The sequence below is a fragment of the Exiguobacterium sp. LL15 genome (genome assembly GCF_024436095.1).
GTDB classification, from domain to species: domain Bacteria; phylum Bacillota; class Bacilli; order Exiguobacteriales; family Exiguobacteriaceae; genus Exiguobacterium_A; species Exiguobacterium_A indicum.
Map to the genome: position 1 here is coordinate 1 of NZ_JANFNX010000003.1, position 56,438 is coordinate 56,438.

Here is a 56,438-nt window from a genome sequence, read left to right on the forward strand (position 1 = left end):
CGAAGCTTGCGCTTCATTCGTTTTTGTATTCCGTAGAATACGATTTTTGCCTCATCGTTCAGTTTTCAAAGTTCGTCATTGTTTGTTTTGAAAATGGTGGGCCTAAGTGGACTCGAACCACCGACCTCACGCTTATCAGGCGTGCGCTCTAACCAGCTGAGCTATAGGCCCGTCAAAGCAAACAAAATATGGTGCACCCTGAGAGATTCGAACTCCCGACCCCTTGATTCGTAGTCAAGTACTCTATCCAGCTGAGCTAAGGGTGCGATATGGTGCGGTCGAGAGGACTTGAACCTCCACGATGTTGCCACCACTAGGCCCTCAACCTAGCGCGTCTACCGATTCCGCCACGACCGCAAATATGAAATTAAAAATGGTGTGTCATGCAGGATTCGAACCTGCGACCCTCTGATTAAAAGTCAGATGCTCTACCAACTGAGCTAATGACACATAAAAACTGGGCTGGAAGGGATCGAACCTTCGCGTGCTGGAATCAAAATCCAGTGCCTTACCACTTGGCTACAGCCCAAAAATGGCGGTCCTGACGGGATTCGAACCCGCGATCTCCTGCGTGACAGGCAGGCATGTTAACCGCTACACCACAGGACCGCAATTTGAAGTTGTAAACAACTCTTTAAAAAGAAATGGTGGAGGATGACGGGATCGAACCGCCGACCCCCTGCTTGTAAGGCAGGTGCTCTCCCAGCTGAGCTAATCCTCCATATGGTGACCCGTACGGGATTCGAACCCGTGTTACCGCCGTGAAAGGGCGGTGTCTTAACCGCTTGACCAACGGGCCATATCGTAATTAATAATTATTCTCAAGAAACATTTTCACATAAGAGGTCTGGCGGAGATGGAGGGATTCGAACCCTCGCACCAGTTTCCCGGCCTACACCCTTAGCAGGGGCGCCCCTTATAGCCACTTGGGTACATCTCCAAAAGAATGGCTCCGCAAGTAGGATTTGAACCTACGACCTACCGGTTAACAGCCGGTTGCTCTACCGCTGAGCTATTGCGGAACGTTACGTTCTGTTCGGAACACTTTTATATAGTAGCAACTTTTTTTCTTTCCGTCAATGCTTTTTTAAAAAAGTTTTTAGCGACGATAAGTTGTTTAGTTGCTGTCGTTTTGACGACTTCTATAATTTATCATGCTCCGAAATGAACGTCAACTACTTTTGTAAAAAATCTTTCCACGACATCGACCACATCGATATCTCTCCGTATTCATGCGTCTTTTCCTTCTATATAATGTGCTGCATTTCTCACATTCATAAAGATAGGATTTTTTTTCGTCTTCTTGTCTTCTCGGACTGTATCGAAGCCCATCGTAGCGCTCTAACCATTCCTTGAAGTCTTGATCTTGATGACGGTGTCCCATTCCTGCTAGATGTAAATGGTAGTGACACAGTTCATGAATCACGATTCCGCGGAAGACTTTCATGTCATCGATATATCGTTTATTGAAGTCTAAATGATGATCGCCTAAGAAATAGCGACCACCTGTCGTCTTCAGCCGTGGATTAAAATAAGCTTTATGTCGAAACGGTAAGGAAAATACGTCGAGCGACAGTTGCTCGACGTATCGTTGTAATTGTTCATTCGTCATTTCGGCGGAACCAGTGTCAAACCAATCCGTCCCCGCTCTGGTTCAACATTCGTCACCCATACTGTCACGATATCCCCGACAGCGACGACATCAAGTGGATGCTTGACACGTTTACGACTGAGCTTCGAGATATGAATCAATCCATTCTCTTTCACTCCGATATCAACGAACGCACCAAAATCAAGAACATTCCGGACTGTCCCTTGGAACTCCATCCCGACTTGGATCATATCCATCGATAGAACATCTTGGCGGAGCAACGGTTTATCGAGCGCTTCCCGAGGGTCACGACCCGGACGTTGTAACGCTTCGATGATGTCACGTAATGTCGGCTCTCCGATCTCGAGCGTCTGTGCCATCTCCGGTAATGACAATGTAGACAATTGTTCCCGCACCGCATCCGTTCCAACTTGATCTAGCGTTAAGCCTAGTGTCTTAAATAACTTCTCGACTGTTTTGTACTGTTCCGGATGAATCGGCGTCCGGTCGAGCGGATGCGTACCTTCTAGAATTCGCAGGAATCCTGCTGCCTGTTCGTAGGCTTTTGCACCAAGACGAGGAACTTTCAATAATTCCTGGCGTGTCTTAAACGTCCCAAGTTCCGAGCGGCGTTCAACGATTTTTTTCGCTGTCGCCTTCGTGATCCCTGCGACGTAACTCAAAAGCGGTTCTGACGCTGTATTAACATCAACTCCGACTTGGTTGACGACCGTCTCGACGACAAAATCAAGCGTCTCCTTCAGTTTCGTTTGCGAGACATCATGTTGATATTGACCAACTCCAACAGACTGCGGGTCGACTTTGACAAGTTCAGCGAGTGGATCCTGCAAACGACGCGCAATCGAAATCGCGGATCGTTGTTCGACCTGAAGCTCTGGAAACTCCGTCCGGGCAATCTCTGAAGCGGAATAAATACTCGCCCCTGCCTCGTCGACGATTGTAAAGGCGATATCTGTTTGCCCCTTCATCCAGTCCGCAACAAATGCTTCTGTTTCCCGTGAAGCAGTTCCGTTCCCGATCGCAATCAACTCGATTCCATATGTATCAACGAGCTGCGAAAGGGTTTGACGTGCTTCTTTTGCTTTTTGCTCTGACATCGTCACGTAAATGACGCCGACTTCCTTCATTTCACCTGTCGGATCGATGACTGCCCACTTACATCCTGTCCGGTAGGCCGGATCCAGTCCCAACATGACTTTCCCTTTCATCGGTGGTTGCATGTAGAGTTGACGGAGATTCTTACCAAAGACGTCAATCGCTTGGAACTCTGCCTTTTCCGTCAGTTCATTTCGAATTTCTCGTTCGACGGCAGGAAAGACCGATTTTTTATAGCCCGTCGTGATCGCCGCTTCGACGATATCACGTTTCTTTGGCGCCAGTTGTGCGTAGGAACGAAGCAATGTCGGTAAAACCTGTTGTTCCTCTAACACGACTTTCACAGAGACGATTTTCAATGCTTCCGCACGGTTAATCGCAAGAATCCGGTGCGGAACGATCTGTTGAATCCGTTCACTGTAGGCATAATACTGTGCAAAGACACCTTTTTCATCGACTGCATCCTTTTTCTGTTTCGTGACGATTTCTGCTGAACGGCGCATTTGCTTACGAATGAACTCACGCACCGTCGCTTGTTCGCCCCACTCCTCGGAAATGATCGATTGTGCCCCAGTAAGCGCTTCTTCCGGATCCAGCCCATTGCTCAAGCGATGGAATGTCGCTTCATCATAAGCAGACTTGTCGCGGAACCAGTCGGCAAGTGGTGCAAGCCCTGCTTCCCGTGCAATTTCCGCCTTTGTCCGACGTTTTGGTCGAAACGGTAAATAGATATCTTCGACTTGTTGTAACGTCGTCGCTTCCTCGAGCGTTCGACGGAGTTCCGGCGTCAATGCACCTTGCTCCTCGATTTTTTCAAGGACGTCACTCCGTCTACTTTCAAGTTGCGTTAATTGTTTATGTCGATCGAGAATCGCTTTGATCGCGACCTCATCGAGTTCACCTGTCTGTTCTTTCCGGTAGCGGGCGATGAACGGAATCGTACCGCCTTCTTCCGTCAATTGTAAGACTGCCTTCACTTGCGCAGGACGTACATTCAATTCACTTGCGATTCTCTTTTCCATCTGCTTCACCTCTCATTCATTATACCGAAGAACGCATGGAAAAGAAAAAAGACTGACACGAGGTCAGTCTTTTGAGAATACTTCATTTGGTTCGACTTTGATCGCTTCACGTAACTTCTGCAAAGCACGTCGTTGGAGACGGGAAACATGCATTTGTGAAATGCCGAGTAGTTCGCCCGTTTCTTTTTGACTCATATTGCGGTAGTAGGCACATTCGAGAATCGAACGTTCGCGGTCCGTTAAGACAGCAAATGCCTTTTCAAGAATCAGACGCTGATCGACGGAGTCGTAGCCGTTTTCTTGATTCCCGACGAGGTCGAGTAACGTAACAGTACTACCTTCCTGATCTGCCTCAATCGAACTATCGACGGATAATGCTTGATAGCTTTTACCCATCTCAAGTGTTTCGAGGACCTCCTCTTCCGATACTTCAAGACGCGCAGCAATCTCATCGATGCGCGGAGAGCGTTGCAACTCCGTCGTCAACTCCTCGACTGCCTTCTTGATTTTCGGTCCGAGTTCCTTGATGCGACGTGGAACGTGAACGCTCCATGTCTTATCGCGGATGAAACGTTTGATTTCACCGATGATCGTCGGAACAGCAAACGACTCAAAACTGCGACCGAATTCCTTATCGAAGCGACGAAGCGCTGCAAGCAACCCAATCATGCCGACCTGAACAAGATCGTCATGAATCGGTCGACCACGCGAGAACTTTCGGGCCAAAGCTTCTACCAAGTCTGAATAACGCTCGAGTAATGCCGCATGCACTTCCTCATCTTGGTCGTCCTGCTGATACAAATCAATCAGTCGAAGTACTTCATCATCACTGTGATGGCGTTGTTGAGACTTTGCTGGCACTTTGACCCACCTCATCTCTATTCATATATTTTGTCATATGGACAGTGACGCCGTTCGCTTTCTCGATCGTTACTTGATCCATCAATGCTTCGATCATCAAGATACCGAGTCCTCCTTCATGCAAGGAATCGAGATCGTGTGCATCCGTAATCGGTTCACTTTGGCGTTTGACCTCATCTTTATCGAACGTAATGCCGTTATCCTTGACGACAATCTCGAGACGATCATCCGGATAGACGTTACATGTCAAGGCGATGCTACCATCTTCTTTTCCTTCGTACGCATGTTGAACAGCGTTCGCACATGCTTCTGAGACAGCGATCTTGATATCTTCGATGTCATCATACGTGTATCCCATCCGGTTGGCGACACCTGAAACCGTCAGACGGGCAATGGCTACATATTCCGGTTTTGCCGGTAATGTCATGTTTAGTTGTTCGTTCTTCATTGCGTTCCACCTCTTACACCACTATCAATTGTAATGATGCTTGAAAGACCTGTAATTTCGAATAGACGACGGATGCGTTCAGAAACGCCGACGAGCGTGAACGATGTACCGTTCTTTTTCGCTGCTTTGAGTGCTCCGACGAACACGCCGAGACCTGTCGAATCCATGTAGTGTACTTCATCCAAATGGACGACGACATCGTTTGTTTCAACTGCCGGGACTAGTTCTTGGCGAAGCTTTGGTGCTGTATACGTATCAATCTCACCTGCGATATAAAGATGCGTCTGACCGTCAAGCTGCTCTGTTTTAATTGTTAAATCCATCTTCAAGTTCCTCCTCAAGGAAAATCTGTCTATGTGGTCTTGCTATTCATCCTACCTCATCCCTTTATAAAAAGGTCACTTGGGTATGTTTCCCCGTAAAGAAAACTTTAAAACCCATTTCATAAAAAAAGAGGTCAAAAAAAGTCGCATACGCTAGTATCGACTCTTCTTGTGTTGCGCTTCTATGTAAGTGCCTAAAAATCAACCAAGCCTAAGCTGATTGCGACGGCACTATTTACTTTCATCATCGTGTCTGGATCTAGATGTGTGACTTTATCCGTTAGACGGCGTTTATCAATTGTACGGATTTGCTCAAGTAAGATGACCGAATCACGTTCTAATCCGTGTCGCTCTCGATATACTTCCACATGGGTCGGTAGTTTGGCTTTGTCGATCTGTGCCGTGATCGCAGCCACGATGACTGTCGGGCTGAATCGGTTACCAATATCATTTTGTAGAACAAGCACGGGACGAACTCCCCCTTGTTCCGATCCGACCACAGGTGACAAATTTGCATAAAACACGTCGCCACGTTTGACTATCAAAGCTTACACCCCGCTTACTTGACGTAGGAGTGAGAACTCCGCCTCCGTTTCAATCTGGAACATTTCGCCAACGATCGATAAATTGATTGCTGCCATTTCTTCGTAACCACGTTTCAATTCCTCACGTAGCTGACGCTTGCGTTCTTCGGTCGTATGGTTCGACTTCATCCCAATCGTCTCCTTCGCTACATTTCGCTCAACAAACTGCATTTCCCGTTGTTGGACCAAGATAATGGCACCTCCAGATTCACTGAAACCTTAACGAACGACTCACTTTCTACTTCAATATATCAGTCGAATTCAGAAAATACAATCAAAATTCAAACAAATAACATATTTTTGCCATCTTATTGATGTCTTGTACGAATCATTGACGCGGCACGCGCTTCGAGAATTGGCAGAGAACTTCATAGTTGATTGTCCCAAGCCAATGGGCTGCTTCCTCGATCGGTGCCCCTTCTCCAATCAGAATGACTTCCGTTCCGATTGGATATTCCCTTGGTAATCGAATCATGAGCCGGTCCATGCAGACTCGACCAACGATTTCACACGGTAGACCGTCCACAATCAATGAGTAGCCTTGGAACTTGCGTGACCAGCCATCCGCGTAACCGATCGGAACAGTACCGATCCATTCATCCGTCGGTGCCGTATAGGTCGCCCCGTAACTGATCGTTTGACCGGGCTCGACTTGTTTGACCTGCATCAGACGACTTTTCAGTGAAAACGCCGGTTTTAAGAACTCGTAATGTCCTGCCATCTCATCCGACGGCATCGCCCCATATAGAGCGATACCGACTCGAACGACGTTAAACGGCGCTTGACCTGCTAGACGAATCGCTGCCGCCGAATTGGCACAGTGGATGTAACGGATATCCGGTACTAGTGCGACATACGATAAAAACGTTTCAAGTTGGCGTTCGAACAATCGGCTGTTCAACTCGTCAGCAGTCGCGAAATGCGTATAGATGCCTTCGAGTTCGACGAGATCATCATCACATTCAGCAAGAATTCGCTTCAACTCATCGACATGTTGCAGTCCGAGTCGTCCCATTCCGGTATCGACCTTGATATGCAGACGAAGATGATCGATTTCTGTCAAATGACGTTTCGCTTCCTGAAGCCAATCGGCTGAAAAGACAGGAACGGCGACATCATAATTCGAAGCGACCGTCGCATGTTCCGGTAGTAAAGCCTCAAGCATCAAGATCGGTGCTTGGATACCCGCTTCTCGCAACTCGATCGCTTCTTCGAGGAGCGCGACGGCGAGTAAGTCGGCTCCGTTCTCAAGAGCGATCTCAGCGACCGTCACTGCCCCGTGACCATAGCCGTCCGCCTTGACGACCGCCATCACCTGTTGTTCGCCCATCCGTGTTTTGATTTCGCGTATATTATGTGCGATCGCTTCCCGATCGATTTCAATCCAAGTTGGTCGGTACATCCCATTCCCTCTTCTCTAATAAGACTTGCGCAGATGCATAATGCTCTGAATGTGTGATCGAGACGTGGATGACGCCATCGAATGGTCCACTCATGATCGGTCGCCCTGTCTCATCGTTTAAAATTTCAACATCTTGCCAGGAAACTTCTTTTCCGACGCCGGTTCCGAATGCTTTGACGAACGCTTCCTTTGCAGCGAAACGTCCAGCGAGGTACTCGATGCGACGGTGTCCTGAGAGCGATTGATAGCGTTCCTGCTCTATCTGCGTTAAGATTCTTCCGGCAAAACGTGGCTGCCGCTCAAGCGTTTGCTCGATTCGATCCAGTTCCACCAAATCGATGCCAATTCCATAAATCATCCGAGACGCCTCCACAGTTCTATTCTTCGCCATCTTCATATAGAATGAAGATGAAGCGAGGTGTTGTCATGTTTAGTCGAACGGAAAACCTACAAACGTTCACACGTTCTTATCCGGTCGTTTCGTTGTTCATTTTAATCCAAGTCGCCCTGTTTGTCATTGAACAGTTAGGTGCACTCCTCAATCTGACGTTCTCTCCTTTAAGTGCAGGCGCAGCAATCAATCTCTTAATCGGACAAGGTGAATGGTGGCGTGTCGTCACGGCCACGTTCTTGCATTATGATTTTTGGCACATTGCGTTCAATACGTTTGCTCTCGTCATCTTCGCTCCACCGCTCGAGCGGATGATCGGACATGCTCGATTTGCCGCTTTTTACTTGCTCGTTGGTACGCTCGCAAACATCTTGACGTACTTCACGAAAATCAACGAACCGTTTTACGGTCAAGCTGGAGCATCGGGTGCCATTCTTGGTCTGCTTGGGTTTTATGTCTACTTGAGCCGATTCAAGCGGACAGTCATCCTAGCAGACGATACACGTCTTGTGTATATCTTTACTGCGGTCACGGCAGTCTTTACGTTACTTGGCTCAAATGTCGCTGTATTCGGTCACTTGTACGGTTTCGTCCTCGGATTCCTCTTCGGATTCGTCTTTGGTAATCGTGCCGTTCCATTCACACGTCCGTTCCAAACCGGTCGTCGATCGAGCGGTGGACCTGTCTTCGTAAGCGGTTCTGGTCAACTCGGTCGGATCTTCTTCTATATCATCATCGCGTTTGCCGTACTCGGATTATTCTTCCGCTACTTGTAAAATGGCATAAAAAAAGGACTCCGCTACACGCGCGAGTCCTTTTTTTGCTTATTTGCGAAGTACTTCTGCTAAGTCCTTCACGTCGTCAATCAGATTATGGATCGTCTCCTGATTGTCCGTATAGAGTGCTTTTAGTTCTTCAAAGCGCCCTTTTGGATCTTGTTTGACAGCAGACAATTGTGTTCCTGCGCCGCTGAATGTCCGTTTCACTGCTGCAAACTGCGCTTGGCGCGTATCTTTATGCAGTAGTGATAAAGTAGCGCCGACGAGTGCGCCACCGAGTGTTGCTACGACAAAATAGTTCTTTTTCATCTGTTAGTCCCCCTGCATCTCACTCATTTGTTGGTGGTACGATTTGATACCGTTTCATGACGGGAGAAGGCGCGAACGACTTCCCTGCCTCTTCAGCATACTGGTCTACCGTAAGACGTTCAACTGATTTTGCATAACGAGCTCCGTCCCCTGTCTCTTGGAACTGAATCAATAAGGCAAGATCCGTTCCCTTCTCGACACGTCCAATCCGAAATGCCTGGAAGCCACCGTATTCTGCTCCGATGACTTTCGGATTCGACATCACTTGATGTACGAATAGATCTCCGCTATTTTGATCTGCCGGAATCGACCAGTAGAAGAGACTGCCTTCATCCGAAAAATTGCCACGTGATTCGAGCAACGTGTAGGTATTGCCACTTTGAAAAGGTGATTTCGAGTCCGTCTCCATCCAGAGGATGGCATCGCCGCTTCCGCTAGCGACACGAATATGAGCATCACGGGAACGAATTTGTTCAACGAACGAACCGCTACCGAATGTAATCGAAAGTTTAGATGGCATCACAGGCCTCCGCAAGTTGAAAGTCTTTTTCCGTCAATCCGTTTTCATCATGAGTCGTCGCTGCAAGTGTGACGTTTTTATAGTCGATCATGATTCGTGGATGATGATTCAAGTTTTCAGCGATACTTCCGACTTCCTGTACGAAATCCAGTGCCGCAGGAAACGATGCAAGTGTATAGGTCCGGACGATTTCATCATCCACGACACTCCAATCTTGCAACCGCTCAAGACGCTCTTCCACTTCATACTCATTCAACCTAGCCATCCCTTTCTCCTCCTCTACTATCATTTTCGTCCTATACCTTATACCCCATTCTTTTACTTCTCTATACCTGTTTGTATCCGATTTCTTCCTTTTGCCTTCTGTGTGAGATAGAGTACAATGTGAAAGAGAACACTAATTCAAAATCGGAAAGGGGCTTACGCATATGCGCGCTCTGATTGTCATTGATTACACGATCGATTTCGTTGCTGACGAAGGAAAGCTGACTTGTGGAAAACCAGGACAAGCGATTGAAGATCGAATTGCTACGTTGATGGAGGAGTTTTCAACGGAAGACTACGTCGTCATCGCTAACGATATTCACGAAGAAGGCGATACATTCCACCCGGAAACCGTCCTCTTCCCGCCACATAATATCCGCGGAACACATGGACGTGATCTGTTCGGGAAAGTCGCAGCCATGGCACGGGTCGCTGATCACGTCATCGACAAGACGCGTTATAGTGCGTTCGCCGGGACGGACCTCGATTTACGCTTGCGTGAACGCGGTATCCACGAAGTCCACCTCGTCGGTGTCTGTACGGACATTTGTGTCCTTCATACAGCTGTCGATGCCTACAATCTCGGATATCGTATCGTCGTTCATGCCGATGCGGTCGCAAGCTTTAACGCGACTGGTCACGAGTGGGCGCTTACACACTTTAAACAATCGATCGGCGCAGAAGTCGTCGGCGAATAAGAAGGGATCTGTCCGTCATGTTACAACGTAATCTTGCACTCCATACCGATCTGTACTTACCACGGTGGATGTACATCTATTGGAAAGAAGGACGTCATAATGAACGTGCCGTCTTTGATGTTTACTACCGTTCGAATCCGTTCGCAGGAGGCTATGTCGTCTTTGCGGGTCTCGAAAATATCATCGAGTATATTCAAACACTCCGTTTCACGGAAGAAGATATCACGTACTTGCAAGAGATGATTGGCTTCCCGGATGAGTTCAAGGATGAACTGCGTCAGTTCAAGTTCAATGGCTCGATTTCAAGTGTCAAAGAAGGCGAGATCGTCTTCCCGAACGAACCACTGATTCGGATCGAGGCACGCATCTTTGAAGCAAAACTCTTACAGACCGCGATTCTGAACATCGCGAACCACGAATCGCTCATCGCGACGAAATACGCACGTATTCGTCAATCGGCTCCCCGTGCGAAGTTCCTCGAAGCTGGTGCCCGTCGCGCGCAAGGCATCGATGCCGCTTACTTCGGTACGCGTGCTTCATACCTGGCTGGTTTTGACGTCACAAGTCTTGCTTCAGCAGGACGCGACTTCGGCATTCCGTGTGGTGGAACGATGGAACATGCCGACATTCAATTCCACGATGACGAATTGACGGCATTCCGGACATTCGCTTCTCATTATCCGGATCAGGCGACATTACTCGTCGATACGTACGATACGCTCAAGAGTGGTCTTCCGAATGCGATCACGGTTGCGAAGGAACTCCAAGCCAAAGGGCATAAACTGCGCGGCATCCGGATCGATTCTGGCGACTTATCCTACCTGTCAAAACGTGCCCGTAACATGCTTGACGAAGCTGGCTTCCCGGAAGTCGACATCGTCTTATCAGGGGACCTCGACGAATACGTCATCCAGGACTTGCGCATCCAAGGTGCCCAAGCCAATACGTTCCTCGTCGGAACACGCGGCATCACGGCTTACGAGCAACCGGCTCTTGGGATGGTCTACAAATTGGTCGCACGTGAAGTAGATGGCGAGCTCGTACCCGTCATTAAAGTATCCTCGTCAAAAGCCAAGACGACGACGCCCCATATCAAGGAAGTCTATCGCATCATCGATCCGGTGACGGATAAGTTCAAAGGCGATTACGTGACGTTGATGGACGAAGATCCGTCAACACTTGAAGCTGTCGATCTCATCGACGTCCGGGACCCATCGTTCCGGAACCGCATCGAACAGTTCAAGGTCGAGCGCTTACTTGAACCGATCTTCAAGGATGGAGAGTTGATCTATACAGTGCCGACGATCGAAGAGAGTCGCCACTTCCACGAAACACAGATTGGTCGTCTGTGGGAAGAGTACAAACGACTGCGCTTGCCAGAGATCTATGCTGTCACATTCAGCGATCGTCTCTGGAAGCTCAAACTCGACATGATTCGGGATACCCGACTGGCAAGTGGGTTAAAATAAGACGCCAAAAAGCGCCGTTCTTCCTCCCTCAGGATGAACGGCGCTTTTTCTCATGTTAATCCTGCTTCGTTTCCGACAGGTGTCATTTCTGTTGGCGCTTGTTCCATCTTCTTACGAAAGTACCATGCGAAGCCAAGTGCACCTCCGATGAAGACGATATACGTGATGCGTTGACCGAATTCAGCTAAGGAATCCGCGTAGAAAATACTGATTAAATGATCACTTCCACTAATGAGTAGCAAACAGGCAATCAGGAGCGCAATGCGATATGCAAGCGTCGGGCGGTCTGTCGGTTCAGCATGCCAATACATGATGATATGGTGGGCAAGTAGAATGATACCCAGGATTCCTAATATTCCAATGAGTACTTGCGGCATAATGAACGATCCTCCTGTTTAGTAGTATCTAGTCTTATTTAAACATAGTTCATACGAATTTCGTCAGGAAAAGTTTCCCGTCTTACATTCCTCACGGTATACTGTAGGAAAATCGTAAGCGATCAAGGGAGGGCATTTTTTCATGAAAACCTTTAAGTTATGCACATTACGCATTTTAATGGATGAGTCAGGACGTGATACGACGATTCCCGTCGCCATTCAGGACGGATTGACGGTCAGTACCGAACAGACGGCACAGTGGGTTGCAGAAATCGTCGTTCCTCCAACGGATCAGCCGATCGTCGATGAATTGTTCACAAAACATTTACGTGCTTTGATTGAAATCACGATCTCACGACCTGATAATGACCCTGCCGCGATGATCGTCACGCCTCTTGAACGGACTGTCTTAAGCGAAAACGTCTCATATGTCTTCACGGGTAAGATGGTCATGATGAAAAATGATTTATCTGAATCGATCTTACGCGAAGTCGTCGAAGATGGATTCGCTGGCGAAGAACTCGTTCAAGAGTATAAGGATCGTCGTTCAAAACGTGGTGCCCATATCACAAGTATCGCTAAAGAAACGTTCAAACAATATTTGACAGAGCATCCGAACACACCCGTCTCTTAAGGTTTTTCGACCTCGTCCGTGATGTGGTCTGCTACGTTGATGCGATCAATCGTATAGTGATCTGTATGATGGATATAATTCGCACACGCGTTTTTCAAAGGTGTCCGGTAACTGAATGTCGCATCAATCGACGATAATGCTGCCTTGATCGTATGCGAGTGACAAACGATTAGAATTCGTTTCCCTTCATACATGCGTGTCGCTTCCTGTAGCGCATCGAACACGCGATCCTGGATGGCTTGTTCCGTTTCGAGACCCGGCACAAGCGTCGTATCGTTCGCTTGAACAGCTTCGTAAATCGCTGCGACCGGTTCACCGGAAGCGGCTCCAAATTCGCGTTCGACAAGTCGCTCATCTGTCGCTGTGATCGTTAAACCAACAGCACGACCGATGATTTCCGCTGTCTCAACGGCACGCGACAAGGGACTTGCTAACAAGACATCCCACTTTTCATTCGATAGATAAGCGGCGCTGAGTTCCGCTTGTCTTCTTCCTGTTGCATTCAACGGGATATCTTCTCTTCCTTGGATCCGTTCGTTTAAGTTCCAATCCGTCTGACCATGCCGCACTAAACAAATTTCAGTCATGTCTCTGTCTCCCTCATTTAAGAAATATGACTGATTGTATCATGTTTTCCATTCGGAAGTTGTCGCGGTGGCAACAGTAGTACCTGACAGGTGAAATGTTCAATTCGTTCAAGTAATCGCTCGATCTTTAACGGATTTTCTGTCTGAGCGAAACTAGCTAGTGAGTGCGTACCATTCGGAAAGGAAAATAACCGAACATCCGCTCCGACATCTGCTCCTTTCTCAACGAAATGCAAGGCTTGAGAAAACGGAACAATCGGATCTTTTTTACCGTGCAAAAGCATGATTGGTGGGGCATCTGACGATAAATGTGTGACGGGTGAGACGTGCGTCATCAGCTTGCGCCATTCTTCTCGCCCCCCCTTGTAGAACTTAATGTGGGCAATCCAAGTTTGAATGAAATTAAACAACAAAAAGTTCGTCGGTGGATATAAAGCGATCACACCACTGATCAATGGCATGTGCCGCTCATCACGCTCACCGACGAAAGCAGATGGGGCAAGTGCCGTCGTCAGCATGAGTGCAGCTCCGGCTGAGTCTCCCCATACCATCATCCGTCCTCTTAGAATGCGAAGGTCCTCTGCTTCCTTGTTCAAAAAACATAACGCATCCCGTACATCCTCGAGGTTATCCGGAAAATAACTGCCCTCTTCGAACAAACGATACTCAATACTACAGACGGCAACTCCGAGTTCAAGTAGGCGGTCAACGATTGGACTAAAGCAGAATATGTCATCACGCTCCCCACGAACGAATGCACCACCGTGTGCATAGATGGCAACTGGAAACGGTCCTTCCCCCGGCGGATAATAGAGATCGAGCTGTAAGGTGCGGTCCCCCACCTGTTTATAGATGAGTGTCCGCGGTGCAAGTTGTTTTTCTGTGAGTGGCAAGGCGGGTTCGGTCCATCGAAGTAGTGCACCATAATTGTTCCAAATACTCGCTCCCGCTGCTGCCGTCGTCAATAATGCAGCTCCCCCCATTAGCCATGCAGTTTCACGTTTCACTTGATCACCTCCAAAAAGACGTGCCAGTTTCTTCACTTTATTATCCTTCTACCCCGTTTTAAAAGATGTCGAACGTCTCGGTATTCCTACTTGACGCTTCACCAGCGTTCCGCTATAGTGAGAAAGTCCAAATCGGAATAGTTACGTTTTAATAATGGAGGTATCATATAATGAAAAAAATTATTCCTGCTTTAACAATCGCCTTCGCGAGTGCAAGTGTCCTCGCCGCTTGCGGTTCGAATACCGATTCATCGACTTCAGATAAAACCCAGACAGAAGTCTATGCATCGACGTTCGCAACAGCTGCTATTGCCCGCGAAATCGGTGGTGATCAAGTCGACGTCAAGATGATCGTCCCACCTGGAGCAGATCCTCACTCTTACGAGCCGACGTCAAAACAACTCACTGAAATTGCTAAGGGTGACTTGTTCCTCTTAACGGGCACGACGCTCGAGCCATATTCGAAAAAAATTCAGGAGAGTCTAAACGGCACGGACGTCCGCTTCGTCGAGACGAGTAAGGACGTCAACTTACTGGAATCTGATGCTACGCTTCATGCACATGAAGAAGAGGGGCATAGTGAAGACGAACATGCCCACGAAGAAGAAGGGCACGATGATCACGCAACGGATGAACCTGCGCATGAAGAAGAAGGCCATGACCACGGAAAATACGATCCACACGTCTGGCTCGATCCTACCAATGCAAAAGCAATGGCACGCTCGATTACAACTGCTTTATCAAAAGAAGTACCAAAAGACAAAGCGACATTCGAGAAAAACTTAAAAGCGTTCGATCAGCAAGCTGACGCACTAGATAAAGAATTCAAACAAGCCGTCGCTGATGGATCGAAAAAAGAACTTCTCGTTACGCATGCCGCTTACGGTTACCTCGCAGAACGATATGGTTTCACACAACTGCCGATCGCGGGAATTTCTCCTTCCGATGAACCGTCACAAAAGCAACTGGCTGCTTTAGTGAAAGAAGCACGGATGCATGATTTGAAATACGTCGCGTTCGAAGAGACGGTCTCACCGAAGGTCGCACGTGTCATCCAAAAAGAAATCGGAGCTGAATCCGTGACGATTCATAATCTAGAGTCCGTCACGAAAGCACAGCAAAACAGCTCTTATTTTAAATTGATGGAAGAAAACGTCCAGACGTTAAAACAAGCACTTCAGTAAAGTACAGTTGACACGCGTTACTCAATGCGGTACGGTAAGAAACGTGTTTTACAACAATTGAATGACTTCTTTTTATCGCGAGAAACGGAGGGACTGGCCCAATGATGTTTCGGCAGCGGACGATTTGATTCGTACTGTGCCAAATCCAGCAAGCGAAAGCTTGAGAGATAAGAAGAGCGTCTTTATTTCATAAAGACCTCCTTCTTTCTTGCGAAGGGGTCTTTTTTGTATCTTTGAGAAACGAGGTGTCAACAATGAATGAAACGATCACGCCTAACAAATGGGCACTGCTTCCCCTCGTCGTATTCCTGGTCCTCTTCATCGGAGCCGGGATCTTCTATGACGACTTTTACAAATTTCCGATCCTTATCGCCGCATTGATCGCTTTGATCTTTGCTGCAATCACAACGAAAGGATCCATCAATCAAACGGTCGAACGAATCGCAACGGGTGCCGGAAATCCCGATATCATGATCATGGTCTTCATCTTCTTATTAGCCGGTACGTTTTCTGGAACGGCAGAAGCAATCGGTGCCATCGATGCAACCGTCAATGCTGCTTTGACGTTCCTACCTCCGTCATTACTGATGAGTGGTCTGTTCATCATCGCTGCCTTCATCTCGATGGCAATGGGAACATCGACTGGAACGATTGCTGCACTCGCGCCGATCGCCTTCGGTATTCATGAAGCGACAGGCATCAACGTTGCGATCGCAGCAGCGTCAGTCGTTGGTGGTTCGATGTTCGGCGATAACCTGTCGTTCATCTCGGATACAACGATCGCTGCCGTCCGTACCCAAAAAACGAACATGCGCGATAAGTTCCGGACGAACTTCATGATCGTTCTCCCAGCTGCTATCTTGACGATCATCTTACTTGCGTTCGTTTCTGGCTCTGGCGATGCGGTAACGGCCAAAGCATTCGAGTTCTACAAGCTGATTCCATATCTCGCCGTCATCGTCCTTGCGCTATTTGGTGTCAACGTCATCCTTGTCCTCGTCGGTGGTACATTGCTCACTGGTATCATCGGTATGATTGACGGTAGCTTCGGCTTAAGCGGTTTCGTCCTCTCGATGTCAAAAGGAATGATTGGCATGGCGGAGATTTCCATCTTGACACTCCTCATGGGTGGTCTCGTCAGCTTGATCACGTTCAACGGTGGAATCGTCTACTTGAAAGAGACGTTGACGCGCAAGATTTCTCAGCGTCGCGGTGCCGAATTCAGTATGGCAGCACTCGTCAGTGCGACGAATCTCGCAACGGCGAACAATACGATCTCGATTCTCGTCGCTGGACCACTGGCGGCTGAAATCGCTGATACGTACGAGATTGATCGTAAGAAATCAGCGAGTATTCTCGATATCTTCTCTTGTGGTATCCAAGGCATCATTCCGTATGGCGCGCAACTCTTGATTGCAGCAGAATTGACGAAAACGGCTTCACCGGAACTGATTCCGTATCTGTTCTATCCGTTCCTTCTCTTCGTCTGTGGATCGATTGCCATCTTCTTTGGATTGCCACGCATGAAGAAGACAGCGACGAAGCAAGAAAGAATTTCTTCGTAACCATAAAACAGGTCCAATCGCGTCGACGATTGGACCTGTTTTATTATTTTTTCTGCTTCGCTTGTCGTTCTAAGATTAAGTAAGCGATTGCCGGAAGCGGGAATTGAACGAGTCCAGCACCTCCCCAAACCCATGGATTACGTCCTGACTTTCGCGCACTAAGAAACAGACCCACTGCCTGCGTGACTAACAAGGCACCAATACTAAGCCAAGCTCCCTTTGATAGCTTTTTATTCTTTTGAGCCATCTGTTATCCTCCTTTTTCGGACAGGCATTCAGATTTTATTACGCTTCTATTTTATATCATATCCTATTTCTCCATGAGCATAGAAACGGACGTCTTCGTTCGTTCATGCTAAACTAAACGAGCAAATCTAAACTACGTTTTATGAGGAGGAGTAACACATGCAATACGCAAAACTTTCAAACGGTATTACGATTCCCCAAATCGGATTCGGTGTCTGGCAAGTAGATGAAGAGACAGAAGCACCTGCTGCTGTCGCTGAAGCATTACGTGTCGGCTATCGTCATATCGATACGGCTGCTGTCTATAAAAATGAACGCGGTGTCGCGAAAGGAATCAAGGAAAGCGGCGTGAAACGTGAGGAGCTCTTCTTAACGTCAAAAGTCTGGAACGATGATATTCGTGCCGGTCGGACGAAGGAAGCATTCGCAGAATCGCTCGAACGTCTCGAAACAGATTATCTTGACCTCTATCTCATCCACTGGCCAGTCGAAGGCTATATCGAAGCGTGGAAAGCAATGGTTGAACTGTATGAAGAAGGCAAGATCAAAGCGATCGGTGTCTCGAACTTCAAAGAACATCACCTCGATACATTGGCAGAAGAGGGCTTGATGGCACCAATGATCAACCAAGTCGAGTTGCATCCACAATTACCGCAACACGAACTGCACGAATACTTGCAAGATCACAACATCCAAGTCGAAGCATGGAGCCCACTCATGCAAGGGAAATTCCTCGAAATCAATGATTTCAAGGAAATCGCAGAGAAACATGGCAAGACACCTTCACAAGTCGTCTTACGTTGGCATCTCGACAACGGCATCGTCGCTCTTCCAAAATCCGTTACACCAGCACGAATTGCGGAAAACTTCGACGTCTTTGATTTCCAACTCGATGCCGATGATCTTGAGAAAATTGATCGTCTGGCAACAGATGTCCGCCTCGGACCGGATCCAGACGAAATCGATTTTTAATCTGGCAATTCACGTAAAAGAGAACATCTTCCATATGAAGACGTCTTGATTCATCTGAACGATGAGAGACCCGTTTCCAGTCTACGACTTGGAAGCGAGTCTCTTTTTTTATGCTTGAAGCTGTTCAGACATAATAAATTAAAATCGTATCTTCCGCTTCTTCTGCTTTTTGAAAATAGGCGCGTAAATCAGCAAACTGTTCCCAGATATCCTCGAATTCGCCCGGTGTTCCAGCTTCATCATGAATCGAAGCGAGTGCCCGTTGATCGAAATTCCGCATCACCTCAGCCGATATGATGAGGAGTGGCAAGGGAAGAATACCGACAATCGCCGCTTTCTCCTCATTAACAATCAACTCTTCGCCAACGATCGCTCGTCCCAGGTTGTAATGTGTGTCTTGATCAATGTAGATATCGATTTGATTCATCAAATGATAGATGGCGTTCGTCTGTTCGAGAGCGAATAATTGTTCATGATCGGGTTGTGTCTCATGAATGAATAAAATCCAGTCCATGATGATGTGGGGATCGTTTCCGAACGACTCCCAGACCGCATCCGTGACGCGGACGAAATGTACGTTTTCCATTCTCCCCCTCCCTTCTGTACTCTGTATTCCCTTTTTAAATTCGTTCTATACAAAAAAAGAGCCAGATTTCTCTGACTCCCTTTTCCTTAGATTGCTTTTTCGTCTTCTTTTGATTCCTGCCATGCTTCAAGCGTATCTTTCCCTGGCAAGTTCGGAATCGAGTCCGCATAAAACCGTGGCTCTTTCCCTGCTTTTCGTTGTGTCATGTAATCATCTAGGGCAAGCTTCGCAATCTTTGCGAGACGGAAAATCGCATACAGATTGACGATCGCCATGAGTCCCATGAAGATGTCCGCTAACGCCCACACGAGACTAGCCGACTCGACAAGTGAACCGAAGACGATCATGACGAGGACGAGTACGCGGTATGCCATCATGACTTGTTTATTTTCACGGATGAAGTTGATGTTCGATTCACCGTAGTAGTAGTTTCCGACGACGGAACTAAACGCAAATAGGAAGATGGCGAGTGCCATGAATCCTGTCGCAAATGATCCAACTTGTGATGCAAGTGCGCCCTGTGCTAAATCAATACCAGCTAAGGCATCTCCATTCGCATCTTTTGTCGGAACTCCACTGACGAGAACGATCATCGCTGTCGCCGAGCAGACCATCAATGTATCGACGAAGACCGCAAATGATTGAATCAAGCCTTGTTTGACCGGGTGAGAGACTTCCGCTGTTGCCGCTGCGTTCGGTGCTGAACCCATACCGGCTTCGTTCGAGAACAAACCGCGACGAATACCATTCAGAACGGCCGCCCCGATTGCTCCCCCTGCTAATGTCTTAAACTCGAATAATCCTTCTTGGAAAATCAATTTAAAGACACTTGGTAATACTTCAAGATTCGTCACCATGATATAGAGGGCGATTAAGATATAACCACCTGCCATGATCGGAACCATGAATGAAGCGACTGTCGCAATACTGCGGACACCACCAAAAATGATCAGTGCCGTCAAGACGACTAATCCGACCGTAATCCATATCTTATCCACGCCATATTGACTTTGTAGAGAAAGCGAGATCGTATTCGATTGGACAGAGTTAAAGACAAAACCAAATGAGATCGTGATCAGAACACTAAAGACAATTCCTAACCACCGTTGTCCAAGCGCTTTTTCCATGTAATAGGCTGGACCACCACGCCATTCTTTTCCGTCACGTACCTTGTAAATCTGAGCAAGCGTACTTTCGACGAATGCTGACGCCGATCCAATCAAGGCAATTAACCACATCCAGAAGACTGCTCCCGGACCGCCGAGTGCGATTGCAGCCGCCACACCCGCGATGTTTCCGGTACCGACACGTGCTGCCGTACTGATCGCGAATGCTTGAAACGGGGAGACACCGTCTTTTCCATCATCTGTCCCTTGGAACAATAAGCGAATCATCTCCGGAATCATCCGGAATTGAACGAATCGCATCCGAAATGTAAAATAAATGCCTAACACGACGAGTAACGTGATCAATACATTTGTCCATAACAAATCACTGACTCTATTCACTAACGTCATTAATTCCTTTTCCATCAAATCTCCTCACTTCCATCCATCTTTTCTCTCTATTTGTATGTAAGTTTTTTTCACATGTGATTTATCATACGCAATTTTTTTTGAAAAATCAAACTCATCTATACCTTAGGACGCAAAAAAAGTGTCAAACCTCACATCAGATGTCAGGTTTGACACTTTCACATAAACAGTTTTTAGATTAGATGAACAGATTCAGATTGGCACCGTCCGTTGCACCAAGGTAACTCGCGACACCACCGTAATCAATGCCATCAAGGAGTTCTTCCTTCTTGATGCCCATGATATCCATCGACATCGTGCAGGCGATCATTCGGACACCAGCAGCTTGTGCTTTTGCCATCATCGTCTCGAGTGCATCGACTTGTTTATCCTTCATGACTTTTTTCATCATTTTTTGACCGGCGCCTGCCATGTTCATGTTTGAGAGCGGTAACTCCCCGGCATGCTTCGGCATCATCATGCCCATCATCCGTTCAATGCCGGCTTTCTCGACTGCCGGTGCGTCTGGTTTTCGAATGATGTTCAAGCCCCAGAACGTAAAGAACATCGTCACTTGTTTCCCCATTGCCTGTGCACCTTGCGCAATGACGAAGGACGCAAGTGCTTTATCGAGGTCACCACTGAAGACGACCATCGTCGCATCATCTGCCGGATTGACTTGAACCGGTGCTGGAACTGTTGTCTCTCCTTGCCCTTTTTCAAGCATGACCTCGACGACACCTTGATTCATCTCCGCTGAATGGACTGTGTGACCTAGTTTTTTCGCCCATGCTTGAACGTCTGGCAAGAATCCTGGGTCTGACGCCTTGACGAAAATTTGCTCGCCGTCCGTCATCTGATCGATTTTTGTTTTCAGCTCTAAGATTGGACCTGGGCACTGTAAGCCGCACGTATCGAGCAGCGCCACTTGTTCTGGTGCAGTCTTCGTTGTTGGCTCACGTTTCGTTACCGTCACAGCTGTCTCCTCCTTCGCTTGGCTTCGTGCTTCTTGATCACGATGCACGACCGACCATGTTTTGTAGCCGCCGCTTAAGTTTTTCACATCATAACCGTATTGTTGCAACAGTTGACTCGCAACATATCCACGTAATCCGACTTGGCATGTCACATAGATCGTTTGATCCTTCGGCAGATCAGTCAACTTCTCACGTAACGTCGGTAACGAGATATTGACCGATCCCGGAATCGCGCCTAACTCGTTTTCCGATGGTTCACGGACATCGAGTAATAAGCCGCCATTGGCGACGATCGCGTCAATTTCGTGCCAATGAACGTTCGCACTGTCACCAAGCACGATGTTCGACGCGATATACCCTGCCATGTTGACCGGATCTTTCGCTGAACTATACGGCGGTGCATATGATAGTTCAAGATCTGGTAGATCAAGCACTGTCAATCCACCTTTGATCGCTGTCGCGAGAACATCGATCCTTTTCTCGACACCTGTCATGCCGATTGCCTGCGCTCCGTAGATCGTTCCTTCGATTGGATCAAATAGTAACTTCATCGAAATCGGACTCGCCCCTGGGTAGTATCCCGCATGCGATCCCGGGTGGAGATGCACGGCTTCATAACGAAGACCAAGTTGACGCAACCGTTTTTCATTGTTACCGGTCGAAGCGACCGTCAAATCAAAGACTTTTGCTACCGCTGTTCCGAGTGTGCCGCTATACCGGACGTCGCGTCCGGCGATGATGTCAGCAACGAGGCGTCCTTGACGGTTTGCCGGCCACGCGAGTGGAACATGTGTCGCTTCCTTCGTGATATAGTCTTTGACTTCAATCGCGTCACCAATCGCAAAGATCGATGGATCAGATGTCCGCAGTTGATCGTCGACTTGAATCGTCTGTTTGATGCCAAGTGTTAAACCAGCATCTGCTGCGAGCGTGCTCTCCGGTGCGACACCAATTGATAAGATATTCATCTCTGTTTCGATCACGCGTCCGCTTGTCAGGACGACGCGGCGACCTGCCTCTTCAAAACGAGCGACGCCATCTTCTAGAATCAACTCGATGCCTTTTGCACGAAGATGTTCATGAACGATGGCTGCCATTTCCGGGTCGACCGGAGCCATGACTTGATCCGCCATCTCAACGAGGGTGACGTGCGCCCCACGTTCTGCGAGATTTTCTGCCATTTCAAGACCGATGAATCCACCGCCGATGACAAGTGCTTTATCAGGACGATTTGTATCAACGTATTCCCGCATCCGGTCCGTATCTGGGATGTTCCGTAACGTAAAGACGTTCGTTGCGTCATCGAGTCCTGGAATGTTCGGACGGATCGGTTTTGCACCTGGAGAAAGAATCAGATGATCGTACGATTCATCGTATTCTTCACCCGTTTCGACGTTGCGGATCGTGACCGTCTTCGCTTCACGGTTGATCCGAATCGCTTCCGACAAATTGCGGACATCTAAATTAAACCGTGCATGCATGCCTTCTGGCGTTTGGACGAGTAATTTATTGCGATCTTTGATGACATCTCCGATATAGTAAGGCAGTCCACAGTTCGCGAACGAAATCTCTTTTCCTCGTTCAAGCAAAATGATTTCTGCCGTTTCGTCAATCCGGCGCAGTCGCGCTGCAGCCGTAGCGCCACCAGCGACGCCGCCTACGATGATCGTTTTCATCTGATGATTCCTCCTTGATTTTCTATCTGCCACTTAATATACCCTGTCAGGTATGTATTTTCAAGTCAGTTGCTCTCAGATTCACAAACATGACATATCTCTACTCTTTTGTATTTTCTTCCTATCTTAACGGACATTAGTTGCAATTCCTTCTGAAATGCTTGAAACTGAATTTATAGTATATAAAGGGGGATTTTGAAATGGACCAGGAACGTAACTCGAACGAATCAAACGAGAACAATAAAGTGACACCGATTCACCAAGATCGTCAACCCGAAACAAACGAGCAAGGAATCGCGCCGCAACAGCAACAACACTTGGAAGCTTTTCAAGCTTTCCTCGTTGAAAAAGGGATTCCAATGGAAGCACGTGAGAATGAGACACACGTTTTCTTCATGACACAAGAAAAAACACCTGCTGGAGCAGAACCGATGATGATGATCGTCTTCAGTAAGACGACGACAGATGTCGAATTGTTCGCTCGTACGGTGACACACGTACCAGACGGTGTCGAGGATCTCCCGATTCTGAACGCCATCAATGACTTCAACCAAGAGTTCAAATACTTCCGCGTCGTTCTCGACAGCGACCGTGATGTCACGATCGCATCAACGATTGATCTTGATCACGGCTTTAACCCAGCTGCCATCTTCGGACATTCTGTCATGATGTTCCAAGCATCAGACGAAGTCTACACGTATTTGACAAAACTGTACGAACAGTTCTAATTTCTCATTTTAAAACGGCTTTGGAGCCCTGCTCCGAAGCCGTTTTTTTCTTTAAAGTTCAATTGACAATGAGAATTATTCTCGCTATAGTTAGATTTGTGAAAACGACTACATGACGGAAAACGTCTTATTAATTCTTCTGGGGGAATCACGATTATGAAAAAACGTTTAAAAGTAGCTTCTATCTTCATGGTAGCCGGTATCTTAGCTGCCTGCGGTTCGAATGAAACGGATACGACTGCACCGAAAAAAGAGAAAACGGAACAGTCGACCGAAACTAAATCAGCAGATGCGGGGATCGCTGCAACGACACTGACAGATGAATTGACGATCTTCAGCTCAATCAAAACAGAACTCGACAAAGCAAAAGAAGGACAAGCGATCGATTGGAAGATGGTCACGACAAGTTATGAATCGAAACTAAAAGGTGGTGTCGAGACGACAGCACCAGAAATCGAACAAGTCATCCAGTCTGCTTTAGCAGGTGTGGAAGCGAAGGATCTCGATGAGAACATCGCGCGTCAACTCGTGGATAAAGGTCTACAATCGTATTTCTATAAATTACAAAAAGCAACACAAGCAAAAGCTGAAGAAGCACTCGTAGCTGGTAAACCGGAAGCTGCAACAGAAGCACTCAAGGACGTGGAAGCGATGGCGAAGACCGTCTTCATTCCGACAGCTGAAAAACGTGACGCGAGCTACGGCTTTAAAAACGAAGACGCCATCGCTCAAGCGATCACATCAGGTCTTACAGCTCAGAAAGAAGCCATCGACGCGAAAGAAATCGGTGACTTCAATGTTGCGAAACAAGTGACGGATAAATCGATTTATCGTTCCTTCTATTTAGCTGCCCTTGGCTACGCACAAAAAATCGAGGATGGCGTCAAAGCCGGTACGGACGAAAAAGAATTACAAATGGAGCAAGCTGAAGGATATGGTTTCCTCCTTGCGATTGAAGAATCATTAGCAGGCGGAGACGAAGAAGCTGTCAAAACGCTGAAAGAGCGCTATGATTTCTCGAAAACAAAACCAGCTGACGTCTCTTACAAAGAAATCGAAGGATTGTTCGCAAAAGCGTTGACAGAAAAAGTCGACGGGTATCATGAAGAGGCACAAGAAGCGATCGAGAAGAAAGACGTCGATACAGCACGTGCAGAAGCAATGGAAGCGAACATGTTCGTCGTTGCGATGAAACCGACGCTTGAGAATCGTCTCGGCAAGGACAAAGCAGCGCAAGTCGCAAAAGACGCAAACAAATGGTTCGCACTCGTCGAAAAAGGCGACGTCAAGGCCGAAACGACAGGCGAACGGATCACAGACGCACTCGAACCACTTAACTAAGAAGGAAATGGAAACGGAGGGATAAGATGAATATCGGAATCACAGGAGGTGCCGGCTTCATTGGCGCCGCCCTCGCCCTCCGGCTCCAGCAGCACCATACCGTCCATGTCCTTGATGCTTTCACGGACTACTATGATGTCCAGTTAAAAGAAGAACGAGCAGATGAACTAAGACGTGCCGGTGTTACCGTTACGACGGGTGACGTTCATCACGATCTCGACGCCTGGATGGAGACATCGTTCGACGCCGTCTTTCATCTCGCAGCTCTTCCAGGTGTTCCGCGTTCGCTCGAGGAACCGCATCACTATATTCGTGAGGACATCGATATGACGGTGACCTTGTTAGAAGCCGCAAAAAGACATGGCATGCCGCATGTCTTTTTCGCGTCTTCTTCTTCCGTTTACGGGGAACAGACTGGTCCGCTGAAAGAAGATCAGGCAACGGGACACGTCGCCAGCCCTTATGCGGCAGCCAAGTATAGTGCCGAAAGCTTTTGTCATGCTTATGCTCATTTATATGATGTAAACGTGACGCTGTTTCGCTTCTTTACGGTCTATGGTCCTTCGGGTCGTCCTGATATGGCGCTGTTTCGATTCATCGAACAGGCATTACGCGGAGAGGCACTCACCGTCTTCGGTGATCCGATCCGTGACTTCACGTATATCGATGACATCACTCGCGGAATGGAACAGGCGTTGCTGGCTCGTGCAGTCGGGACGTATAACCTCGGCGCGAATCAGCCGGTCTCCGTCCGCACTCTAGCTGAACGGATCGGTCAACGGTTTGATGTGCCCGTGCAAACTCAAACTGCACGACGTGGGGACGTGACGATGACATGGAGTGATACGACGGCTGCAAAAGAAGCCTTCGGTTACCAACCGTCAATCGAGATCGATGTTGGACTGGAGCAGGTGATCGCGTGGCATCAAAACCGCTGATTCGAACGTTTCTGTATCTGACGCTTACCGGGCTTGTCATCTTTTTACTGCTCCGTTTTTTCCTGGAGTTACCGGTCTCGTATCGGTACATTGAAGCTTTATTCAAGAGTCCCTGGACGATCCTTGCGACCTTGACGTATGCGATCGCCTTTTATTTACGCGCGGTCGCCTGGCGCCGCGCCGATGCCAAACGTGCACCGACTGCTGTATACCTGTCGAGCCTGTATCTCGGACTGACGATCAATCATCTCTCGCCGGTCAAACTGGGAGAGATGATCCGACTCGTGACGGCGAGAGCCGTCGGAAGTCCATGGAAACAGACGAGCGCGATCTTCGTCTTACAACGAAGTATTGACTTGATCGTTCTGTGCACCTTCATTCTGATCGGTTGGTTGTTTCACCCAATCGTCTTGCTCGTCGCGCTCCTTGCGACCGCGTTATTGCTCGTGTTACGCCGACATGTCCCGCATCTCCCATCGCTCGTTCTGTTCGGAACGCTCGCTTGGACCGTCGAGGCACTCGCCGTCTTCCTCCTCTTGCATGGAGCTGGTGTCGATGTGTCCTTTCCGACGACATTGATTGCGATGAGTGCCGGTGTCCTGTCTGGTGTGATTCAATTCACACCGGGTGGACTCGGTACGTACGAACTCGCGATGGGTACGGTGTTACGGCAAGCCGGTGTTGCTCATGCGTACGATGTTGCCTTAATGACGCACTTCTTTAAATATGCCTTTGCTTTTCTCATCCCGCTGTACGTTCTCATTCGGCATCCGGCTACGCTTCGGTTGTTGATTCGTCAGCTCAAATACACTGATTGGAAAGGAGGAAGACGATGAAAAGCGCTTCTCGCTTTGAAAAAGTCGCAGCACGCGCCTGGAACTTACTCAATGAAGGAAAACCCTTCACACCCATTTTTACGATCGGCGTCTTCTTGACGTACGCCTTATGGACGCAGATGCCACTCGCAGAAGCTGGTCTTGGTTTCATCGTGACGCTTCCTTTGTTCATCTTGCTTTGGCGTTATAATTTTCCGTTATTTTTACGAAATTACCTTTGGATCCCGGTCATCGTTTGGCTGTTCCTTCGGGGTACGAATGCAGATTACTTACCTTTGTTCGCCTATGGCGCAGGTCTTTATTTCTTCTTCACGATTTTTTTCTGGGGAACGATCTATTATCATCTCCGGATCGGAACGCGCTGGACGAACTTCACGCGTTTTTGGAAACTCGTTCTGAAGAATAGTGATTCGACAAGTGGTAACGCGCAGGAGCAACTGCCTAAGGTTGCTCTGTTGCTCATGTACTGGTGGACGGCAAGTGACGCGTCGACACTCGACATGACGTTCATCTGGTTCCCAATTGGTCTATTCGTCTTTGCATGGATTCTGCATCACTACCTGTTCGACTGGAAACCGAAGTTGCCCGAGGCAATGACGGTAGATGCCAATCTTCCGACTTCAGAAAAAGTCTATGTCCTGATTGTCGACGGGATGCGTAAAGATCGCTACATGGCAGCAAACACGCCGTTCCTCGAACGATTGCGTCAGGAAGGAACGGAATATACGAACATGGAGACGGTTTACCCTGCCCGGACCGTCGTCTGCTTCAGTTCGATGTTCACCGGTGCTCGCCCGGAAGATCATGGCATTCATTCGAACATGGTCTGGAATACGACCGGCGTTAAAACGGATACCGTCTTCGATCGCCTCCGTGCCGTTGACAAGTCAGGAAAAATCCTTGGTATCGCACACCTTGTCGATGCGTTCGGTTCAACCGACGTGCGGACCGTCACAGCAGTCATGCATAACGATGTTGCAGATCGAAATATCGTAGAACGTGCCAAACAAATCGTCCATGAAGAGGATCCGGATCTGCTCGCGATTCAGTTGATCGGAACGGATCAAACGGGACACAGTCGAGGCACTCTCTATTCCGAGTATGTCGAAAAAATCGAGGAAGCGGATGCGCTCCTTTCCGAGTTTTGTGAGGAGCTCGATCGCCTTGGTAAACTCGAGGATGCGACACTCATCGTCATGGCGGATCACGGTCAAGCGGACGGAATCGGTGGACACGGTCACTTGGATGAAGGCGAACGGTTCGTTCCGTTCTGGATGTATGGTAAGAACGTTCATGCCGGTCTGAAAGTCGATACGCACCGCCATATCCTGTCACTCGGACCAACGATCACAAAAGTCCTAGGGGCAGACATCCCGCACGATAGCCGTGGTGTGCTATTGACAGAAGCGTTCAAGGAGGCGAAGTCTAAATGAAAATCATCGTCTTTTTACCGGCCTACAATGAGGAAGTGTCGCTCCCACTCGTCTTAAAACGGATTCCGAACATGATTGACGGTATTCCGGTCGAGATTCTCGTCATCGATGATGGTTCGACTGATGCGACGAGTACGATCGCGCGTCAACACGGCGCACATGTCTATCGGTTCGAACAAAATCAAGGACTCGGCGCTGCAGTCCGGGAAGGACTCCGCCAGTCCTACGAACTTGACGCGGATGTTGCTGTCATGATCGATGCGGATAACGAATATCCGGCCGATCAAATTCCAGATATCGTGCGACCGATCTTACACGATCAGGCCGACTACGTATTCGGTTCCCGCTTCCTCGGTACCGTCGACGGGATGCGGCTCTATCGCTATATCGGGAATCATGTCTTCACGTGGTTGCAATGCCTTTTATTGAAACGTAAAATCCATGATGGTCAAAGTGGAATGCGTGCTTTTTCACGCGCAGCGTGTCACCATGCTGAGATTATTCACGATTATAACTATGCCCAAGTCTTAACTCTCAATCTCGTCCGAAAAGGCTTCCGCCTTCACGAAGTCCCGATCCGTTATCGGGTCCGGGAAGCAGGAAAGTCTTTTATCCGTCTGAATTATGTCCAACGTGTCCTCCCAGCGATTTACAGGGAGTGGCGACGACCGATCACACAGCTTAGCGTTGAAGAACGCATGGAACGAAAGGAGCACCTCGGATGAAACGCCTTCTTTTGCTACCGCTCCTCCTGCTCTCACTGTTCGTGAGCACTTCCACGGTTTCCGCTTATAGTTACGGAGACCCAGGAAAGGAAGCTTTTGCGGAAGCGTATAAACAATTTGAAGAACAACTCGATGCCAAGGATTACGCGCTTGCGAAAGAGACGCTTGCCGCCTATGATAAAGAATTCAAACTGTATTTCCCTGAAGCGAAAGCGAAGATCGACACGGCTCTCGAACAAGAAGATGCAGAGGCTGCAAAACAAGCGTACCGCGTCGCTCTCCGTCAAAACATCGAACGTCGCTTGCACTTTGCTGAAGAGCAGTTCGAGGACTTCGGTCAAGCGAAACTCTTACTCGCGAAAGCCCGCGGGACATACGATGTGCTCGCACCTTACGTCAAGGAAAGCAAGGATGCACAAACATCCGATGACGTGTATACTGCATTTGATGAATCATTAAAGGCACTCGGAAACCCTGGTCTGTTTGGGGTCGGGAAAAAAGCAAGTGATGAAGAATCCTTCAAAGAAAACATTACGATGATCGAAGATACGTTGACTCCCCTCTTCGTCCTGCCGGGTGAAGAAAAAACAGGCGTCTTCACGGAAGAAGACTCCTTCCTCGGTCAAACGTTCGGAACGGACGCGATTTGGAAATTGATTGCGCTCGGACTTGTCATCGTACTCATCGTCATCGTCGTCATTGGTCAATGGAAGAAGAAACGCCGCTCATAAGGAGGAAGACAGATGGATTTTCAAGCGTTTTTGATTACGCTTCGGGAGTGTCTCGAGGCTGTTCTCATCGTTGGGTTGATCTTGGGTTATCTCGATCGATTGAACGCTCCACAATATAAAAAGTGGGTCTACGCAGGTGTGGGGTTGGCACTTCTCGCTAGCCTTGGTGTCGCGTTCCTGTTCCAAGTCGTCTTTACGAGTTTTGCGAGCTTCGGAAGCGATACGTATCTCCGTCTCGGCATCATGATGGTCTCCGTCCTGCTCTTGACACACATGGTCCTCTGGATGGGGAAGGAAGCGAAAGAGAATCAAAAAGCCTCCCAAGCGAAGGTCGCCGCTGCCGTCTCGACGGGTAGTGCCATCACGATGATCATCCACTCCTTCCTCGTCATCGTTCGAGAAGGAATTGAGACAGTCTTCTTCTTCGCTGCCATCTCAGGTGGGGAAATCGAAAAAGTACTGACGAGTTACGGTGCGGTTTCCGGTCTGTTACTTGCCTTGATCTTCGGATATTTATTCGTTTCCGGTTCAATGAAGATTCCCGTCAAACGCTTCTTCCAAGTAACGGGCGTACTCATTCTATTCATCGCAGCCGGTATGCTCGTCCAAACGATTGGACGCTTCCAAGATCTTGGTTTGCTCGGTAGTCTCTTGATGAATGCTGACGGCACACCAGCTGCTGTATATAACATCGTTGGCTTCATGCCGGAGCACTACATCGATCAGGTGCAATACTTGCGTGATACAGGAAACTCGACATTGATCAGTGGACAGATCGGAACGTTCATGGCCGCGATGTTCGGATACAGCCATAACCCATCGCTCGAACAAGTCGTCGCTTGGTGGGGCTACTTCGCCTTTGCCGGTTGGATGTTGCTCCGTCAAAACAAACCATCGAAGTCATCAAAGTCCTTACAGGAGGTTTCTTGACCGTCCGAAGCGATCGTTCACGTCCGCGTGGACGATCGCTTTTTTGGATCACGCTTCTATTCATCGGTGGCTGGATTGGTTTACGGATCATTTACGTCAGTCCCTTCATCGCGAGCTACGATATTGCGAACTTCACGTTAGCTGTGACCGATTATGATCTGGCTGATTTACGTCCGCACTTTCCGGGTTATCCCTTCTTCATCTTATTTGCCAACCTGTTTCTGCCACTGATGATACCTGTCAAAGCGCTCGGACTCGTCTCCACACTAGGACTGGCAAGTGCGCTCTTGCCACTTTACTCGCTCTTTCGCCGTCATGCGTATGATACGACTCGGCTGATCGCTGCCTTTACCGTTCTCTCCACTGCCTCACTCGTGACGTTCGCTGCGACAGGGATGTCGGATGGGCTCGCCCTCGGACTACTCGTCTGGTACGGCTGGAGCATCGAACGCGCACGGCATCAGATTCGTCGCTGGCTCCCGTATCTTCTGTTTGGTTTACTGATGGCGACTCGACTGTCCTATGCGCCGTTTGGTTTCATGTTGCTTGTCCTGCTGTGGCAGGTACGAAAGGATTACTGGCAACTCTTATCCGAGTGCGCCCTTCTTGTTCTCGCACAACTGGCTTGGTTGCTACCGGTCGCTTTTTCTGTCGGTGGACCCTACTCGTTTCTTCAATTATCACTCCGCTTCGTCAGCGGTCATTTTTCCGATTGGGGTGGTTCTGTTCAGACCGATGATGCCTCCATCGTTCAACGATTTGCCCAGACGCTTCAGCAACTCTTCTGGCATGGGATCGGTTATGGCACGTGGCTTGGACTAGTGTCTGGACTGCTTCTGTTCTTACGCAGACGTTGGACGGTCGATGTCGCTTGGGGAGCGACGGCTGGCCTCTATTTCGTCTGGGTCTGGCTCGGACAAAATATCGATAAACCCCGTCACGTCTTACCGCTTGTCCTATTGCTACTCATCTGGTCAATTCGTCAGCTTCCGTTGCGGATGTATCTGCCGTTTTTAGTCGTTCAGTTGGTGATCGGTAGCCTCGCGTTGAACGAACAAGCAACGCGTCCTCCGGCGACGATTGAACTAGCGCGTTACGTAACGACTCTTCCAATCGGCGCGACAGTCTTTACCGACGAGGAAGCTCGCCAATTCCAGTCCGAACGACCGGATGCCGCAATCGTTCCGATCGGTTCGGTCAGTAAATGGAACGCAGAACCAAAATCCGATCAGAGTTACGTGACTGGTCGATTGCTCGAGCGCCTCCACGCTCAAGGCGTGCGACCAAACGTCAAACAAATCGTTCGCTTCACGAGTGATGCCCGCTACGAACCAGAAGACGCGCAAGCGATGCTGTATCAACTAACGCCTTGATGGCACAATTGCATGCATACGAAAAACCATGTCGATTCCCGAATGACATCGTGGAGATCGACATGGTTTTTTTCATTGCTGCGTATCGTAACGACGTTCCATATAATCAAAGGTACCACCGCTGATTTCAATCGTCCGAATCGGTTCGAAGCCGAGACGACGATACAGGCGCTGTGCCCCGGCGTTCGTTTGATCAGCGTTTAAGGTGAACGCTTGTAGTCCTCGTTTCTCGCCCTCTTCCGCTGCTGCCTGAAGCAGTTCCGTACCAATTCCTTTTCCGCCATGACGCGCGTCAACCGATAAAGTATCCAAGTAATAGACCGGACCTTCCGTCTCGACGTCAATCTGGACGTCTTGACCCGTCCAGCGCTTCAGTTGTGCTTTGATCGGTTCGTCGAGTTGTTCGGCATCCGTCCCGGCATACGCAATGACGATTCCCGCTACTTCACCCTCGATGATTTTCACGAGGATGTTCTCATGGCTCAGTCGGTTTCCTGTTTCAGCGACAAAGTACGCGAGTCTCTCTAAAATGTCCTCCCGCTTTGTCGTTCCCGTCAATGTCTCAGCGATCTCATGAATCGCTTGCTCAATCAAGGGGGCAATCTGTTGTGCTGCAGAAGCATGTGCTTGTCGAATCATCTCATCCTTCTCCTTTCGTTTTTTCTAATCAATAAACCTGAAAAATCGGACTCGACGATGTCGAATCCGATACATGATTTTTTTAGACATTCATCCATTTCACTGCGTGACTTTTTGTACGACAGGTGCCGGTACGATGACAGGCTCCCGTGTCATGACAGCAACGACACGTCCAGCGATCGCTACAGCCAGTAACGTATATAACGTTAAGCTGAGCGGCAGATAGACGAGTGAGATGACTAACACGATGGCATCGAGTCCGAACAAGATCGTCCCGATCGATAGACCTGTCAGTTTGCTGAGTCCCATCGATAACAAATCGTCTCCACCTGTTGCCGCTCCACTTTTCAAAACAAGTCCGAGACCATATCCGGTCACGATGCCACTAGCGATTGCTGCGATGAGCGTCGCTGGCCAAGCCTGTTCTGGAAAGTGGAACAAATCGAGTCGGTGCCACATCTCATAAAAGATTGATAACGCACCTGCTGAAAGTAACGCTTCACTGACGAAACGTTTCCCTTTGAAGTACAAGGCACCAATGAAAAATGGAATATCGAGCACGATCATTGAAATCGAAGGATTGATATCAAAAAAGTATCGACCGAGCAACGATAATCCGATGAAGCCGCCTTCTGCTAATCCGAACTGTTCATTCAATGTGTAGTAACCGAACGCCATGATCAGCGTACCGGTTAAGATGGTTGCGATTCGTTTCATGTTTTATTGTCCTCTCCCGTTTACATCGTGGGAGAGGTTTTATACGTCCCGTTTGGGTATTCATCTATTTTCGCTCTCCCTGATTTTTATAAGCCATTACCGTCTTGTTCGTTTTGACCGGTACTGCTAAAAATCAGGTAAGCTGAATAGATGATTGGTCCTCTCGGTATCCATCGGTTTCCACCCCTTCATTAAAAATCTACATTCATTATAACCCGAATTTCAGTAACTAAAACAGTTTTACGCATTCTTCACATAATCCAAACACTTTTGCTCACTCATTCACAATTTAGACAAGATTATGCTCAACATTGAACAAACTACTTGAAAACGACCTTGTGAAGGATTACACTAAGTATATCAAATGAATGTGATATTTATCACAAACAAAACACAAAGGAGACTTTACCCATGAAAGTAGCAGTCATCGGATGTACACACGCAGGAACAGCAGCAGTCAAAGAACTCGCTTCGCAACAAGACGTCGAGATTACCGTTTATGAGCGGAATGACAATGTATCGTTTCTCTCTTGTGGAATCGCGCTTCACGTCGGTGGTGTCGTCAAACATGCGGAATCACTTTTCTACTCATCACCAAGTGAACTCGCTGAACTCGGCGCTGAGATGCGTCTGAAACATGATGTGCTTGAAATCGATAGTGAACGCCAAACGATCGTTGCGAAAAACCTCATGACTGGTGAAGTCGTTTACGATACGTACGATAAACTCATCATGACGACAGGATCATGGCCAATCATTCCGATGCTTCCTGGCATCGAGTTGAATCAAATCGAGCTCTGTAAAAACTATCACCATGCTCAAACAATCATTGAAAAAGCGACAGAAGCACAACGGATCACAGTCGTTGGTGCAGGGTATATCGGTGCTGAACTCGTCGAAGCGTTTGAAGCATACGGAAAAGACGTCACGTTCATTGATAGTGCGGATCGCATTCTCAACAAATACCTCGACCGCTCATTCACTGACGTCATCGAACGTGAATTGACAGACCGTGGTATTCGTCTCGAACTCGGGCAAACCGTCCAAAGCTTCAAAGGGGAAAACGGCGCTGTGACACACGTCGTCACAGACAAAGGAACGTTCGAAACGGATCTCGTCATTCTCTGTGTCGGTTTCCGCCCAAGTACGGAACTCTTAAAAGGACAGGTCGACATGCTACCGAACGGTGCCATCATCGTTGACGATTATATGCGCACAAGCAACCCGAACATCTTTGCTGCTGGTGACAGCTGTGCCGTCTATTATAATCCAGCTCGGACACATGCCTATATTCCACTCGCAACGAATGCTGTCCGGATGGGAACATTGATCGGTAAAAACTTGCGCGCACCAAAAATTCGCTACCAAGGAACACAAGGCACATCAGGTCTTCGCTTATATGATTTGAATATCGCATCGACTGGTTTGACAGAAGAAGCGGCACCCTTGTTCGGACTTGAAGTGAGTAGCACAACAGTCACAGATGCGTATCGCCCAGAGTTCATGCCAACAGCAGAAGACGTCCAATTGAAGCTCGTCTTCGAGACAGCAACCCATCGTGTCGTCGGTGCACAAATCATCTCAAAAGTTGATTTGACACAAGCGATGAACACACTTTCTGTCGCCATTCAAAATGATATGACACTTGAAGAACTCGCTTTCGTCGACTTCTTCTTCCAACCGCACTATAACAAACCATGGAACTTGCTGAACCAAGCAGCTCTGCAAGCAATGAATGAGCGTCAATCCGCTCGTGTCTAAGCGCATTACACGATAAATCAAACAAGCAACGGATCACCGTTGCTTGTTTTAGACTGAAGACAAAGCGCAATTTTTCTCTAACGAGAAGGATTGCGCTTTTTTGTTCGTCTCGAATCGTTTTCCTGGGACAAGCATCGCGCCGCTTCGCTTCACTGCAGGGTCGCTCCTGCTTGTTTTTTCCTAGGAAGCGATTTCGAATGAAAACCCCAGTTATGTCGTCTTTTTCTCCGATTCAGTCTCAAATAGATGCTGCCAGTCCTGATACGGCATTGTGCCATTCACCGTTTTCATGTCAAAGCGTAACGGTGCAATCAATTCGAGCGAATTGCCATCCGGATCCTCGAAATAGATCGCCGCGTGCGCATGTGGATGGTTATCGAGAACAAGCGGTTGATCGGCTGCCGCTACACCAAACGCAGATCGAACGGTAATGCCCATCTCCTTTAACCAGTCCTGTGCTTTATCGATATTTTCTTGCTCCATCCGAAACGCAACATGTCGAATCGACGGATGATACGGTAACTCAGCTTGACCAGCTTTCCATAGCCCCAACCAACTCTTACCGTGCTCGATCCAAAAGAAAGCGACGCGTTCATTTCGGAACGCACATGCAAGTCCCAATTTTTCATAAAAGGCAATCGATCGTTCGAGTTCTTTAACCGGTAAATGAGCTTCATACAGTCCAGCAATCATCTTCTTCACACTCCTCTTTTTCTAGTGTAAACCATCAATTTCCAAATTTGCTACCATCAGAAACGTTTAATCCGACCTGTTGAGGGAACATACACCCTATACCAAAACCAACTTTCAGGAGGAATGTTTACATGGCTGCATCGAAAAATCCGTTAACCCAATACTTCAATGACGATTTCCCAAAACAATATCAGGACGCACCAGCGGTTCAAGCAAAAATGGAACCTGTTCCCGATTGTGGAGAAGAGAGTTATAAAGGCTCTGGCAAATTGATCGGCAAAAAAGCACTGATTACGGGTGGCGACTCCGGCATCGGCCGAGCAGCAGCAATCGCCTACGCTCGTGAAGGGGCTGACATCGTGCTCAACTACTTACCAGAAGAACAACAGGATGCTGAAGAGGTCAAAGCACTCGTTGAAGCAGCGGGACAAAAAGCATATCTCTTACCTGGTGATTTAAGTGATGAATCGTTCTGTGGACAACTCGTCAAAGAAGCACACGAATCGCTCGGCGGGCTCGACATTTTGGCACTTGTCGCTGGTAAACAACAAGCCGTCGAAGATATTCTCGACCTGTCGACGGAGCAACTACGCAAAACATACGAAATCAACGTCTTTTCCCTCTTCTGGGTCGTCAAAGCAGCCTTGCCACTCTTGAAAGAAGGAGCTTCGATCATCACGACGACATCCGTTCAAGGATATAACCCAAGCGCGAACCTCTTGGATTATGCTTCGACGAAGTTTGCTATCAACGGTTTCACACGTGGACTCGCTAAACAAGTCGCGCCAAAAGGAATCCGTGTCAACTCCGTCGCACCTGGTCCGATTTGGACACCGCTTCAGATTTCAGGTGGTCAACCGAGCGAGAACATTCCAGAGTTCGGGCAGGAAACACCACTGAAACGCAGTGGTCAACCGGTCGAACTATCAGATGTCTATGTCTTCCTCGCTTCAGACGCTGCGAGCTATGTCACGGCGCAAATCTATGGTGTCACAGGCGGAATCGAATTAGCATAAGAATTGCATTTGAAGGGGGATGACTCAAAAGTCAGTCTCTACAAAGACCAGGGTGGCAGAATGATAATCTGCCACCCTTTTCTCGTAAAAAAAGAAGTGCTCGTTACACGCGACTCCTACAGGAAAAAGCGCATTTTTGCGCTGTCAGAGACAAACAAGACCCGCTTTCCTGCTGAAGAAAGCAGGAAAGCTGGCTTGTGTCTCTCCTGAGGAAAGGGCGTGAAAAGACGAGTCACTCTTTTTTGAGTCAGCCCCATTTACGTATATCTTAACGGGATATCAGTTGCATCACCGGGTACCATTTAGTCTAATGAAAGTAATAACGATGAAGGAGTGAATCAGATGACTGAAAAAGAAAAGATGATTCAAGGGGAACTCTACTTAGCACAAGATCCGGAACTCGTGGCTGACCGCATCCGAGCACAATCGCTCTGTTATGAGTTCAATCAATTGAGTGTCCATGATGGGACTAAACGGAAGGCACTTCTTCAACAATTATTCCAGACGGAGCAAGCCGACTTTTACATTGAACCGACCTTTAAATGTGATTATGGCTATAACATCACATTAGGGGCTCGCTTTTATGCCAATTATGACTGTGTCTTGCTCGATATTTGTCCGATTACGATTGGTGACAACTGCATGCTTGCTCCAGGAGTACATATCTATACTGCGACCCATCCACTCGATCCTGTCGAGCGCAACAGCGGTTATGAATTTGGAAAACCGGTCGCTATCGGAAATAATGTCTGGATCGGTGGACGCGCGGTCATCAATCCCGGTGTGACGATCGGAGATAATGCTGTCATCGCCTCAGGAAGTGTCGTCGTTAAGGATGTACCGGCAAACAGCGTCGTCGGTGGAAATCCGGCTCGAATCATCAAGACGATCTAATTCTCATCAAATTCTAATCTGTTCCTCAGCTTCCTTTCACGTGGTCTGGTTATTCTATGTATAAGAACAACAGCCACTACTAAAGGAGGACATCATCATGACTGAAAAACGAACAAATAAAGGGAATAAACGTTTCAAAAAAGGAATCGCTACACTTGCCGTAACGGGTACAGTCTTAACAGGAGCCGGCGCGTTCCTCCTCTTCACAGGTCCAGGACACTCTCTCGTCAACTCGACGGTCACTACTTCACAGCAGGCAGAGCAAAAAGTCGAAGCTGCTTCGCGCCAAGTCGAACAAAAGCTTCCAGCTTCGATGCGTGACGATCAGGAACTCGAAGGCACATTACAGAAACTATCGGATCGTTCGATGACGATCGATGTCAACGGTGAATCTCGTACGTTTGATTTCGCTTCATCAGTCGAACGAGAAGCCGTACAAGAAGGCGATTGGGTCAAAATCGATCTGAATGCGAATCAGCAAATCACGGAACTTGAGCGAGAAGATCAAGATGATCGTAATGACGGAGAAGACGATGGCAATCGATCAGATGATTCATCGGATGATGCGAATGAACGGTACGGCATCCTTCGTGCCCTATCACAAAGTGAATTGACACTCGAACAAGATGGACAAGAGACGGTCTACGCGATTGCGGATCGTGCGGAACGCGACGCTGCGAAATCTGGGGATATCGTGAAAATCGAATTGAATGCAGACGGTCAAGTCCGTGAAATCGACCGCGAAGATGACGACGAGAATCGTAATGCTACACGCGACGAAGACGGTGACGATGCACGGGAACAAGAAGTCCGCGGCACGCTCGCTAAAATAACGAATCAAGAAATCATCATCGAACAGAATGGTACGCAAAAATCGTACTCTCGTGCATCAAACATGGAACAAGATGATGACATCCGAGTCGGTGGTTCCGTTAAACTTGAGTTAAACGCGTCAGACGAAGTGAAAGAAATCGATGAATGATCATTAAAGGAGGATGTTTATGCCAACTACCATCTTAATCGTTGAGGACGATGCGAAAATCGCACGCCTCCTTGAACTCGAACTCCAATATGCCGGGTACGCGACACGTGTCGCCCCCAACGGAAAAGATGGTCTCGCTGCCGCTGAGCATTCGGTTGATCTCGTCTTACTCGACGTGATGATGCCGGAGCTGAGCGGCTTCGAGGTGTTGCGCAGGCTCCGTGGAAAAGGTATTCATATCCCCGTCATTATGCTAACAGCACGTGGGGAAGTTTACGATAAGGTCGCAGGACTCGATCTTGGTGCGAATGATTATGTGACGAAACCGTTCGAGATGGAGGAACTCCTTGCCCGGATCCGTGCGTTACTACGCACTCCGACTTCAACTAGTAACGCATCGCGCACGTTACAGTTCGCAGATCTTGTACTCGATCTTGATCGACATGAAGCATTTCGCGATGAATTGCGACTCGATTTGACACCACGGGAGTTCGAACTCCTGACGTATTTACTGGAAAACAAAGAACATGTCCTGACACGCGAACAAATCTTAAATCGCGTCTGGGGATACGATTACTTCGGCGAGACGAATATCGTCGACGTCTACATCCGTTACCTTCGAAAAAAAGTCGATGCTCACCCTCCTGCTTTGATCCAGACCGTTCGTGGGGTTGGTTATGTGCTGAGGGAGGCGAACCCATGAAGCTTCGAACGAAACTTGCTTTATCCGTCACCGCCTTTACGACACTTTTATTGTTGCTTTCGTTCATCGTCGTGACCTTCGTCGTCCGCAATCATTTGATTGAATCGCGTTATACCCAACTGGAACAGGCGGAGGAATTGATGGAGGATGATTCATCGGTCCGGGCATTGTTGACGCTTCATGAGGATTCCGTCGTCTTATCGAACGAAGATGGACGATGGGTCATTTCAAATGATGAAGATGACGACGACTCGTCTACCGTTAACGGAGACGTACAAGCAAGTGACCTACCCGGTATCCCGCGTTCGAACGAACCTTTCAAATCTGGTGATTGGTTCGGTATCGTCTATCAGGATCAAGCCTATTTATTCGAAGATGAAAGCGTCGATGATACGGTCTCGACACTCGTCTTGACCTTCACCATCGTGTTGGTCGTTGGAATCGTCATCGCGTTCATCAGTAGCTTCTGGATTGCGTATCAGACGCTCCGCCCGCTCAGGCAACTGAATGATACGATGCAACGGATCTCGTCTTCTGGAACGCTTGAGACCGTGCAGACCGAACGTGATGATGAGATCGGTCGCCTCGGTCGCGTCTTCAATCAGATGATTGGGCGTGTCGATCAGACGATGGAACAACAACGGCAGTTCGTCGCCGATGTCTCGCATGAGATGAAGACACCGCTGACCGTCATCGAAGGGTATGCGCAATTATTGAAGCGATGGGGCAAAACGAAGCCGGACGTCCTCGATGAATCGATTGAAAATATCTTACAGGAGACGCATGCGATGCGGACGACCTTGATCGAGCCCATGCTCGAACTGTCTCGTCTCGGTTATGAAGAAACGTCTGTCGAAGAGATTGACTTAGCCGAGCTTGGGAGCGAACTCGCTGATCGGATGTATCACGCGACAGGGACGATCATCCCTGTTGATGCCTCTGGAACGATCCTGGCGAATCGCGAAGCGGTGCTACGCATCTTGACGATTTATATCGATAATGCCCTGAAATATGCCACTTCTCCTGAATTGCATCTGCGCAAGGAGCGACTCGCTGTTCTTGATCGAGGAACATCTCTAACGAACGAAGAACGTACCCGGTTATTTGACCGGTTTTACCGACTTGATGCAGCACGCGATCGTTCAGGAAGTGGACTCGGATTGTCGATTGCTGCAGCTCTAGCGACGACGCATCATTTTCAGGTCGGTAGTGAAGCCCGTCAACCAGATGGTAGTTGTTTCTATCTGATTCCCGAGCAGTCTAAATGAAACTTTTTCTACATTTGTGTCGTACACTTAAGGAAGAACGTCACATGATGAAAGAAGGAATTTCACGATGGCTAAAAAACGTTGGGGTGGACTTGCTGTTGCCGGCGCCTTTCTCTTAACGAAAGGAAAGGTCATCCTTGCCTTATTAAAATTTTCGAAGTTTGGAGGCACTCTGATTTCGTTCGGAGTTTCGCTTCTCTTTTACGCTCAAGTATTCGGTGTCTGGTTCGGGGTCGGATTACTCTATCTCCTATTCATTCATGAGATGGGACATCTACTCGCTGCGAAACGACTCGGTTTTAAAACGGGTCCCGCGATTTTCGTACCGTTCATGGGAGCCGTCATCGGGATCAAAGATACGTTCCGGACACCAAAACAAGAAGCGATTCTTGCGTACGGTGGACCACTCGCGGGTCTCGTGTCCCTGATTCCGCTTGCGATTGGATACACTGTGACGGGAAATGACTTTTGGCTCGTCATCTTCCATCTCGGAGCTCTATTGAATCTCTTCAACCTACTTCCCGTCAGTCCGCTTGACGGCGGACGGATTCTTGCGGGACTTCCGATCATCGTTTGGGTTGCAGGTCTTGCTGCCTTGATTGCTTACGGCATCACGAACTTCAGCCTGATTCTGCTCTTGATTGCTTTCTTCGGCGGCAGTGCTGTCTGGAAACGGTATAAGTTCGCAAAACAATATGAGGCGAACCGATCGACCTTGATGTTATACCGTGCTGCACGCGAACGCGTCTTACGCGCAAAGGCGGAACAAGAACGTGCAAACGCGGAAGTCGCTCTTGCACCGGAAGTGGAGGAAGAACAAACGGTCGAAAGTACGTACGACCCGATCGCTTGGTCGCTTCGTCTCGATTTACAAGATTTGCGACAAGCGAGTCCGGAAGAGGCACGTCAGGAAGCGGACGATCTGTTACGGTATCAATATGATGCTGCGAACGACTACGATGCGTTGTTGCGACGAATCGATCAGCGGATCGAACCGCTCCGACTCGCTGAAGAGTCGGTCCAGTATCACCAGATGCCGAAAAAACAACAAACGATCACCTTACTCGCTTACTTGGCGCTCGGTGCCATTTTATTCATTGCTTTCGAGTACTCGAAAGGGTACTTGCCTACACCATCTTAAAACGAGTTCCATCGGATGCGCTTCATGGCGCATCCTTTTTTTATAAGACGAACACATTGACTAGAGTGATTTCTTGCATCTCTTCATAGAAGCGACTACTCTGAGTAAAACCCTACTTACCACTTGTCTAAAAAAGGAGGCTCTCCTTCCATGAATAAAAACACTGCCCGTTTGGGTGAAGCACCTATCAACCAGCTCTTACTTAGTCTCTCCTTGCCGGCAATGGTCGGGATGCTCGTCACGGCACTCTATAATATCGTCGATACGATTTTCGTCGCTCAAGGCATCGGTACGGCTGCCGTTGCCGCTGTCGGAATCGCTTTCCCCGTCCAGCTCGTGTTGATGGCAATCGCCAACTCGATTGGGATCGGGGGGGCTGCGATTGCGTCACAACGGCTTGGTCAAAAACAGACGGATGGTGCCAGTCGTGCTTATGCGAACGTCTTGATAGCAGTTTTCTTCATCAGTATGCTCGCCATCATCAGTGCTTTCATCTTCGTCGAACCGTTACTTCGTCTCTTTGGAGCGACAGATGAAATCATGCCGTATAGCATCGATTTCTTACGCGTCCTCTTGATCGGATCTCCTTTCTTCATGTTGACGATGGCGTCGAGTGCAATGTTACGCGCAGAAGGACGCGCGAACTATCAGATGCGCGTCATGCTGACGACGGTTGCCATCAACATCGTCCTGACACCTCTGTTCATCTTTGGTCTTGATTGGGGCATCCAAGGTGCTGCACTCGGAACAGTCGTTGCGCAAATCGTCGGTGCTGCACTTGTTTTCCGATTCTTCTTTACGAAACGTCGGCAAACGGGGTTAACACTCGATCGGAATGCTTTCAAACCCGATTTCCGTTTAACGTTTCGGATGATGCAAATCGGATCATCGTCGTTCATCATGCAAGTCTCCCAATCGATTTTGTTCATCACCGTCAACCACATGCTCGTCCGGTACGGTGGTACGACGGAACTAGCGACGTTTGCGGTCATCAATAAGTTCATGGCGCTCGTCGGTATGCCAATCATGGGAATCGTGCAAGGGATGCAACCGATCGTCGGGTATAATTTCGGTTCTCGGCAATTTAGCCGGATGTCGCTTGCCATCAAGTTGGCAATCCGTTACGGCTTATCGTTATCGATCAGCTTGTGGTTACTGATTCAATTGTTCCCTCGCTTCTGGGTCGGCTTGTTCACGGAAGAAGCAGCACTGCTGCAGGAAGGCTCGAGTGCGATGCGCATCTTATTCGCTTTATCGTTCGTCTATGGGATTCAAATGATTGTCAACGGGATGTATCAATCGCTCGCCAAAGCGAAAGTCGCTTTATTCTTGTCCTTGTCACGCCAAACGTTATACACGATTCCACTCGTTTTGATCTTACCCCTGTTCTTCGGTGTCAATGGTGTCTGGTTCGCTTTCCCGATCGCTGATGCGATGGCTGTCTTGACGGCCCTTGTCTTCGCCTATAAAGATCGCGTTCTATTATTTAAACCGGAGGAGTACGTCGCAGAGGAACAAAAAGTCGCCACCGCGAAGTGACTGGAATGGATATCAGATCATCTGCCTTGCAGATGGTCTTTTTTAATGGACTTCTATAATACGAACATGTATTCTGTTACTAGTGAATGACAGAAAGGAGTCTGCTGCATGTATACATTAGCGATTGACTTTGAAACGGCAAATCGGAATAGCCGAAGCATTTGTGCGTTTGGTTGGTCCGTTCTCTCCAACGGTCGCGTCACGGAGAGTAAACAGGTCTTAATCAATCCAGAAGAGAACTTCGATGCTGGAAACATCCGGGTCCATGGAATTCGTCCGAGTGATGTCTTCGATGCACCGACGTTACCTGAAGCGATGGAAGCACAGGGCTTATACGATTTAATCGCAGGTGCTCAACTGGTCGTTGCCCACAATGCATCATTTGATATGGGGGCGCTCCAGAAAGCGATTCAAAAATACGATATGTACCAGATGCCCGCTTTCACCTACGGCTGCACGGTCAAATTATCCCGCAAACTGTATCCGTGGTTGCCGAACCATCGATTGAATACGATGGCTGAATTCCTCAACGTCTCTTTCCAGCACCATGACGCGAAAGAGGATGCCTACGTCTGTGCCTTGCTCCTAAACGATATGTTGGAACGAACGAATCTACAGGATCCGGTCTCCTTGCATACGTTTTGTGGCGTTCGGATGGGACAGGTTGCCTATTAATAAACAAAAAAATTGTAGACAACAGGGCTGACTCCAAAAAATGACGCATCTTTTCACGCCCTTTCCTCAGGCGAGACACAAGCCAGTTTTCCCGCTCTATTCGAGCAGAAAACGGGTCTCGTTTGTCTCTGACAGCGCATAAATGCGCTTTTTCCTGTAGGAGTGGCGTGTAACGCGTTATTCTTTTTTATCTAGAAGAAGGATCCGAGAAGCGTTTTGTTCACTCGACATCGCTTCCTAGGGAAAAACAAGCAAGAGCGACCCTGCAGCGAAGCGAAGCGGCGCGATGCTTGTCCCAGGAAAACGATGCGAGACGAACAAAAAAGCGCAATCCTTCTCGTTAGAGAAAAATTGCACTTTACCTTCAGTCTCAAAGCACTCTAGACACGAGATCTAGAGTGCTTTTTGATGCTGTTCTATTATTTGCTTGTTTGTTTGATCGGGAACCAGCCTGGACGACTTGTGATGCCTGCCCATAATGCATCTGGAACGACGAGTTCTGCTTGTGCTTCTGGATCAAGTTCTGTCCGGATTGACGCAAGGTCACCCGCTTCGACTTTCTCAACCCATTTCGGTTCCATGATCAGTTCACGACCGAGGGCGATCATTGGAACGACAGCCAAACCTTGTTCGACTTCGTCCGCTGTGTGCAGCGATCCAACACCGATGACAGGTACTTGTTCGCCAACACGTTCTTGGACGAGCGTGATTGGTGATGTCGTTGCATTTTCGTCACGAATTGAACCTGCGAAGAAGTCCATCACGGAAACGTGCAAGTAATCGAGGTCTTTTTTCGCCAGCTCATCGACTAGTCGCATCGTATCATCGAGTGTGATTCCTGGATTTTCGATCTCTTCTGGAGAGAAACGGTATCCAACGATGAACGAAGGATCCTGTTTCGCGACGGCCTCGACTGCATCTACGACTGCTAATGGGAAGGCGAGACGTTTTTCTAAGCTGCCGCCCCACTTGTCTTCGCGACGGTTTGAGTGTGGTGAGAAGAATTGTTGGATCAAGTACGTGTTCGCACCATGAATCTCAACACCGTCAAATCCAGCTTCCATCGCACGACGTGTCGCCTGAACGAATGCTTCAATGATTGCTTCAACTTCTTCCGCCTCTAGCGCACGAGGTGTCATTGCTCCTTCACGTACAGGTGCGACAGCACTTGCACTGACTGTTTGCCCACCGACGAGTTCTGGTGGTGCCATACGACCAGCGTGGAAAATTTGTAAGATCGCTTTTGCGCCTTTATCTTGAATCGTTTTTGCGAGTCGCTTCAGACTTGGAACGAGATCGTCACGATGCGCACCGAACTCATTCGGGAATCCTTGACCGTCTGCCGTGACATTCGCACATGCTGTAATGACCGCACTGACGCCGCCTGAACGTTCTGCATAGTACGCGAGTTCCGCATCCGATACTTCGCCGTTCTCTTGTGCTGCATAGTTCGTCATCGGTGCCATCAAGACGCGGTTTTTCAGCGTCACACCGTTTGGTAATGTAAATGGTTCAAACATTGCTTGAGTTGCCATGAGTGAAGTGCCTCCTCTAATTTCTTGAATTGAATATCGACAGTATACGCTCGTCTTCCTCCGAATAGCTACTGATGTGCTTACGCGATGTGTCACTTGCGAATCGCTTTACGACGACCACCCGGCCACCACCAGTTCCAGTGACCAAATAGTTTCATCAGTGCGGGGACGAGTAGCATCCGGACGATCGTGGCATCAATAAAAATCGCAAGCGCGATACCGACGCCAAGTTGTTTAATTGGACTGACGCCCGTGAAGGCAAACGCTCCAGTGACGACGATCATGATCAAGGCAGCAGACGTAATGATCTTACTCGTCTTCGCAAGCCCCATCTCGGTCGCGTAATCGTTATCGCCCGTCTCGTCATAATATTCTTCCATTCGCGAGACGAGGAACACTTCATAATCCATCGATAAACCAAAGACGAGTGAGAAGATGAAGACCGGTGTCAGAATACCGATCGTCTCCTGTGGAAGAACTGCACCGGACTCAAACAAGATGACGAGTAATCCGAATGTCGCCCCTAGACTAAGCAAATTCATCAGAATCGCCTTGATTGGGATCAAGATGGACCGGAACGCAATCAGCAGGATGATGAATGTCGCCAAAACGACGACACCGACTGCTAGTGGGAGTTTCGATTCAATGGCATCATAAATTTCCTGATTGAAGGCTGCCGGTCCCCCGACAAGATAACCGTCCGCTTGCATCTTTCGCACCCAGTCTTGCGAAGCTGCATCCCCCGGGTCCCCTTTTAAATTGACGTCAATTCGTGCTTGGTCGTTCTCTGACAGAAATGCCGTCAAAGCTTCGCGGCTGGCCGGAACAGCGAGTAACTGTTCGAGCGGAATCTGTTGCTGTTCGGCGATCGTTGCGGCGGATACGACGGAACGTACATCGGGATCCGACTCGAGTCGAATCGTCACATCTTCGATTTTTTCTCGTCCCACCTCTGAGGAAGCATCAGCAGATAAGATGAGGACGGCATCCGTTCCATCGTTCCCGAATGTTTTTTCCCACGACTCAAAAGCGAGACGCGACGGATAGGATTCCGGTAAAGCGGTCGCTTGCGGAATGTTCAACGTCAAGTCACGTAACGGCAATAAACAAGGTAAAAGAAGCAATAAAGATAGAATCGTCACTGCGACCGGGCGCTTCATGACGAAACGAGCGAGGCGGCGCCAACGATCTTCACTACGACCTGCTCGCTGCCGGAAGAGTCGTCCTTTCTCTAACACCTTCCCGAAAACGATCAATAGTGCCGGTAGTAACGTTAATGCACTGACGACTGCCCCGAGGACCGAAACGAGCGTCCCGATCGCAACAGCGCGGAAGACATCCACATCAATCAGCAATAGCCCGGCAAGTCCGACGAATACACAGATTCCGGAAAATAAAATTGAACGCCCTGCCGTCTCGACCGAACGGATCGCCGCCTTCCGAATATCTTGTCCGTCCTGCCGTTCTTCGCGAAATCGATTGACGTATAACAGCGAAAAATCAATTCCGAGCGCCAGCGAAATCATCGCGACCGCATTCAAGACGAAGATTGATAACTCTTGTTGCCCGGCGACGAAATAAAGAACACCGGCACCAAAGACAAAAGTAACGAGTCCCATGATCAACGGTAGGATGGCGGCAACCGGAGTACCGAAAACGAGTAGCAAGACGATCAACGCTGCTGGAATTCCAATCAACTCAGCCCGGATGAGATCATTTTTCGACGCTGTATTCAAATCATCGACGACGACTGGTTCACCCGTTAGTCGAATCGTTCCGGTATCATCCAGTTGACGTGTGACCGCAGTTGCCCATTTCGCATCAAGTGTCGGTACCCCGACCGTCACGTATCCCTTATCGTCCCGAATCGCTCGCGGATTTTCAACAGGACCAGTGACGTTCCCGACACCTTTGATATCACGGAAGCGCTCGACATGTTCCACCATCGTTTGTTGTAGATTCTCTTGATTTTCAAATAGAACGATGATCGTATGCGGATCCTGACCGAAGTCTTGATCGAGTACTGTCTCGACGCGTTGAAAATCACCGTCACGCGTAAATCCGTTTCCTTCTAGCCGATCGGGTAGTTGATAAGCGAAATATCCAAGCACGACGAGCAGGATTGCCCAAACAATCAACACTCCTCGAAAATACATACTCATCAGATGACCAAGCCGTTGCATGATGCGTCCCCTTTCTGTATAAACGTACAAAAAACATCCTTCTTGCTGAAAAGCGAAAAGGATGTTTCATTACGTCTTTTGAAAAATTTGAACCCATGTGTTGCCGAATGTCGCCGATGTCGACACGATCGCAAGACGTCGCGCCTCTTCATCGAGTAACACACTTTTGAGTAAAACGGAGGAATGGCATCCCTCGAACTTATATTTCAGCTGACTCTTCTCATACAAGTAAAAGCGAGATGAATCGGTGATCGAAAACAATTGGTGCCGGTGGTCAACGAGCGAGTACTCCGCGTAATCCGAAAAAGGAATAATCGATTCCTGATTCGTCGCGGCATCCCAAATCACATACCGTTTTTGTAGATCATCATAGGAGATGATCGTCGTAGGTGCGATGAACCGTTCGAACGTCAAACGTGTATCATATCCTCGCTCAATCAAGCGTCCGAACAACGGTGCCTCTTCATAGTTTGAGTACCGCCAGTCCCCTGTTTGAACGTTCACGCAGACAACATCCGTTTCTGCCGAATATAGGAAGATCTCATCGTCTTGCCACAAGAATAAATTACTGAACCACGCTTCGGAAAAAGCAGCGGGTCGCTTGATATAATCTAAATGCCCTTGCTCTAAATCTAGTAAACCAAAATAAGCTGACTCTTCAAATACGATGAACAATCGCCCACCGCCTGGCTCAATGTACCAGGAGAATGGAACATACGCACATGCTGTTTCCCATAGTGGTCTTAAATCCGCATCACATTTCATAAATCCGTGGCGATCTCGAAAAAGAAGCAAATCCTCCCCGATTCGATCGAACAGTGAGACGGATTCATGGAGTAACAGCTCTGCAGCAGGTTTATACATATGCATCACTTCCTACTTCATACGGTATCAACCTTCTCAGTTTCTCGCTACTATTGATGCGCTCGACTTGCACCTCCTGTTATACTAGCCTCATGGAAAAAGGAGGACGAACACGATGAAACCTTTACAATTATCAGCAGAGACGGCTGTCGAACTCGCAAAACGTCTGAACGTACCACTTGAACAACTGATGCATATGCCGCGCCATATCTTGATTCAAAAGCTCGTCGAACTCGAGCAAGAACAAGCGAAAACGGAATCTGATTCGTCTAGCGAATCGGAATCTTGAGTAAAAAGCCTCTTTTCCAATGATGGAAGGAGGCTTTAATCTTCGTTTAAGATTGTGGATGATAGTCGGATTTACCGTAACGGAAGACATTGATGATTGCTTTTCCGTCACTCGGATAACCATTCGGATGATCGATCGGGAAGAGGGAGAAAAAGACGAAATAAAACGAGAAATACGCAAATTGGTACGTAAAAATCGATGCCTCGAACACGCCGGCATAAATAAGACCATTTACGACTAAGATACTCACTAAGTTCGCGATCGATCCACCAGCGTAGACCATGATATTAGCAAACTTCGTTTCGTGACGTAGTGCCTCATATTGACACCATCCATCCCAAAAATAGATACGATTTAAACGAATCGGTCCGACACGGAGTAACGATTTTCCAGAACCGATATTGATCTCCATGTTTCCACCGAACAATCGGGCAAAAAAGTAATGCCCCATCTCATGAATCAATGTCACGATAGGCAACAATAAAAAGAACGACAAAAAGAATTTCCATAAATCCTCGAAACCAAACATACGCCGTACATCCTTTCATAAAAACAACATCCCATATACTACTTAAGAGGTTTTTTCCCGAAAGGTGACGCTTCAAACAAGGTTTCGATGAATTCAGGCAAGTCAATTTCATGACAGGCTGACATCGGACTGTCATCCACGCAAAAAAGGACGAAGCCTTATAGCGCTTCGTCCTTTTTGATTTAATCGGTTTTCTTACGACGTTTGTTCGCTGCGTACAACAATCCGATGATCGTCAGTGCTGCACCGCCTGCTACCGCATATTTCTTGTAATCCGCTTTTCGTTCGGCGATGACCGTCGTCGTCAATGCTTGGACGACCAACTGTTTCTCTTCATGCAGTCGTGGTGCGTGCAACTTAACGGCACCCGACTCCACCAACACCTCGAATTCACCGTTTGGCAATTCAATCGTGATATCCTCTTCCGTCGCATTATGGTAGACACGCTGCCGTTCGATGTATCCTTCATAGGTTCGTTTCAGTTCAAAGGCAATGACACCTTCCCCTTCTTCGAGGAAACGAAGATGCTTCTTGATCATCGCTGCGTTTGCGAGACGAAACATCGGATACTGACGACGGAGGGCAATCAATCCTTTGACGTACTCGACGGCCGGACGCTCTGTTTCCGCCCGTTCATAATCGAGACGATTGACGACCTCTCCGGCATTGAAGCTGTCACGAATTCCGTCCTTCGTCCGGAAGAACTCTTGTCCGGCATGGAGGAACGGAATGCCTTGCCCCGTCAAGATGATGGCATTTGCGAGCATTTGCCGTTTCCGACGAGTCTCTTCCGTATCCTCAGGGCGAGACACCGTTAACTTATCCCAAATCGTCAAATCATCGTGCGCTTCGACATACGAGACAACCTGATTTGGCTCATCGGCAAATCCTTGTGAAGAGACGTTACCGGCGATTCCCCGTTTGACTTCACTCGTCCGGTCGAATGCCCCACTGATGAAACCGCGGTCTTCCGGCGTTTGGACGTCGCCTTTGACCCCGTCCCGTAAACCGTTATTGAAGTGAGCGATTCCTGGCATCTTCGGTGCGTTGAAATAGTTCGCTTTTTCTTGCGGATCAAGTGGCGTATCGAGATCCCAGCCTTCACCGATGATCAGAATCGATGGATCGATCCGATCAAGTGCATGACGTACCTGATTCATCGTCTCGACATCATGCAGTCCCATCAAATCGAATCGGAAACCATCCAGATGGTACTCTTTCGCCCAGTACGTCACACAATCGAGAATGAACTTCCGCATCATCAGACGTTCAGATGCGGTATCATTCCCACAGAAACTACCGTTTGACAAGCTACCATCCGCCTCTTGACGATAGAAGTAGCCAGGAACGAATTGACCGAGCGGAACCGTTGCTGCATCATACGTATGATTGAAGACGACGTCCATGATGACACGGATCCCGCGATCATGTAACGCTTGTACTAATTGCTTTAACTCAAGGATCCGCGTTCGTGGATCATCTGGATTCGATGAGTACGAACCTTCCGGCGCAAAGTAGTTCACCGGATCATACCCCCAGTTATAGTTATCCGGGTCGTTCGGCGCTGTCTCATTGACTGAGCCAAAATCATAGATCGGCAGTAACTGGACATGCGTCACACCAAGATCCGCTAAATAATCAAGTCCTGTCAATCCGCCATTTGGTGTCCGTGTCCCTGCTTCCGTCAGCCCAGCGAACGTACCACGTGCGACGACACCACTAGCCGGATGACTCGTTGCATCGCGTACATGTAATTCATACACAACTGCGTCTTGCGAAGAATGGAACAGTGGGCGTTCTTCGATCCATCGTTCGGGTGTCACACTTGTCGGGTCAATTAACGCACCGCGTTTTCCGTTCGTTCCGACGGCTTTCGCATACGGATCGACCGCCTCGACTCTTTGTCCGTTGATGCTCGCTTGAAACGTATAGAAATAACCTTCATATGCTGCTCGATCGAGTTCAACGACGTACGTTCCCCGTTCGCCTGCCATCATCTCGACCTCTTCGACTTTTCGTGCGCGTAGTGTCTTGTAGAGACGAATCACGACACGTTCTGCCGTCGGCGCCCATAAGCGCACGCGAATCGCCGTCTCTGAGAAGGTCGCTCCTAAATCATTTCCACTATAGGCAAATCGCTCATCCAGTTCTTGCGGTGTGAGCGTCAACATGTCTGCTGTTTGTTTCAAAGCTAAGCACCCCTTTCATTTCATGGTTTTTATTATAACAAAATTTCAAAGCAGTGGACGCTTCCGGTATTCCTCTCTAAAATAGAGAGTGGAATGAAAGGGGAGATTAACATGGCAGCAAAAGATAATTCATTTGATATCGTGTCACAAATCAACATCGAGGAAGTCAAGAACGCCGTCCAGATCGCATTGAAGGAAATCACGAACCGCTTCGACTTCAAAGGTTCAAAGAGCGACATGAAGCTCGAAAAAGAGGATTTGATTCTAATCTCAGATGACGATTTCAAACTCGATCAAGTCAAAGATGTCTTAACAGCAAAATTGATCAAGCGCGAAGTCCCGACCAAAAACCTGCAGTACGAAAAAGTCGAACAGGCTGCTGGGAATACGGTTCGCCAACGTGTCATCCTTAAGAGCGGAATTGATCGTGACGATGCGAAAAAGATCAACAATGCCGTCAAGGAATCGAAATTAAAAGTGAAGACACAAATCCAAGATGATCAAATCCGTGTCACAGGTAAATCACGTGACGACTTGCAACAAGTCATGCAAATCGTTCGTGAACTTCCGTTATCGGTCGATGTTCAGTTCATTAACTTCCGTTAATCCACTCACGTCAAATTAGCTGAACGTTTTTGTTCAGTCCATCAAACAAAAAAGGGAGGTGCTTTCTGGATTGTATCCAAAAAGTACCTCCCTTCATTTATATCGTTGCTTACTGCGCTGTATAACCACCATCGAGAACGACAGCTTGACCCGTGACACCTGCCGCTTTGTCACTTGCAAGGAAAATAGCGTAATCCGCGATTTCTTTGACTTGGAGTAACCGTTGTTGCGGAACAAGTGGATAGATGACCTCTTCTAGTACACGTTCGAGCGGTACATTCCGTGTTTCAGCGAGCGAAGACAATTGGTTTTGGACGAGTGGTGTATCGACATATCCTGGGCAAATCGCGTTGACCGTGATACCCGAAGTTGCCCCTTCTAATGCTGCGACTTTCGTTAAACCGATGACGCCGTGTTTCGCACTGTTATAAGCAGCTTTCCCTGCAAAACCAATCAATCCGTTGATCGATGACATGTTCAAGATCCGTCCAGAGCCTTGTTTTTTCATGATCGGGAAGACATATTTCGTATAGAGGAATGGTGCACGAAGCATGATGCTTTGAAGCAAGTCGAATTTCTCAGTCGAGAACTCTTCGATTGGTGAGACGTGTTGCATTCCCGCGTTGTTGATGACGATATCAATCGTTCCGTAATGTGCGACCGTCTGATCGATACTTGATTTGATTGCCTCTTCACTTGTCACATCACCTGCGACAGCAAACGCATCGAAGCCTTTTTCACGAAGCGTTTCAGCAGAGCGTTTTGCAGCTTCTTCCTGAAGATCGACGATGACGACCTTCGCACCTTCTTGAGCGAATTCTTCAGCGATCTCAAGACCGATTCCGCTTGCTGCTCCTGTAATTAACGCGACTTTTCCTTCGAGTTGTTTCATCATGATGGATTCCTTCTTTCTTTATCTTTACGTGTTCGGTCTCTTTACTGTACGCTGATTGAAAGAATAATAAAAATGAATACTTGTTATGACATCTATAACTCAAAAGAATAGGAGAATACTGATGGATTTCCGCCAACTGGAATACTTTACGGAAGTGGCACGCTTCAAAAGCTTCACTCGTGCCGCTGAACATCTCCACGTCACGCAACCGACGCTTAGTAAAATGGTCCGTCACTTAGAAGAAGAACTTGAGATGGAATTGTTCGACCGGAGCAAACGACAAATCGTCCTGACGGATGCCGGCGAGACCTTATTGATTGAAGGTGAAAAGATTCTGCGACAGTTATCTGATCTGCCTTCTCATCTCTATGATGTCATGCATCTGACGAAGGGAACGATTCGTCTCGGCGTACCCCCACTAATTGGTTCGCTGTTTTTCCCAGGTCTACTGCGTCGCTTCGAAGAGATGTATCCGATGATTCAAATCGAATTAATCGAAGCCGGTGGACATGCGTTAGAAAAAGCGGTCGTCGCCGGTGAAGTCGATTTGATCGCAACGGTGCTGCCTTCGGATGAGCATTTAACGACACACCCTTTCATTGAAGAAGAACTCCATTTATTCTTACCGAGTGATCATCCACTCGCTGATCGGTCGATGATTGCGTTAGAAGAAGTTTCCGACATGCCGTTCGTCTTGTTCAACGAAACGTTCTCGCTCCACGATGTTGTCTTGAACGCCTGCCAAGATGCCGGATTTACGCCTAACGTGTCTCGGGTGAGCTCGCAGTGGGACTTCTTATGTTTACTTGTCGCAGAAGGAAATACCGTGACCGTCCTGCCGCGTTCGATCGCGGATCGCTTTTCGATTCGTGGCGTCAAAACGATCCCACTTGAAACACGAGTCCCGTGGCACTTAGGAATCGCCGTCCCGACCGGTCGCTACCAATCGTACGTGACGCGGAAATGGATTCAATTCGTCAGCGATATGTATTCCAAATAAGCATACCTTTCATAAAAACCATGTATTTGTAGAATGGGAATTCTTCCTTTACGATGAGAACATCGTTAAAAAAGAAAGGAAGTCCTTTACCATGGCAACTCATTTTGAATCACGTCACGAAACAGGCGTTAAAAAACTCAGCGAATTCACAGACGCAAACGCTGCACAATCGACGCATGACAAAATCTCTGAATCCCTGAAAGATATCGCTCCAGCAGTCGGTGAGTGGATTACGGATTTCGCATACGGTGAAGTTTACAGCCGCGATGGTCTCGTCAACCGTGACCGCGCAATCGTGACGATTGCTTCTCTCGTCACACAAGGTACAGAACCACAGCTCGCTCTCCACATCAATACTGGATTGACAGCTGGTTTAACAGGCAACGAAATCGTTGAAGCTATCATGCATCTTGTTCCTTACACTGGATTCCCACGTGTCTTGAACGCACTCGAAGTCGCAAAAGTCGTCTTCGCAGAACGTGGCGTCACAGTCGAAACAGAATAAGATAGGCACGACTTAATTGAAAAAAGATGGGCATGACGCATTTTCGGGTATCTCCTTAACAAAGGAGTGGTCGATCATGCGTTATGCCCTTTTTGCGGATCTTCACAGTTCAGTAGCCGACACAGCGGCTGTCCTAGCTGACATACGGCGGATCGCTCCCGATGCGCATTTGTTTTGTCTCGGTGATGTTCATGAATGCCATGTCGGTAAAAAGCGAGCGAAGCGCTATTCTTTCGAATCGCTCTCCCTCGTCGTGACGCTCGATGATGATTTTATAGAGCTGATTGATTTTAAGACGTTACTGGGTAATCAAGAAGAGCGCATCCTGTCTCTCGTTCCACCACATCTGTCTCCTGTCATCGATGCATTACGCGATTGCCCTCGAAAACAACGGATCGAGGGGGCGTTATTGATTCATGGAGATCAACTCAGTTGGTCGCGGGATTTTCTACCCGACCTGTCACAACAACGCGAACCGTTACTCTTTTTTGGTCATAGTCATATCAGAGGTTTGTTTCGAAATGGTATCGCCAAATCGAGCCCACTAGGTCAAACTTTATCCATCAAAGGAAAACGATATGCCGTCAATCTGGGTCCCGTCGTCTTCGAACGAGAATGGTGTCTTTACGATTCAGAGCAACAAACGATCGTATTCTATCAGGCGAAGTAAGAGGATACGACAAAAGCCGTCGGGCACAGGGCTCGACGGCTTTTGTTCATGCATCTTATTGATCAGAGATAACGGACAAGCGATGCCTTGACGACATCCACTTGTGTGAAGTTCGTCTCTTCCGCGAATGTTTCGATGACTTGACGGACATCCCCTTGACGACGTACGAAGCTCGTCGGGACTGGTGTCGTACCGACAAGTTGCTCATGCAGACTCGTCAATCGATGATCATCGATGATCGTCGTCATCAAATCAAGGAACAGGAGAACATGCAGACGGTTCAAATAATCCCATGGTTTGTCTTCCGAACGGAATTCATTACGAGCGAGCCATTTTTTCAATCCGATCGCATCGATTTGACTCAACGTCTCTGTCGTACGTGCCGACTTCCAAAGCGTCAACAGTTCACCCAGTTTTTTTCGTGTCTGTTTCTTACGCATGAAGAATTCAAAATTATCTTTCGTCCGTAATGCGTCTCCTTCAATCGGAGCAATCAAATCGGCTTCCGGCGCCGTCACGAAATCGTGAACGAAATCGACAGACTCTCCCGGTAACCAAGCAGCGACTTTCCCGTGAAAATCAGCCATAAAGGCGACCGTTTCTGCCAAAGGCTCCTGCTTCATCTGTGAAGCAGCTTGCTGTAATCGTTCTTTCGTCTCAGTCTTCATAATCTACCTCTTCTTATTCGTGGATTGGTCTTACATTTCTTCTGGAGCGCCGACACCGAGTAAACGAAGACCCTCTGTCAAGACGATCGTGACCGACTTGACGAGTGCAAGACGCGATTGTTTTGCTGCGTCATCTTCGAGAACACGGACGTGTCCGTAGTATTTATTGAAGCTTTGTGCAAGATCTAAGACGTAGCGGCTGATGATTGATGGCTCGCGACGTGTGAACGCGCGATCGATGACCGTCGAGAATTGGTTTAGCATCGAGACGACACCCCATGCATGATCATCGGCACTACCAGCGAATGGTGTGCCATCATAGCCACCTTTACGGAGCAAC

The 56,438-nt window shown here is 48.3% G+C and carries 60 protein-coding genes, 10 tRNA genes and 1 riboswitch (1 of these 71 running past the window's edge); of the genes, 30 read left to right on the forward strand and 40 right to left on the reverse strand.

All coding sequences use genetic code 11. From position 1 onward, the window contains the following. Window positions 1–94: 94 nt before the first annotated feature. The 19 genes from NOM72_RS13000 to acpS form a co-directional block, all read right to left on the reverse strand. Window positions 95–171, reverse strand: a tRNA-Ile gene (locus NOM72_RS13000). A gap of 18 nt (window positions 172–189) precedes the next feature. Beyond that, window positions 190–266 (reverse strand) — tRNA-Arg (locus NOM72_RS13005). 4 nt (window positions 267–270) lie between these two features. Further along, a tRNA-Leu gene (locus tag NOM72_RS13010) sits at window positions 271–357 on the reverse strand. A gap of 17 nt (window positions 358–374) precedes the next feature. Then, window positions 375–450, reverse strand: a tRNA-Lys gene (locus tag NOM72_RS13015). Between the two features lie 7 nt (window positions 451–457). Then, a tRNA-Gln gene (locus NOM72_RS13020) sits at window positions 458–529 on the reverse strand. A 4-nt stretch (window positions 530–533) separates the two neighbouring features. Beyond that, window positions 534–609 (reverse strand) — tRNA-Asp (locus NOM72_RS13025). Between the two features lie 36 nt (window positions 610–645). Beyond that, window positions 646–721, reverse strand: a tRNA-Val gene (locus NOM72_RS13030). Between the two features lie 3 nt (window positions 722–724). Further along, a tRNA-Glu gene (locus NOM72_RS13035) sits at window positions 725–799 on the reverse strand. A gap of 49 nt (window positions 800–848) precedes the next feature. Then, window positions 849–940 (reverse strand) — tRNA-Ser (locus tag NOM72_RS13040). A gap of 7 nt (window positions 941–947) precedes the next feature. Continuing rightward, window positions 948–1,022, reverse strand: a tRNA-Asn gene (locus NOM72_RS13045). 149 nt (window positions 1,023–1,171) lie between these two features. Next, complete coding sequence (locus tag NOM72_RS13050) at window positions 1,172–1,612, reverse strand: SprT family protein (RefSeq protein WP_023469618.1); 441 nt, start codon at window positions 1,610–1,612, stop codon at window positions 1,172–1,174. Next, window positions 1,609–3,729: a Tex family protein gene (locus tag NOM72_RS13055; protein WP_255999311.1), complete on the reverse strand. Its 2,121-nt coding sequence runs from the start codon at window positions 3,727–3,729 to the stop codon at window positions 1,609–1,611. Before NOM72_RS13055 ends, NOM72_RS13050 begins: the two co-directional genes overlap by 4 nt. 63 nt (window positions 3,730–3,792) lie before the next feature. Beyond that, the gene (sigB, locus tag NOM72_RS13060; RefSeq protein WP_023469620.1) at window positions 3,793–4,590 is read right to left on the reverse strand and encodes an RNA polymerase sigma factor SigB; all 798 of its coding nucleotides are present in this window, start codon (window positions 4,588–4,590) and stop codon (window positions 3,793–3,795) included. Further along, window positions 4,556–5,038, reverse strand: a complete 483-nt coding sequence (gene rsbW, locus NOM72_RS13065) for an anti-sigma B factor RsbW (protein WP_023469621.1) — start codon at window positions 5,036–5,038, stop codon at window positions 4,556–4,558. The genes sigB and rsbW overlap by 35 nt, the downstream gene beginning before the upstream one ends. After that, window positions 5,035–5,361: an STAS domain-containing protein gene (locus NOM72_RS13070; protein WP_023469622.1), complete on the reverse strand. Its 327-nt coding sequence runs from the start codon at window positions 5,359–5,361 to the stop codon at window positions 5,035–5,037. Before NOM72_RS13070 ends, rsbW begins: the two co-directional genes overlap by 4 nt. Before the next feature lie 194 nt (window positions 5,362–5,555). Continuing rightward, window positions 5,556–5,906: a type II toxin-antitoxin system PemK/MazF family toxin gene (locus tag NOM72_RS13075; protein ID WP_023469623.1), complete on the reverse strand. Its 351-nt coding sequence runs from the start codon at window positions 5,904–5,906 to the stop codon at window positions 5,556–5,558. Window positions 5,907–5,909: 3 nt separating this feature from the next. After that, window positions 5,910–6,134 carry a hypothetical protein gene (locus NOM72_RS13080; RefSeq protein WP_023469624.1) on the reverse strand — a complete coding sequence of 75 codons (225 nt, stop codon included), beginning with the start codon at window positions 6,132–6,134 and terminating at the stop codon, window positions 5,910–5,912. A gap of 139 nt (window positions 6,135–6,273) precedes the next feature. Beyond that, window positions 6,274–7,347 (reverse strand): alanine racemase, encoded by a 1,074-nt coding sequence (gene alr / locus NOM72_RS13085; RefSeq protein WP_023469625.1) that lies wholly within the window; start codon window positions 7,345–7,347, stop codon window positions 6,274–6,276. Then, window positions 7,325–7,705, reverse strand: coding sequence for a holo-ACP synthase (gene acpS, locus NOM72_RS13090; RefSeq protein ID WP_055969547.1), 381 nt, complete (start codon window positions 7,703–7,705; stop codon window positions 7,325–7,327). Before acpS ends, alr begins: the two co-directional genes overlap by 23 nt. A gap of 68 nt (window positions 7,706–7,773) precedes the next feature. Between acpS and NOM72_RS13095 the strand changes: the two genes are divergently transcribed. Next, the gene (locus tag NOM72_RS13095) at window positions 7,774–8,514 is read left to right on the forward strand and encodes a rhomboid family intramembrane serine protease (protein ID WP_023469627.1); all 741 of its coding nucleotides are present in this window, start codon (window positions 7,774–7,776) and stop codon (window positions 8,512–8,514) included. Window positions 8,515–8,562: 48 nt separating this feature from the next. On the opposite strand, the gene NOM72_RS13100 is transcribed toward NOM72_RS13095, so the two are convergent. The 3 genes from NOM72_RS13100 to NOM72_RS13110 are packed head-to-tail and all read right to left on the reverse strand — an operon-like array spanning window position 8,563 to window position 9,611. Beyond that, window positions 8,563–8,826: a hypothetical protein gene (locus NOM72_RS13100; RefSeq protein WP_023469628.1), complete on the reverse strand. Its 264-nt coding sequence runs from the start codon at window positions 8,824–8,826 to the stop codon at window positions 8,563–8,565. 19 nt (window positions 8,827–8,845) lie between these two features. Then, entirely contained in the window at window positions 8,846–9,346 is a 501-nt protein-coding gene (locus NOM72_RS13105) for a hypothetical protein (protein ID WP_023469629.1), read from the reverse strand. Continuing rightward, window positions 9,336–9,611 (reverse strand): 4a-hydroxytetrahydrobiopterin dehydratase, encoded by a 276-nt coding sequence (locus NOM72_RS13110; RefSeq protein ID WP_255999312.1) that lies wholly within the window; start codon window positions 9,609–9,611, stop codon window positions 9,336–9,338. Before NOM72_RS13110 ends, NOM72_RS13105 begins: the two co-directional genes overlap by 11 nt. Before the next feature lie 163 nt (window positions 9,612–9,774). On the opposite strand from NOM72_RS13110, the gene NOM72_RS13115 reads away from it, so the two are divergent. Both NOM72_RS13115 and NOM72_RS13120 read left to right on the forward strand, forming a co-directional pair. Beyond that, window positions 9,775–10,308 carry a cysteine hydrolase family protein gene (locus NOM72_RS13115; RefSeq protein ID WP_023469631.1) on the forward strand — a complete coding sequence of 178 codons (534 nt, stop codon included), beginning with the start codon at window positions 9,775–9,777 and terminating at the stop codon, window positions 10,306–10,308. 17 nt (window positions 10,309–10,325) lie between these two features. Beyond that, complete coding sequence (locus NOM72_RS13120; protein WP_023469632.1) at window positions 10,326–11,777, forward strand: nicotinate phosphoribosyltransferase; 1,452 nt, start codon at window positions 10,326–10,328, stop codon at window positions 11,775–11,777. A 50-nt stretch (window positions 11,778–11,827) separates the two neighbouring features. On the opposite strand, the gene NOM72_RS13125 is transcribed toward NOM72_RS13120, so the two are convergent. Next, window positions 11,828–12,154 carry a hypothetical protein gene (locus tag NOM72_RS13125; protein WP_023469633.1) on the reverse strand — a complete coding sequence of 109 codons (327 nt, stop codon included), beginning with the start codon at window positions 12,152–12,154 and terminating at the stop codon, window positions 11,828–11,830. Between the two features lie 142 nt (window positions 12,155–12,296). On the opposite strand from NOM72_RS13125, the gene NOM72_RS13130 reads away from it, so the two are divergent. After that, window positions 12,297–12,788, forward strand: coding sequence for a YwpF family protein (locus NOM72_RS13130; protein ID WP_023469634.1), 492 nt, complete (start codon window positions 12,297–12,299; stop codon window positions 12,786–12,788). Here NOM72_RS13130 and NOM72_RS13135 read toward each other — a convergent pair. Continuing rightward, window positions 12,785–13,375, reverse strand: a complete 591-nt coding sequence (locus NOM72_RS13135) for a histidine phosphatase family protein (RefSeq protein WP_133208387.1) — start codon at window positions 13,373–13,375, stop codon at window positions 12,785–12,787. The two genes, NOM72_RS13130 and NOM72_RS13135, sit on opposite strands and share 4 nt — an antisense overlap. 17 nt (window positions 13,376–13,392) lie before the next feature. Next, complete coding sequence (locus tag NOM72_RS13140; RefSeq protein WP_051353637.1) at window positions 13,393–14,382, reverse strand: alpha/beta hydrolase; 990 nt, start codon at window positions 14,380–14,382, stop codon at window positions 13,393–13,395. 170 nt (window positions 14,383–14,552) lie between these two features. Between NOM72_RS13140 and NOM72_RS13145 the strand changes: the two genes are divergently transcribed. Both NOM72_RS13145 and NOM72_RS13150 read left to right on the forward strand, forming a co-directional pair. Next, the gene (locus tag NOM72_RS13145) at window positions 14,553–15,566 is read left to right on the forward strand and encodes a metal ABC transporter solute-binding protein, Zn/Mn family (RefSeq protein ID WP_023469637.1); all 1,014 of its coding nucleotides are present in this window, start codon (window positions 14,553–14,555) and stop codon (window positions 15,564–15,566) included. Between the two features lie 69 nt (window positions 15,567–15,635). Beyond that, window positions 15,636–15,740: riboswitch (SAM riboswitch) on the forward strand. A gap of 80 nt (window positions 15,741–15,820) precedes the next feature. After that, window positions 15,821–17,131: a Na+/H+ antiporter NhaC family protein gene (locus tag NOM72_RS13150; protein WP_255999313.1), complete on the forward strand. Its 1,311-nt coding sequence runs from the start codon at window positions 15,821–15,823 to the stop codon at window positions 17,129–17,131. Between the two features lie 43 nt (window positions 17,132–17,174). On the opposite strand, the gene NOM72_RS13155 is transcribed toward NOM72_RS13150, so the two are convergent. Beyond that, the gene (locus tag NOM72_RS13155) at window positions 17,175–17,378 is read right to left on the reverse strand and encodes a hypothetical protein (RefSeq protein WP_255999314.1); all 204 of its coding nucleotides are present in this window, start codon (window positions 17,376–17,378) and stop codon (window positions 17,175–17,177) included. A gap of 158 nt (window positions 17,379–17,536) precedes the next feature. On the opposite strand from NOM72_RS13155, the gene NOM72_RS13160 reads away from it, so the two are divergent. Next, entirely contained in the window at window positions 17,537–18,349 is an 813-nt protein-coding gene (locus tag NOM72_RS13160) for an aldo/keto reductase (RefSeq protein WP_255999315.1), read from the forward strand. A gap of 124 nt (window positions 18,350–18,473) precedes the next feature. Here NOM72_RS13160 and NOM72_RS13165 read toward each other — a convergent pair whose 3' ends face one another. From NOM72_RS13165 to NOM72_RS13175, 3 genes are all read right to left on the reverse strand, one after another. After that, window positions 18,474–18,935 carry a hypothetical protein gene (locus tag NOM72_RS13165; protein WP_029342856.1) on the reverse strand — a complete coding sequence of 154 codons (462 nt, stop codon included), beginning with the start codon at window positions 18,933–18,935 and terminating at the stop codon, window positions 18,474–18,476. 86 nt (window positions 18,936–19,021) lie between these two features. Beyond that, complete coding sequence (locus tag NOM72_RS13170) at window positions 19,022–20,467, reverse strand: alanine/glycine:cation symporter family protein (protein ID WP_055969563.1); 1,446 nt, start codon at window positions 20,465–20,467, stop codon at window positions 19,022–19,024. Window positions 20,468–20,648: 181 nt separating this feature from the next. Beyond that, window positions 20,649–23,102 carry a CoA-disulfide reductase gene (locus NOM72_RS13175; RefSeq protein ID WP_255999316.1) on the reverse strand — a complete coding sequence of 818 codons (2,454 nt, stop codon included), beginning with the start codon at window positions 23,100–23,102 and terminating at the stop codon, window positions 20,649–20,651. Window positions 23,103–23,302: 200 nt separating this feature from the next. On the opposite strand from NOM72_RS13175, the gene NOM72_RS13180 reads away from it, so the two are divergent. The 9 genes from NOM72_RS13180 to NOM72_RS13220 all read left to right on the forward strand — a co-directional run bounded on the left by NOM72_RS13180 (window position 23,303) and on the right by NOM72_RS13220 (window position 32,137). Continuing rightward, on the forward strand, window positions 23,303–23,830 hold the full coding sequence (locus NOM72_RS13180; protein ID WP_023469644.1) for a type III secretion system chaperone family protein: 528 nt from the start codon (window positions 23,303–23,305) through the stop codon (window positions 23,828–23,830). A 156-nt stretch (window positions 23,831–23,986) separates the two neighbouring features. After that, a complete protein-coding gene (locus NOM72_RS13185; RefSeq protein ID WP_255999317.1) occupies window positions 23,987–25,171 on the forward strand; it encodes a hypothetical protein in 1,185 nt (394 codons plus the stop codon). A 26-nt stretch (window positions 25,172–25,197) separates the two neighbouring features. Continuing rightward, window positions 25,198–26,109, forward strand: coding sequence for an NAD-dependent epimerase/dehydratase family protein (locus NOM72_RS13190; RefSeq protein WP_255999318.1), 912 nt, complete (start codon window positions 25,198–25,200; stop codon window positions 26,107–26,109). Next, window positions 26,091–26,945, forward strand: coding sequence for a lysylphosphatidylglycerol synthase domain-containing protein (locus tag NOM72_RS13195; RefSeq protein WP_255999319.1), 855 nt, complete (start codon window positions 26,091–26,093; stop codon window positions 26,943–26,945). Before NOM72_RS13190 ends, NOM72_RS13195 begins: the two co-directional genes overlap by 19 nt. After that, a complete protein-coding gene (locus tag NOM72_RS13200) occupies window positions 26,942–28,378 on the forward strand; it encodes an alkaline phosphatase family protein (RefSeq protein WP_255999320.1) in 1,437 nt (478 codons plus the stop codon). Before NOM72_RS13195 ends, NOM72_RS13200 begins: the two co-directional genes overlap by 4 nt. Continuing rightward, entirely contained in the window at window positions 28,375–29,103 is a 729-nt protein-coding gene (locus tag NOM72_RS13205; protein WP_058265697.1) for a glycosyltransferase family 2 protein, read from the forward strand. Before NOM72_RS13200 ends, NOM72_RS13205 begins: the two co-directional genes overlap by 4 nt. Beyond that, the gene (locus NOM72_RS13210) at window positions 29,100–29,834 is read left to right on the forward strand and encodes a hypothetical protein (protein ID WP_023469650.1); all 735 of its coding nucleotides are present in this window, start codon (window positions 29,100–29,102) and stop codon (window positions 29,832–29,834) included. Before NOM72_RS13205 ends, NOM72_RS13210 begins: the two co-directional genes overlap by 4 nt. A gap of 12 nt (window positions 29,835–29,846) precedes the next feature. After that, window positions 29,847–30,764, forward strand: a complete 918-nt coding sequence (locus tag NOM72_RS13215) for an FTR1 family iron permease (RefSeq protein WP_023469651.1) — start codon at window positions 29,847–29,849, stop codon at window positions 30,762–30,764. Beyond that, complete coding sequence (locus tag NOM72_RS13220; RefSeq protein WP_255999321.1) at window positions 30,761–32,137, forward strand: hypothetical protein; 1,377 nt, start codon at window positions 30,761–30,763, stop codon at window positions 32,135–32,137. The genes NOM72_RS13215 and NOM72_RS13220 overlap by 4 nt, the downstream gene beginning before the upstream one ends. Window positions 32,138–32,209: 72 nt before the next feature. On the opposite strand, the gene NOM72_RS13225 is transcribed toward NOM72_RS13220, so the two are convergent. Continuing rightward, window positions 32,210–32,776, reverse strand: coding sequence for a GNAT family N-acetyltransferase (locus NOM72_RS13225; RefSeq protein ID WP_255999322.1), 567 nt, complete (start codon window positions 32,774–32,776; stop codon window positions 32,210–32,212). A 99-nt stretch (window positions 32,777–32,875) separates the two neighbouring features. Further along, window positions 32,876–33,493: a YitT family protein gene (locus NOM72_RS13230; protein ID WP_050678462.1), complete on the reverse strand. Its 618-nt coding sequence runs from the start codon at window positions 33,491–33,493 to the stop codon at window positions 32,876–32,878. Window positions 33,494–33,904: 411 nt separating this feature from the next. On the opposite strand from NOM72_RS13230, the gene NOM72_RS13235 reads away from it, so the two are divergent. Beyond that, on the forward strand, window positions 33,905–35,254 hold the full coding sequence (locus NOM72_RS13235; RefSeq protein ID WP_035395637.1) for an FAD-dependent oxidoreductase: 1,350 nt from the start codon (window positions 33,905–33,907) through the stop codon (window positions 35,252–35,254). Window positions 35,255–35,464: 210 nt separating this feature from the next. Here NOM72_RS13235 and NOM72_RS13240 read toward each other — a convergent pair whose 3' ends face one another. Next, the gene (locus tag NOM72_RS13240; protein ID WP_255999323.1) at window positions 35,465–35,947 is read right to left on the reverse strand and encodes a VOC family protein; all 483 of its coding nucleotides are present in this window, start codon (window positions 35,945–35,947) and stop codon (window positions 35,465–35,467) included. A 131-nt stretch (window positions 35,948–36,078) separates the two neighbouring features. Here NOM72_RS13240 and NOM72_RS13245 point away from each other — a divergent pair, with 131 nt between their 5' ends. The 8 genes from NOM72_RS13245 to NOM72_RS13280 all read left to right on the forward strand — a co-directional run bounded on the left by NOM72_RS13245 (window position 36,079) and on the right by NOM72_RS13280 (window position 44,165). Then, window positions 36,079–36,963, forward strand: a complete 885-nt coding sequence (locus NOM72_RS13245; protein WP_023469658.1) for an SDR family oxidoreductase — start codon at window positions 36,079–36,081, stop codon at window positions 36,961–36,963. Window positions 36,964–37,305: 342 nt separating this feature from the next. Continuing rightward, complete coding sequence (locus NOM72_RS13250) at window positions 37,306–37,857, forward strand: maltose acetyltransferase domain-containing protein (protein ID WP_023469659.1); 552 nt, start codon at window positions 37,306–37,308, stop codon at window positions 37,855–37,857. A gap of 97 nt (window positions 37,858–37,954) precedes the next feature. After that, window positions 37,955–38,839 carry a hypothetical protein gene (locus NOM72_RS13255; RefSeq protein WP_255999324.1) on the forward strand — a complete coding sequence of 295 codons (885 nt, stop codon included), beginning with the start codon at window positions 37,955–37,957 and terminating at the stop codon, window positions 38,837–38,839. Window positions 38,840–38,858: 19 nt separating this feature from the next. Then, window positions 38,859–39,542, forward strand: coding sequence for a response regulator transcription factor (locus NOM72_RS13260; RefSeq protein ID WP_035395630.1), 684 nt, complete (start codon window positions 38,859–38,861; stop codon window positions 39,540–39,542). Beyond that, a complete protein-coding gene (locus NOM72_RS13265) occupies window positions 39,539–40,810 on the forward strand; it encodes a sensor histidine kinase (protein WP_035395628.1) in 1,272 nt (423 codons plus the stop codon). The genes NOM72_RS13260 and NOM72_RS13265 overlap by 4 nt, the downstream gene beginning before the upstream one ends. A 67-nt stretch (window positions 40,811–40,877) precedes the next feature. After that, window positions 40,878–41,951 (forward strand): site-2 protease family protein, encoded by a 1,074-nt coding sequence (locus NOM72_RS13270; protein WP_035395627.1) that lies wholly within the window; start codon window positions 40,878–40,880, stop codon window positions 41,949–41,951. A gap of 150 nt (window positions 41,952–42,101) precedes the next feature. Next, a complete protein-coding gene (locus tag NOM72_RS13275) occupies window positions 42,102–43,490 on the forward strand; it encodes an MATE family efflux transporter (RefSeq protein WP_023469663.1) in 1,389 nt (462 codons plus the stop codon). Window positions 43,491–43,598: 108 nt separating this feature from the next. Beyond that, window positions 43,599–44,165, forward strand: a complete 567-nt coding sequence (locus tag NOM72_RS13280; RefSeq protein WP_035395622.1) for a 3'-5' exonuclease — start codon at window positions 43,599–43,601, stop codon at window positions 44,163–44,165. Window positions 44,166–44,584: 419 nt separating this feature from the next. Here NOM72_RS13280 and NOM72_RS13285 read toward each other — a convergent pair whose 3' ends face one another. The 3 genes from NOM72_RS13285 to NOM72_RS13295 all read right to left on the reverse strand — a co-directional run bounded on the left by NOM72_RS13285 (window position 44,585) and on the right by NOM72_RS13295 (window position 48,747). After that, window positions 44,585–45,700 carry an NADH-dependent flavin oxidoreductase gene (locus NOM72_RS13285; RefSeq protein ID WP_255999325.1) on the reverse strand — a complete coding sequence of 372 codons (1,116 nt, stop codon included), beginning with the start codon at window positions 45,698–45,700 and terminating at the stop codon, window positions 44,585–44,587. Window positions 45,701–45,792: 92 nt separating this feature from the next. Continuing rightward, the gene (locus NOM72_RS13290; protein WP_255999326.1) at window positions 45,793–47,883 is read right to left on the reverse strand and encodes an MMPL family transporter; all 2,091 of its coding nucleotides are present in this window, start codon (window positions 47,881–47,883) and stop codon (window positions 45,793–45,795) included. A gap of 69 nt (window positions 47,884–47,952) precedes the next feature. Then, window positions 47,953–48,747, reverse strand: coding sequence for a hypothetical protein (locus NOM72_RS13295; protein ID WP_023469667.1), 795 nt, complete (start codon window positions 48,745–48,747; stop codon window positions 47,953–47,955). Window positions 48,748–48,862: 115 nt separating this feature from the next. On the opposite strand from NOM72_RS13295, the gene NOM72_RS13300 reads away from it, so the two are divergent. Then, on the forward strand, window positions 48,863–49,036 hold the full coding sequence (locus NOM72_RS13300) for a YycC family protein (protein ID WP_023469668.1): 174 nt from the start codon (window positions 48,863–48,865) through the stop codon (window positions 49,034–49,036). A 46-nt stretch (window positions 49,037–49,082) separates the two neighbouring features. Here NOM72_RS13300 and NOM72_RS13305 read toward each other — a convergent pair whose 3' ends face one another. Continuing rightward, window positions 49,083–49,565, reverse strand: coding sequence for a site-2 protease family protein (locus tag NOM72_RS13305; RefSeq protein WP_023469669.1), 483 nt, complete (start codon window positions 49,563–49,565; stop codon window positions 49,083–49,085). A 182-nt stretch (window positions 49,566–49,747) separates the two neighbouring features. After that, a complete protein-coding gene (pulA, locus tag NOM72_RS13310) occupies window positions 49,748–51,754 on the reverse strand; it encodes a type I pullulanase (protein ID WP_255999327.1) in 2,007 nt (668 codons plus the stop codon). 111 nt (window positions 51,755–51,865) lie between these two features. Here pulA and NOM72_RS13315 point away from each other — a divergent pair, with 111 nt between their 5' ends. Then, complete coding sequence (locus tag NOM72_RS13315; RefSeq protein WP_023469671.1) at window positions 51,866–52,360, forward strand: YajQ family cyclic di-GMP-binding protein; 495 nt, start codon at window positions 51,866–51,868, stop codon at window positions 52,358–52,360. A gap of 109 nt (window positions 52,361–52,469) precedes the next feature. On the opposite strand, the gene NOM72_RS13320 is transcribed toward NOM72_RS13315, so the two are convergent. Beyond that, a complete protein-coding gene (locus NOM72_RS13320) occupies window positions 52,470–53,255 on the reverse strand; it encodes a 3-hydroxybutyrate dehydrogenase (RefSeq protein ID WP_023469672.1) in 786 nt (261 codons plus the stop codon). A gap of 121 nt (window positions 53,256–53,376) precedes the next feature. Between NOM72_RS13320 and NOM72_RS13325 the strand changes: the two genes are divergently transcribed. From NOM72_RS13325 to NOM72_RS13335, 3 genes are all read left to right on the forward strand, one after another. Further along, the gene (locus NOM72_RS13325; protein ID WP_035395614.1) at window positions 53,377–54,255 is read left to right on the forward strand and encodes a LysR family transcriptional regulator; all 879 of its coding nucleotides are present in this window, start codon (window positions 53,377–53,379) and stop codon (window positions 54,253–54,255) included. Window positions 54,256–54,346: 91 nt separating this feature from the next. Beyond that, entirely contained in the window at window positions 54,347–54,760 is a 414-nt protein-coding gene (locus tag NOM72_RS13330; RefSeq protein ID WP_023469674.1) for a carboxymuconolactone decarboxylase family protein, read from the forward strand. Window positions 54,761–54,836: 76 nt separating this feature from the next. Next, window positions 54,837–55,430, forward strand: a complete 594-nt coding sequence (locus NOM72_RS13335) for a metallophosphoesterase family protein (protein ID WP_035395612.1) — start codon at window positions 54,837–54,839, stop codon at window positions 55,428–55,430. Window positions 55,431–55,492: 62 nt separating this feature from the next. On the opposite strand, the gene NOM72_RS13340 is transcribed toward NOM72_RS13335, so the two are convergent. Then, window positions 55,493–56,098: a hypothetical protein gene (locus tag NOM72_RS13340; RefSeq protein WP_050678446.1), complete on the reverse strand. Its 606-nt coding sequence runs from the start codon at window positions 56,096–56,098 to the stop codon at window positions 55,493–55,495. A gap of 30 nt (window positions 56,099–56,128) precedes the next feature. Beyond that, window positions 56,129–56,438, reverse strand: partial view of an arginine--tRNA ligase gene (gene argS / locus NOM72_RS13345; RefSeq protein ID WP_023469677.1) — the 3' end only. Its footprint extends 1,373 nt past the window's final position; the window shows 310 of its 1,683 coding nt (coding positions 1,374–1,683); its start codon lies off the right edge, out of view — the gene reads right to left on this strand; it ends in the stop codon at window positions 56,129–56,131.

Coding starts and splice junctions, on each gene's coding strand:
- NOM72_RS13340 (WP_050678446.1), bottom strand. CDS start 56,098: ATGAAGACTGAGACGAAAGAACGATTACAGCAAGCTGCTTCACAGATG.
- NOM72_RS13170 (WP_055969563.1), bottom strand. CDS start 20,467: ATGGAAAAGGAATTAATGACGTTAGTGAATAGAGTCAGTGATTTGTTA.
- NOM72_RS13155 (WP_255999314.1), bottom strand. CDS start 17,378: ATGGCTCAAAAGAATAAAAAGCTATCAAAGGGAGCTTGGCTTAGTATT.
- NOM72_RS13055 (WP_255999311.1), bottom strand. CDS start 3,729: ATGGAAAAGAGAATCGCAAGTGAATTGAATGTACGTCCTGCGCAAGTG.
- NOM72_RS13105 (WP_023469629.1), bottom strand. CDS start 9,346: ATGCCATCTAAACTTTCGATTACATTCGGTAGCGGTTCGTTCGTTGAA.
- NOM72_RS13230 (WP_050678462.1), bottom strand. CDS start 33,493: ATGAAACGAATCGCAACCATCTTAACCGGTACGCTGATCATGGCGTTC.
- NOM72_RS13150 (WP_255999313.1), top strand. CDS start 15,821: ATGAATGAAACGATCACGCCTAACAAATGGGCACTGCTTCCCCTCGTC.
- NOM72_RS13100 (WP_023469628.1), bottom strand. CDS start 8,826: ATGAAAAAGAACTATTTTGTCGTAGCAACACTCGGTGGCGCACTCGTC.
- NOM72_RS13250 (WP_023469659.1), top strand. CDS start 37,306: ATGACTGAAAAAGAAAAGATGATTCAAGGGGAACTCTACTTAGCACAA.
- NOM72_RS13240 (WP_255999323.1), bottom strand. CDS start 35,947: ATGATTGCTGGACTGTATGAAGCTCATTTACCGGTTAAAGAACTCGAA.
- alr (WP_023469625.1), bottom strand. CDS start 7,347: ATGTACCGACCAACTTGGATTGAAATCGATCGGGAAGCGATCGCACAT.
- NOM72_RS13330 (WP_023469674.1), top strand. CDS start 54,347: ATGGCAACTCATTTTGAATCACGTCACGAAACAGGCGTTAAAAAACTC.
- NOM72_RS13275 (WP_023469663.1), top strand. CDS start 42,102: ATGAATAAAAACACTGCCCGTTTGGGTGAAGCACCTATCAACCAGCTC.
- NOM72_RS13235 (WP_035395637.1), top strand. CDS start 33,905: ATGAAAGTAGCAGTCATCGGATGTACACACGCAGGAACAGCAGCAGTC.
- NOM72_RS13070 (WP_023469622.1), bottom strand. CDS start 5,361: ATGGATTTAACAATTAAAACAGAGCAGCTTGACGGTCAGACGCATCTT.
- NOM72_RS13300 (WP_023469668.1), top strand. CDS start 48,863: ATGAAACCTTTACAATTATCAGCAGAGACGGCTGTCGAACTCGCAAAA.
- NOM72_RS13255 (WP_255999324.1), top strand. CDS start 37,955: ATGACTGAAAAACGAACAAATAAAGGGAATAAACGTTTCAAAAAAGGA.
- NOM72_RS13325 (WP_035395614.1), top strand. CDS start 53,377: ATGGATTTCCGCCAACTGGAATACTTTACGGAAGTGGCACGCTTCAAA.
- NOM72_RS13225 (WP_255999322.1), bottom strand. CDS start 32,776: ATGATTCGACAAGCACATGCTTCTGCAGCACAACAGATTGCCCCCTTG.
- acpS (WP_055969547.1), bottom strand. CDS start 7,705: ATGATTTATGGAATTGGCATCGATTTGGTGGAACTGGATCGAATCGAG.
- NOM72_RS13135 (WP_133208387.1), bottom strand. CDS start 13,375: ATGACTGAAATTTGTTTAGTGCGGCATGGTCAGACGGATTGGAACTTA.
- NOM72_RS13295 (WP_023469667.1), bottom strand. CDS start 48,747: ATGTATAAACCTGCTGCAGAGCTGTTACTCCATGAATCCGTCTCACTG.
- NOM72_RS13270 (WP_035395627.1), top strand. CDS start 40,878: ATGGCTAAAAAACGTTGGGGTGGACTTGCTGTTGCCGGCGCCTTTCTC.
- NOM72_RS13130 (WP_023469634.1), top strand. CDS start 12,297: ATGAAAACCTTTAAGTTATGCACATTACGCATTTTAATGGATGAGTCA.
- rsbW (WP_023469621.1), bottom strand. CDS start 5,038: ATGAAGAACGAACAACTAAACATGACATTACCGGCAAAACCGGAATAT.
- NOM72_RS13125 (WP_023469633.1), bottom strand. CDS start 12,154: ATGCCGCAAGTACTCATTGGAATATTAGGAATCCTGGGTATCATTCTA.
- NOM72_RS13160 (WP_255999315.1), top strand. CDS start 17,537: ATGCAATACGCAAAACTTTCAAACGGTATTACGATTCCCCAAATCGGA.
- NOM72_RS13190 (WP_255999318.1), top strand. CDS start 25,198: ATGAATATCGGAATCACAGGAGGTGCCGGCTTCATTGGCGCCGCCCTC.
- NOM72_RS13265 (WP_035395628.1), top strand. CDS start 39,539: ATGAAGCTTCGAACGAAACTTGCTTTATCCGTCACCGCCTTTACGACA.
- NOM72_RS13095 (WP_023469627.1), top strand. CDS start 7,774: ATGTTTAGTCGAACGGAAAACCTACAAACGTTCACACGTTCTTATCCG.
- NOM72_RS13285 (WP_255999325.1), bottom strand. CDS start 45,700: ATGGCAACTCAAGCAATGTTTGAACCATTTACATTACCAAACGGTGTG.
- NOM72_RS13280 (WP_035395622.1), top strand. CDS start 43,599: ATGTATACATTAGCGATTGACTTTGAAACGGCAAATCGGAATAGCCGA.
- NOM72_RS13320 (WP_023469672.1), bottom strand. CDS start 53,255: ATGATGAAACAACTCGAAGGAAAAGTCGCGTTAATTACAGGAGCAGCA.
- NOM72_RS13145 (WP_023469637.1), top strand. CDS start 14,553: ATGAAAAAAATTATTCCTGCTTTAACAATCGCCTTCGCGAGTGCAAGT.
- NOM72_RS13110 (WP_255999312.1), bottom strand. CDS start 9,611: ATGGCTAGGTTGAATGAGTATGAAGTGGAAGAGCGTCTTGAGCGGTTG.
- NOM72_RS13205 (WP_058265697.1), top strand. CDS start 28,375: ATGAAAATCATCGTCTTTTTACCGGCCTACAATGAGGAAGTGTCGCTC.
- NOM72_RS13315 (WP_023469671.1), top strand. CDS start 51,866: ATGGCAGCAAAAGATAATTCATTTGATATCGTGTCACAAATCAACATC.
- NOM72_RS13180 (WP_023469644.1), top strand. CDS start 23,303: ATGGACCAGGAACGTAACTCGAACGAATCAAACGAGAACAATAAAGTG.
- NOM72_RS13305 (WP_023469669.1), bottom strand. CDS start 49,565: ATGTTTGGTTTCGAGGATTTATGGAAATTCTTTTTGTCGTTCTTTTTA.
- NOM72_RS13335 (WP_035395612.1), top strand. CDS start 54,837: ATGCGTTATGCCCTTTTTGCGGATCTTCACAGTTCAGTAGCCGACACA.
- NOM72_RS13260 (WP_035395630.1), top strand. CDS start 38,859: ATGCCAACTACCATCTTAATCGTTGAGGACGATGCGAAAATCGCACGC.
- NOM72_RS13245 (WP_023469658.1), top strand. CDS start 36,079: ATGGCTGCATCGAAAAATCCGTTAACCCAATACTTCAATGACGATTTC.
- NOM72_RS13175 (WP_255999316.1), bottom strand. CDS start 23,102: ATGAAAACGATCATCGTAGGCGGCGTCGCTGGTGGCGCTACGGCTGCA.
- NOM72_RS13115 (WP_023469631.1), top strand. CDS start 9,775: ATGCGCGCTCTGATTGTCATTGATTACACGATCGATTTCGTTGCTGAC.
- NOM72_RS13200 (WP_255999320.1), top strand. CDS start 26,942: ATGAAAAGCGCTTCTCGCTTTGAAAAAGTCGCAGCACGCGCCTGGAAC.
- NOM72_RS13215 (WP_023469651.1), top strand. CDS start 29,847: ATGGATTTTCAAGCGTTTTTGATTACGCTTCGGGAGTGTCTCGAGGCT.
- NOM72_RS13050 (WP_023469618.1), bottom strand. CDS start 1,612: ATGACGAATGAACAATTACAACGATACGTCGAGCAACTGTCGCTCGAC.
- NOM72_RS13185 (WP_255999317.1), top strand. CDS start 23,987: ATGAAAAAACGTTTAAAAGTAGCTTCTATCTTCATGGTAGCCGGTATC.
- NOM72_RS13165 (WP_029342856.1), bottom strand. CDS start 18,935: ATGGAAAACGTACATTTCGTCCGCGTCACGGATGCGGTCTGGGAGTCG.
- NOM72_RS13290 (WP_255999326.1), bottom strand. CDS start 47,883: ATGCAACGGCTTGGTCATCTGATGAGTATGTATTTTCGAGGAGTGTTG.
- NOM72_RS13120 (WP_023469632.1), top strand. CDS start 10,326: ATGTTACAACGTAATCTTGCACTCCATACCGATCTGTACTTACCACGG.
- NOM72_RS13210 (WP_023469650.1), top strand. CDS start 29,100: ATGAAACGCCTTCTTTTGCTACCGCTCCTCCTGCTCTCACTGTTCGTG.